Annotated in this window: 53 protein-coding genes; 25 read left to right on the forward strand and 28 right to left on the reverse strand. The window is 65.6% G+C overall.

What is annotated here, in order from left to right; all coding sequences use genetic code 11:
- Positions 1-878: 878 nt before the first annotated feature.
- The gene (locus tag RJT48_RS00005; protein WP_311170169.1) at positions 879-1,211 is read right to left on the reverse strand and encodes a non-histone chromosomal MC1 family protein; all 333 of its coding nucleotides are present in this window, start codon (positions 1,209-1,211) and stop codon (positions 879-881) included.
- 345 nt (positions 1,212-1,556) lie between these two features.
- Here RJT48_RS00005 and RJT48_RS00010 point away from each other — a divergent pair, with 345 nt between their 5' ends.
- Together RJT48_RS00010 and RJT48_RS00015 are read left to right on the forward strand one after the other, a co-directional pair.
- The gene (locus RJT48_RS00010) at positions 1,557-1,754 is read left to right on the forward strand and encodes a hypothetical protein (protein WP_311170170.1); all 198 of its coding nucleotides are present in this window, start codon (positions 1,557-1,559) and stop codon (positions 1,752-1,754) included.
- Positions 1,755-1,822: 68 nt separating this feature from the next.
- Entirely contained in the window at positions 1,823-2,881 is a 1,059-nt protein-coding gene (locus RJT48_RS00015) for a quinone-dependent dihydroorotate dehydrogenase (RefSeq protein ID WP_311170222.1), read from the forward strand.
- Between the two features lie 54 nt (positions 2,882-2,935).
- Here RJT48_RS00015 and RJT48_RS00020 read toward each other — a convergent pair whose 3' ends face one another.
- Positions 2,936-5,590: a valine--tRNA ligase gene (locus RJT48_RS00020; protein WP_311170171.1), complete on the reverse strand. Its 2,655-nt coding sequence runs from the start codon at positions 5,588-5,590 to the stop codon at positions 2,936-2,938.
- 161 nt (positions 5,591-5,751) lie between these two features.
- Here RJT48_RS00020 and RJT48_RS00025 point away from each other — a divergent pair, with 161 nt between their 5' ends.
- Together RJT48_RS00025 and RJT48_RS00030 are read left to right on the forward strand one after the other, a co-directional pair.
- Complete coding sequence (locus RJT48_RS00025) at positions 5,752-6,021, forward strand: AbrB/MazE/SpoVT family DNA-binding domain-containing protein (protein WP_311170172.1); 270 nt, start codon at positions 5,752-5,754, stop codon at positions 6,019-6,021.
- Positions 6,018-6,434 (forward strand): type II toxin-antitoxin system VapC family toxin, encoded by a 417-nt coding sequence (locus RJT48_RS00030; RefSeq protein WP_311170173.1) that lies wholly within the window; start codon positions 6,018-6,020, stop codon positions 6,432-6,434. Before RJT48_RS00025 ends, RJT48_RS00030 begins: the two co-directional genes overlap by 4 nt.
- 6 nt (positions 6,435-6,440) lie before the next feature.
- Here the strand turns inward: RJT48_RS00030 and RJT48_RS00035 are convergent, their stop codons facing one another.
- Positions 6,441-8,393: a phenylalanine--tRNA ligase beta subunit-related protein gene (locus RJT48_RS00035; protein WP_311170174.1), complete on the reverse strand. Its 1,953-nt coding sequence runs from the start codon at positions 8,391-8,393 to the stop codon at positions 6,441-6,443.
- Positions 8,393-10,012, reverse strand: coding sequence for a phenylalanine--tRNA ligase subunit alpha (gene pheS, locus RJT48_RS00040; RefSeq protein WP_311170175.1), 1,620 nt, complete (start codon positions 10,010-10,012; stop codon positions 8,393-8,395). Before pheS ends, RJT48_RS00035 begins: the two co-directional genes overlap by 1 nt.
- 392 nt (positions 10,013-10,404) lie before the next feature.
- On the opposite strand from pheS, the gene RJT48_RS00045 reads away from it, so the two are divergent.
- A complete protein-coding gene (locus RJT48_RS00045; protein WP_311170176.1) occupies positions 10,405-10,689 on the forward strand; it encodes an amphi-Trp domain-containing protein in 285 nt (94 codons plus the stop codon).
- A gap of 28 nt (positions 10,690-10,717) precedes the next feature.
- On the opposite strand, the gene RJT48_RS00050 is transcribed toward RJT48_RS00045, so the two are convergent.
- The 6 genes from RJT48_RS00050 to RJT48_RS00075 all read right to left on the reverse strand — a co-directional run bounded on the left by RJT48_RS00050 (position 10,718) and on the right by RJT48_RS00075 (position 19,182).
- Positions 10,718-12,418 (reverse strand): tryptophan--tRNA ligase, encoded by a 1,701-nt coding sequence (locus RJT48_RS00050; RefSeq protein ID WP_311170177.1) that lies wholly within the window; start codon positions 12,416-12,418, stop codon positions 10,718-10,720.
- Positions 12,415-13,638, reverse strand: coding sequence for a tRNA-intron lyase (gene endA, locus RJT48_RS00055; RefSeq protein WP_311170178.1), 1,224 nt, complete (start codon positions 13,636-13,638; stop codon positions 12,415-12,417). The genes RJT48_RS00050 and endA overlap by 4 nt, the downstream gene beginning before the upstream one ends.
- A 68-nt stretch (positions 13,639-13,706) precedes the next feature.
- Positions 13,707-14,618 (reverse strand): ABC transporter permease, encoded by a 912-nt coding sequence (locus RJT48_RS00060; RefSeq protein ID WP_311170179.1) that lies wholly within the window; start codon positions 14,616-14,618, stop codon positions 13,707-13,709.
- 2 nt (positions 14,619-14,620) lie between these two features.
- Entirely contained in the window at positions 14,621-15,541 is a 921-nt protein-coding gene (locus RJT48_RS00065; protein WP_311170180.1) for an ABC transporter ATP-binding protein, read from the reverse strand.
- Positions 15,538-18,282, reverse strand: coding sequence for a S8 family serine peptidase (locus tag RJT48_RS00070; RefSeq protein WP_311170181.1), 2,745 nt, complete (start codon positions 18,280-18,282; stop codon positions 15,538-15,540). The genes RJT48_RS00065 and RJT48_RS00070 overlap by 4 nt, the downstream gene beginning before the upstream one ends.
- A 159-nt stretch (positions 18,283-18,441) precedes the next feature.
- Entirely contained in the window at positions 18,442-19,182 is a 741-nt protein-coding gene (locus RJT48_RS00075; RefSeq protein ID WP_311170182.1) for an endonuclease NucS domain-containing protein, read from the reverse strand.
- A 124-nt stretch (positions 19,183-19,306) separates the two neighbouring features.
- Between RJT48_RS00075 and RJT48_RS00080 the strand changes: the two genes are divergently transcribed.
- Positions 19,307-19,957: an HAD family hydrolase gene (locus RJT48_RS00080; RefSeq protein ID WP_311170183.1), complete on the forward strand. Its 651-nt coding sequence runs from the start codon at positions 19,307-19,309 to the stop codon at positions 19,955-19,957.
- Here RJT48_RS00080 and RJT48_RS00085 read toward each other — a convergent pair whose 3' ends face one another.
- Entirely contained in the window at positions 19,958-22,297 is a 2,340-nt protein-coding gene (locus tag RJT48_RS00085) for a DEAD/DEAH box helicase (protein ID WP_311170184.1), read from the reverse strand.
- Positions 22,298-22,560: 263 nt separating this feature from the next.
- Here RJT48_RS00085 and RJT48_RS00090 point away from each other — a divergent pair, with 263 nt between their 5' ends.
- The 5 genes from RJT48_RS00090 (at position 22,561) to RJT48_RS00110 (ending at position 26,785) form a co-directional block, all read left to right on the forward strand.
- On the forward strand, positions 22,561-23,151 hold the full coding sequence (locus RJT48_RS00090) for a DUF7342 family protein (RefSeq protein WP_311170185.1): 591 nt from the start codon (positions 22,561-22,563) through the stop codon (positions 23,149-23,151).
- Between the two features lie 3 nt (positions 23,152-23,154).
- On the forward strand, positions 23,155-23,637 hold the full coding sequence (locus RJT48_RS00095) for a toxin-antitoxin system TumE family protein (protein ID WP_311170186.1): 483 nt from the start codon (positions 23,155-23,157) through the stop codon (positions 23,635-23,637).
- A 95-nt stretch (positions 23,638-23,732) separates the two neighbouring features.
- Positions 23,733-24,665: a lipoyl synthase gene (lipA, locus tag RJT48_RS00100; protein WP_311170187.1), complete on the forward strand. Its 933-nt coding sequence runs from the start codon at positions 23,733-23,735 to the stop codon at positions 24,663-24,665.
- A 232-nt stretch (positions 24,666-24,897) separates the two neighbouring features.
- Positions 24,898-25,812 carry a mechanosensitive ion channel family protein gene (locus RJT48_RS00105; protein ID WP_311170188.1) on the forward strand — a complete coding sequence of 305 codons (915 nt, stop codon included), beginning with the start codon at positions 24,898-24,900 and terminating at the stop codon, positions 25,810-25,812.
- 97 nt (positions 25,813-25,909) lie between these two features.
- Positions 25,910-26,785, forward strand: coding sequence for a hypothetical protein (locus RJT48_RS00110; RefSeq protein WP_311170189.1), 876 nt, complete (start codon positions 25,910-25,912; stop codon positions 26,783-26,785).
- Positions 26,786-26,893: 108 nt separating this feature from the next.
- Here RJT48_RS00110 and codB read toward each other — a convergent pair whose 3' ends face one another.
- Entirely contained in the window at positions 26,894-28,288 is a 1,395-nt protein-coding gene (gene codB / locus RJT48_RS00115) for a cytosine permease (protein WP_311170190.1), read from the reverse strand.
- Positions 28,289-28,490: 202 nt separating this feature from the next.
- Between codB and RJT48_RS00120 the strand changes: the two genes are divergently transcribed.
- The 4 genes from RJT48_RS00120 (at position 28,491) to RJT48_RS00135 (ending at position 33,725) form a co-directional block, all read left to right on the forward strand.
- A complete protein-coding gene (locus RJT48_RS00120) occupies positions 28,491-30,128 on the forward strand; it encodes a potassium channel family protein (protein ID WP_311170191.1) in 1,638 nt (545 codons plus the stop codon).
- A gap of 253 nt (positions 30,129-30,381) precedes the next feature.
- Positions 30,382-31,665 carry a cytosine deaminase gene (locus RJT48_RS00125; protein ID WP_311170192.1) on the forward strand — a complete coding sequence of 428 codons (1,284 nt, stop codon included), beginning with the start codon at positions 30,382-30,384 and terminating at the stop codon, positions 31,663-31,665.
- 127 nt (positions 31,666-31,792) lie between these two features.
- Positions 31,793-32,845, forward strand: coding sequence for a DNA cytosine methyltransferase (locus tag RJT48_RS00130; RefSeq protein WP_311170193.1), 1,053 nt, complete (start codon positions 31,793-31,795; stop codon positions 32,843-32,845).
- Between the two features lie 307 nt (positions 32,846-33,152).
- Entirely contained in the window at positions 33,153-33,725 is a 573-nt protein-coding gene (locus RJT48_RS00135; protein ID WP_311170194.1) for a GNAT family N-acetyltransferase, read from the forward strand.
- Between the two features lie 125 nt (positions 33,726-33,850).
- On the opposite strand, the gene serB is transcribed toward RJT48_RS00135, so the two are convergent.
- Complete coding sequence (gene serB, locus RJT48_RS00140; protein ID WP_311170195.1) at positions 33,851-34,501, reverse strand: phosphoserine phosphatase SerB; 651 nt, start codon at positions 34,499-34,501, stop codon at positions 33,851-33,853.
- A 130-nt stretch (positions 34,502-34,631) separates the two neighbouring features.
- On the opposite strand from serB, the gene serA reads away from it, so the two are divergent.
- Positions 34,632-36,227, forward strand: a complete 1,596-nt coding sequence (gene serA / locus RJT48_RS00145; RefSeq protein ID WP_311170196.1) for a phosphoglycerate dehydrogenase — start codon at positions 34,632-34,634, stop codon at positions 36,225-36,227.
- Positions 36,228-36,263: 36 nt separating this feature from the next.
- Here serA and RJT48_RS00150 read toward each other — a convergent pair whose 3' ends face one another.
- Positions 36,264-36,665 (reverse strand): hypothetical protein, encoded by a 402-nt coding sequence (locus RJT48_RS00150; RefSeq protein WP_311170197.1) that lies wholly within the window; start codon positions 36,663-36,665, stop codon positions 36,264-36,266.
- Between the two features lie 117 nt (positions 36,666-36,782).
- Between RJT48_RS00150 and RJT48_RS00155 the strand changes: the two genes are divergently transcribed.
- Together RJT48_RS00155 and RJT48_RS00160 are read left to right on the forward strand one after the other, a co-directional pair.
- Positions 36,783-36,944, forward strand: a complete 162-nt coding sequence (locus tag RJT48_RS00155) for a hypothetical protein (RefSeq protein WP_311170198.1) — start codon at positions 36,783-36,785, stop codon at positions 36,942-36,944.
- A gap of 340 nt (positions 36,945-37,284) precedes the next feature.
- Positions 37,285-38,223 (forward strand): ferritin-like domain-containing protein, encoded by a 939-nt coding sequence (locus tag RJT48_RS00160; protein ID WP_311170199.1) that lies wholly within the window; start codon positions 37,285-37,287, stop codon positions 38,221-38,223.
- 90 nt (positions 38,224-38,313) lie between these two features.
- On the opposite strand, the gene thrC is transcribed toward RJT48_RS00160, so the two are convergent.
- The 3 genes from thrC to RJT48_RS00175 all read right to left on the reverse strand — a co-directional run bounded on the left by thrC (position 38,314) and on the right by RJT48_RS00175 (position 40,455).
- Entirely contained in the window at positions 38,314-39,579 is a 1,266-nt protein-coding gene (thrC, locus tag RJT48_RS00165; RefSeq protein WP_311170200.1) for a threonine synthase, read from the reverse strand.
- A gap of 152 nt (positions 39,580-39,731) precedes the next feature.
- Positions 39,732-40,127 (reverse strand): helix-turn-helix domain-containing protein, encoded by a 396-nt coding sequence (locus RJT48_RS00170; RefSeq protein WP_311170201.1) that lies wholly within the window; start codon positions 40,125-40,127, stop codon positions 39,732-39,734.
- A gap of 88 nt (positions 40,128-40,215) precedes the next feature.
- Positions 40,216-40,455: a DUF8001 family protein gene (locus RJT48_RS00175; RefSeq protein ID WP_311170203.1), complete on the reverse strand. Its 240-nt coding sequence runs from the start codon at positions 40,453-40,455 to the stop codon at positions 40,216-40,218.
- Between the two features lie 102 nt (positions 40,456-40,557).
- On the opposite strand from RJT48_RS00175, the gene RJT48_RS00180 reads away from it, so the two are divergent.
- The gene (locus tag RJT48_RS00180) at positions 40,558-40,815 is read left to right on the forward strand and encodes a DUF5789 family protein (RefSeq protein WP_311170204.1); all 258 of its coding nucleotides are present in this window, start codon (positions 40,558-40,560) and stop codon (positions 40,813-40,815) included.
- Between the two features lie 49 nt (positions 40,816-40,864).
- On the opposite strand, the gene RJT48_RS00185 is transcribed toward RJT48_RS00180, so the two are convergent.
- Both RJT48_RS00185 and RJT48_RS00190 read right to left on the reverse strand, forming a co-directional pair.
- Positions 40,865-41,551, reverse strand: a complete 687-nt coding sequence (locus RJT48_RS00185; RefSeq protein WP_311170205.1) for a DUF5828 family protein — start codon at positions 41,549-41,551, stop codon at positions 40,865-40,867.
- A gap of 125 nt (positions 41,552-41,676) precedes the next feature.
- The gene (locus RJT48_RS00190; RefSeq protein WP_311170206.1) at positions 41,677-41,889 is read right to left on the reverse strand and encodes a DUF8007 family protein; all 213 of its coding nucleotides are present in this window, start codon (positions 41,887-41,889) and stop codon (positions 41,677-41,679) included.
- An 87-nt stretch (positions 41,890-41,976) separates the two neighbouring features.
- Between RJT48_RS00190 and RJT48_RS00195 the strand changes: the two genes are divergently transcribed.
- Both RJT48_RS00195 and RJT48_RS00200 read left to right on the forward strand, forming a co-directional pair.
- Entirely contained in the window at positions 41,977-42,351 is a 375-nt protein-coding gene (locus RJT48_RS00195; RefSeq protein ID WP_311170207.1) for a cupin domain-containing protein, read from the forward strand.
- Positions 42,351-43,004, forward strand: coding sequence for a DUF8052 family protein (locus tag RJT48_RS00200; RefSeq protein ID WP_311170208.1), 654 nt, complete (start codon positions 42,351-42,353; stop codon positions 43,002-43,004). Before RJT48_RS00195 ends, RJT48_RS00200 begins: the two co-directional genes overlap by 1 nt.
- Before the next feature lie 158 nt (positions 43,005-43,162).
- On the opposite strand, the gene RJT48_RS00205 is transcribed toward RJT48_RS00200, so the two are convergent.
- From RJT48_RS00205 to RJT48_RS00215, 3 genes are all read right to left on the reverse strand, one after another.
- The gene (locus tag RJT48_RS00205; protein WP_311170209.1) at positions 43,163-44,968 is read right to left on the reverse strand and encodes a carbon starvation CstA family protein; all 1,806 of its coding nucleotides are present in this window, start codon (positions 44,966-44,968) and stop codon (positions 43,163-43,165) included.
- 216 nt (positions 44,969-45,184) lie between these two features.
- On the reverse strand, positions 45,185-46,165 hold the full coding sequence (locus RJT48_RS00210; protein WP_311170210.1) for an ArsA family ATPase: 981 nt from the start codon (positions 46,163-46,165) through the stop codon (positions 45,185-45,187).
- Between the two features lie 2 nt (positions 46,166-46,167).
- A complete protein-coding gene (locus tag RJT48_RS00215; RefSeq protein ID WP_311170211.1) occupies positions 46,168-46,464 on the reverse strand; it encodes a DUF7990 family protein in 297 nt (98 codons plus the stop codon).
- A gap of 235 nt (positions 46,465-46,699) precedes the next feature.
- Between RJT48_RS00215 and RJT48_RS00220 the strand changes: the two genes are divergently transcribed.
- Positions 46,700-48,142 carry a GTP-binding protein gene (locus tag RJT48_RS00220; protein ID WP_311170212.1) on the forward strand — a complete coding sequence of 481 codons (1,443 nt, stop codon included), beginning with the start codon at positions 46,700-46,702 and terminating at the stop codon, positions 48,140-48,142.
- On the opposite strand, the gene RJT48_RS00225 is transcribed toward RJT48_RS00220, so the two are convergent.
- Both RJT48_RS00225 and RJT48_RS00230 read right to left on the reverse strand, forming a co-directional pair.
- On the reverse strand, positions 48,143-48,364 hold the full coding sequence (locus RJT48_RS00225) for a hypothetical protein (RefSeq protein ID WP_311170213.1): 222 nt from the start codon (positions 48,362-48,364) through the stop codon (positions 48,143-48,145).
- Positions 48,365-48,505: 141 nt separating this feature from the next.
- Positions 48,506-48,832: a hypothetical protein gene (locus RJT48_RS00230; protein ID WP_311170214.1), complete on the reverse strand. Its 327-nt coding sequence runs from the start codon at positions 48,830-48,832 to the stop codon at positions 48,506-48,508.
- Between the two features lie 81 nt (positions 48,833-48,913).
- Between RJT48_RS00230 and RJT48_RS00235 the strand changes: the two genes are divergently transcribed.
- The 3 genes from RJT48_RS00235 (at position 48,914) to RJT48_RS00245 (ending at position 50,333) form a co-directional block, all read left to right on the forward strand.
- The gene (locus RJT48_RS00235; protein ID WP_311170215.1) at positions 48,914-49,096 is read left to right on the forward strand and encodes a DUF8107 family protein; all 183 of its coding nucleotides are present in this window, start codon (positions 48,914-48,916) and stop codon (positions 49,094-49,096) included.
- 137 nt (positions 49,097-49,233) lie between these two features.
- Positions 49,234-49,914, forward strand: coding sequence for a uracil phosphoribosyltransferase (gene upp / locus RJT48_RS00240; RefSeq protein ID WP_311170216.1), 681 nt, complete (start codon positions 49,234-49,236; stop codon positions 49,912-49,914).
- A 209-nt stretch (positions 49,915-50,123) separates the two neighbouring features.
- Positions 50,124-50,333, forward strand: a complete 210-nt coding sequence (locus RJT48_RS00245; RefSeq protein ID WP_311170217.1) for a DUF7569 family protein — start codon at positions 50,124-50,126, stop codon at positions 50,331-50,333.
- A gap of 55 nt (positions 50,334-50,388) precedes the next feature.
- On the opposite strand, the gene RJT48_RS00250 is transcribed toward RJT48_RS00245, so the two are convergent.
- The 4 genes from RJT48_RS00250 to RJT48_RS00265 all read right to left on the reverse strand — a co-directional run bounded on the left by RJT48_RS00250 (position 50,389) and on the right by RJT48_RS00265 (position 54,812).
- The gene (locus RJT48_RS00250) at positions 50,389-51,237 is read right to left on the reverse strand and encodes a hypothetical protein (RefSeq protein WP_311170218.1); all 849 of its coding nucleotides are present in this window, start codon (positions 51,235-51,237) and stop codon (positions 50,389-50,391) included.
- Positions 51,238-51,895: 658 nt separating this feature from the next.
- Complete coding sequence (locus RJT48_RS00255) at positions 51,896-52,579, reverse strand: IMPACT family protein (protein ID WP_311170219.1); 684 nt, start codon at positions 52,577-52,579, stop codon at positions 51,896-51,898.
- Positions 52,580-52,695: 116 nt separating this feature from the next.
- A complete protein-coding gene (gene trpY / locus RJT48_RS00260; RefSeq protein WP_311170220.1) occupies positions 52,696-53,199 on the reverse strand; it encodes a TrpY family transcription regulator in 504 nt (167 codons plus the stop codon).
- Between the two features lie 23 nt (positions 53,200-53,222).
- Positions 53,223-54,812, reverse strand: coding sequence for a Cdc6/Cdc18 family protein (locus RJT48_RS00265; protein WP_311170221.1), 1,590 nt, complete (start codon positions 54,810-54,812; stop codon positions 53,223-53,225).
- Positions 54,813-56,501: the final 1,689 nt, after the last annotated feature.

Raw genomic sequence — 56,501 nt, forward strand, 5'->3', positions numbered from 1 at the left:
CTTCATTGCGTGGTCCGTTCGTTGGTCGTTCAGTGCCACCAGACAGGTGTCACCGAACCACCAAGGCTAACATCAGATCCCATCTGTACGGCGGACCGCAGGGGTGGAATCCTCATCTCTTGCGGACGTAAGCGTAGGACGGACGGAGCCATAAAGGCACCGGTCCGACCCCGATCGCCGACCGAAGTCGGCGCGTCCGAGTGGGGGCGGAATCGAACCGTCCCCGGTCGCGGTGTGTCGTTCGCATTCGTCCGGAACGGAGTCGAACACTTAAGCCCGTCGTGTCGTCCCCGGCGAACCGGAGACGACGACGGGCGGTTCGAGACCGACCCGGCGAAGGACCCAGCCGGGTATTCCCGGGTGGGCTTCCGCGTATCTCAACGAATGCCGGGGTAACATAAAAGACCGTCGAACCGGCCCCGCTTCGTTATGCGATTTCACACCGAACGCCCGAGCGTGTCACGGGGGAGCTGGCGCTGATCGTTTGGGAAACCGACCGATCGAGCGAGGCGAAGCGACCGCTCGTGGGAACGGATCTCGAGTCGACAGTGATTCGTCCGGTTTTGCGTTCCCGGCAGCAACAAAGTGGACCGAGTGGCCCGTGTTGCGCGGTCGGAGGTCGACGCGTCATCCCACGCAGGTCGCGTTCGGTCACGCCGGAGAGTAACCGCGCACGAGAGAGTGAAGATGGGACACCCAAAGCAGTGTCGGATGCGAAAAGAGGCGATGGACGGGACTACGGCCGCGCAGATGCGGCCTGGCGCGTCACTCACAGCGTAGCCGGAGGGAGAACCCTCATACTGATTACTCTCGTCTCTTCCCGCCGAGCGCCATCCCCGTTGGCGGCGCTCAGCGATAAAAAGTGAGAGTAATCATTATCAGTCGTCGAGGTGTTCGATTCCCTGTTTGGACACGTTCCCGCGTGTGACCGCCGAGACCTCGTTTTCCTGCATCCATCCGGGCTTGTCGTCCGGCGCGGTGTCCGTCCACGCCCACGCGTGATAGATGTGCACCCGGTCAGTCCCGCGTTCGAGCAGCCTGATCTCGGTCGGATCGTCCTTTGCGTCCTCCTCGGACTCGTAGGAATCGTATCCCTCCAGCCGCCGGGCGGCTTTCAACGCTGCCTGCCGGGGCATCTGCCCGGTGAACTGTTTGGTTTTCTCCCCGTCCTCGAGCATCACGAAATTCCGTTTGCCGTCCTCGCGCACCATAGGTGTGTACCTCTATGTCAAGGAAACACATAGTATGGCATAAATATATCGGCAAAATAGGCTGCAGCGCCGGGGTCGAAATCATAATAATTACTCTCACTTTTCCCGACGAGCGCCGTCAACAGGGGTGGCGCTCGGCGGGAAGTGACGAGAGTATACTGTCGGCCGTACGTCTGTGAAGAATTTCGCGACCTCGGGGTCGCAAATATCTTGAAATAGTTACAGCCGACAGTACAATCAGTATCAGTCATCTGGGAGACGGAGTGACCTGCGTGGTCGATCGGGGGCGAAGCGTAACCAACACTTATGTATATCCTGTGGCGAAGCTACGGGTAGACAGCTCCGATGGTCCGGAAAAAGAAGCTCAGCCCGAGTGGTGCGAAAGACGAAGACGGCGAGTACCACAACGTTCACGTCAACCTCCACGAAGACGAACTCGCCGTCGCGGGGATGGAGATCGGCGACGAGGTGTTCGTTCGGGTTCGGGACGGCAAGATCGTCATCCAGAAGGCCGATGCTGATACGGTCGATCACGACCTCTGAACGGCGATGAACCCAGGTACCGACCGGCCGACGCCGAATCGATCGACGGACCCGCGGAGGACGCCGTGATACGCGCGGCGTACCGCACGCTCAGACCGGCACTCTTCTCGTTGCCCGCGGAGACGGCCCACCGGGCGGTCCACACCGGACTTCGGACGGTTCAACACACGCCGATCGAGTCTGCCCTCCGGACCCGCCTCCGCGTCGACGACGACCGCCTCCACGTCGACGCCTTCGATCAGTCGTTCCCGAACCCCGTCGGCGTCGCCGCCGGCTTCGACAAGAACGCCGAACTTCCCTCGGTCCTCGGCGCGCTCGGCTTCGGCCACGTCGAGGTCGGCGGCGTCACCGCACGCGCCCAGCCAGGCAACCCGCGCCCGCGAATGTTCCGTCTCCGCGCGGATCGGGCCCTGATCAACCGGATGGGCCTCAACAACGAGGGCGCCGACGCGGTCGGCGAGCGCCTCCGGACGAGCCCCGATCCCGGAATCCCGGTCGGCGTCAACGTCGCGCTCTCTGAGGCGACCGACCCCGACGACGCCCCCGAGGATTACCGCTACACCTACGAGCAGGTCGCCGACGCCGCCGACTACCTGGCAGTCAACGTCTCCTGCCCGAACAGCGAGGGGATGCGGGAACTCCAGAACCGCGACTCCCTGGAGGCGATCGTCGGCGCACTCGTCGAGGCCGGGGCGTCGCCGCTGCTCGTGAAGCTCTCCCCGGATCTCCCCGAGCCCGCAATCGAGGACGCGCTCGCGGTCGTCGACGACTTCGACCTCGACGGCGTCATCGCCACGAACACGACGACAGATCGCCCAGACGGCCTCCAGAGTCCGAAACGCGCGGAGAAGGGTGGCCTCTCCGGCGCACCGATCGAAGCGCGCGCGACCGAGGCCGTCCGCTTCGTCGCCGAGCGGACCGACGTCCCTGTCGTGGGCGTCGGCGGCGTCGCCGACGCCGCGGGCGCGTACGCGAAGATCCGTGCGGGGGCGAGCCTGGTCCAGCTGTACACCGGGCTGGTCTACGAGGGGCCGACGCTCGCCCGCGACATCAACGAGGGACTGCTCGAACTCTTAGAGCGAGACGGCTTCGCGAGCGTCGAAGACGCCGTCGGCGCGGATCTGTAGGTCGTAAAAAAAAGCGGTCGGTGCGGCTGTGATTCGCGACAAAACGGCCTGGCGCTACGTCTCGCGCTCGTGGTGGACGATGACGATCGCGTCGTCGGCCTCGATCATCTCGCCGTCGCCCAGATACTGCCGTTCCTTCTGGATCTCGAACATCTCGGGGTCGAGTGCGACGCCCGCGACCTCGAGTTCGCCGTCGACGACCTCGTAGTCGCCGGCCTCGATCCCGTCGTCGATGTCGGCGACCTGGCTGCCGTACTCCGGGCCGACGAGCGAGTAATCGAGGTCGACGCCGGTCACGACCGACTCGACTGCGGGGCGCTCCTCGAGAATCGCCAGTTCGTCGACGTGCATCACGCCGGAGATGTCCGCCTCGAAGCCGGAGATATCGCCCCAGACCTCGACGCGGTCGAGTCCGGCGTTCATCGACAGCTTCGCGTCGCTTTTGTACTTCCGGAGGGCGCCGACGACGGCCATCGCCGTCTCGCCGGCCTCGACGTCGGCGTCGATCCCGAGCGGTTCCGGCCAGCCGCTCCGGTGAACGCTCGTCTCGGCGTCGTACATATCGTGCCACAGTTCCTCCGTCGCGTGTGCGAGGATCGGCGAGAAGAGTTTGAGGAACCGCCGGTGGGCGACAGAGAGTGTGTACGCCGCGGCCTCGTCGCCGCCGTCGCGGACGCGCTGCTTTGCGACCTCCAGGTAGTCGTCACAGAACGTGTGCCAGAAGAAGCCCCGGAGGCCGTCCCGGGCCTTCGAGAACTCCCGGTTCTCGAATCGGTCGGTCAGCCGCTCGATCTCCTGATCCAGCGAGGCAAGCAGCCAGCGGTCGAGTTCCCGCAGGTCGTCGTGATCGACCGAGTCGGGATCCGGCGCGTCTTCGGTGAGGCTCTCGACGAGTTTCGAGGCGTTCCAGAGCTTCCGGAGGAGCTTCTCGCCCGCCCGCAGGCCCTTCTCCGAGTAGGGGAGGTCGTCGCCGACGGCCGAGCCGGCCGCCCAGTAGCGCGCGGCGTCGACGGGGAACTTCGCGACGACCTCGTCGGGGGCGACGATGTTGCCCTTCGACTTCGACATCTTCTCTCTGTTTTCGTCGAGGACCATCCCGTTGATCATCACGGTGTCGAACGGCACCTCGCCGGTGTGCTCGTAGCACTTCACGACGGTGTGGAAGAGCCAAAACGAGATGATGTCGTGGCCCTGCGGCCGGAGGTCGAACTGGTAGAGTTCCGGGTTCTCGAAGGTGTACTCCTCCGCCTCGTCGTCCCAGTCCCAGCCCGCGTTGATCAGCGGGGTGAGCGAGGAGGTCGCCCACGTGTCGAGGACGTCGTTCTCGGGAACGAACTCGTCGTGTCCGCACTCGGGACAGGCGTCGACCGGCGGGTCGTCGCTCAGCGGGTCGACCGGCAGATCCGCCTTCTCCGCGAGGACCACGGCGTCGCAGTCGGCGCAGTACCACACCGGGAACGGGATCCCCGAGGAGCGCTGTCGAGAGATCGCCCAGTCCCACTGGAGCCCCTCGATCCAGTTTCTGTACCGCGTGAACATCTTCTCGGGGTACCAGTCCATCTCCCGGCCGGCCGCGAGGTACTCGTCGGTCTTGTCGAGCAGTTCGACGTACCACTGCTCTTTGACGAGGAACTCGACGCCCGTGCCGCAGCGCTCGTGGACGTTCACCGTGTGGGTGATCCCCCAGCGATCCAAGAGTGCGCCCTCGTCGTCGAGATCCTCGACGATCGCCTCGCGGGCCTCGTCGGAAGAGAGGCCCTCGTACTCGCCGGCGACGTCGGTCAGCGTCCCCGACTCGTCGATGGCGATCCGGAGGTCCAGATCGTGTGCCTGGTACCACTCGATGTCGGTCTGATCGCCGAAGGTACAGCACATCACGACGCCCGATCCGGTCTCCATATCGACCCGCTCGTCTTCGAGGATCGGCACCGTCTGCCCGAAGAGTGGGATCTCCGCCTCGCCGCCGACGAGATACTCGTTTTCGTCGTCGTCGGGGTGGACGAAGACCGCGACACACGCCGGCAGCAGTTCCGGGCGCGTCGTCGAGATGGTGAACGTCTCCGCATTCGCGCCGTCGGGGACGTCGCCGCCGGTCTCGACGATCTCGAAGGCGATGTCGTGGAAGTGACTCGACTGTTCGTCGTCCTCGGTTTCGACCTGCGAGATGGCCGTCTCACACTCCGGACACCAGATCGCCGGCGCGCGCTGTCGGTACTCCCGACCCTGCTCGTGGAGGTCGAGGAAAGACAGTTGCGAGATCCGCTTGACCCGCGGAGAGATCGTCTGGTACGTCTGGTTCCAGTCGATCGAGATACCGAGGCTCTGCATCTTCTCGGTGAACTCCGCCTCGTACTCCGCACAGACCTCCTGTGTCATCCGCTGGAACTCCCGGCGCTCGTAGTCCTGGTGGCGCACGTCGAGTTCTTCCTCCGCGAGTCGCTCGGAGGCGATGCCGTTGTCGTCGTAGCCGAACGGGAAGAAGACGTCTTTCCCGCACATTCGGTTGAACCGAGCGACGAAATCCTGCAGCGTGAAGCCGTAGACGTGGCCCCAGTGCAGACTCCCGGATACCGTCGGCGGCGGCGAGTCGATCGAGAAGGCGGTGTCGGGGTCCGCTACGTCGCCCTCGTAGGCGTAGAGGTTCTCCTCGACCCACCGGTCCTGCCACTTCGCCTCGACGGTCTCCGGGTCGTATTCTCCGCTCGGCATTCTCGGGAGAAAATACCGGCGGGTGGCGTGTTAAGTTACTCGATTACTCGTCTTGAGGCGCGCCGGGGGCAACTCGGCAACGGGAGGGGACGGTCGCTGCAGGCCGGAGCTGAAGTAAGATTAGTTTTTAATAGTAAGGAAGATAACTTTGCAGTAAGAATATGGCCGTCTCAGAAGACGCGACAGTCACGAGCAAAGGGCAGGTGACGATTCCGAAACGGATCCGCGATCGGCTCGGACTCGACGCGGGGACGGAAGTCGAGTTCATCCTCGAAGAGGACGAGACGATCCGCGTCCGGCAGAAAGAGCCCGCGATGGACCGTCTCCGCGCGGTCAAAGAGCAACTGGCGGATCGCGACGTCGACATCGAGACGATGCGCCGCGAGTCGAAGGCCGAGTGGGAGTCCCACTACGACGGGGACGAGGTGTGATCTTTCTGGACTCGTGGATATGGCTGGAGTACCTCTTCAGCGGCGAGAACGAGGACGAGGCCGAAGCTGTCATCCAGCGAGCGAATACCTCCGAAGCGGGCGGCATCATCACACCGACGGTGCTCGCGGAGGTCTCCTACCGACTTCGCGTCGTCGAGAACGACGAGATGGCCGATGAGGCGCTCGGCGCGATCCACGACTACGAACACATCGACAGCGTCCCCGTGATCGACGAGATCGCGGAATACGCCGCCGAACTCCGATACGAACACTACGACAGGGGAGAACGCGAACTATCCTACGCGGACGCGATCCATCTCGCAACTGCCGTGGTCCACGACGACTGCGACGCCCTCTACTCGGGCGATCCAGATTTCGCCATTCTCGACGAGATCGAGACGGTCGTCCTGTAGCGGTCCCTACTCGCCCCCAAGCGCGTCGAGTCCGAACTCGAAGGCGGCGACCGGCAGTTCGAGGTCGTGTTCGACGAGCACCTGCGGGTGGAGTTCGCCGACGACCCCGACCGTCTCGTCGTCGATCTCGACGGCGGCGGTACGGCCGTCGATGAAGGACGGATGCTCTGTCGGCGGGGTCGCGAGATCGACGCCGAAGTCCCGGCAGAGCGCCTGCAGGCGGGCCTTCGCGTCCTCGTAGGTGGCGTCGTGACGTGCCAGCACGCCCGCGACGTGGCGCCGCTCCCGGACGCGGGTGTTGACGTCGTCGTCGCGCTCGGCCACGAGGCCGACCTCCGCGAGGTCCTGCGGATACGCGCGGTGGGTGTTGTTCTCCAAGACCATCACCAGCGAGGGCAGCGCCCACTGACGGAGGATGGTGTAGTCCTCGCTGTACGGTTCGGTGATCTCGACGGGGTCGCCGCCGCCGAGGGAGTCGCCGCCGGGTTCGACGTGCATCCGGTCGTACGCCTCCGCCTCGCTGGTCATATGGAAGTTCAGCAGGTCCTCGAAGCCGAGACCGGTCAGCGCGCTCCGCGTGGCCGATTCGAGTCGGGAGCGCTCGTGGCGGCCGCCGACAGTCCCGACGTCGGGGTACCGCGGTTCGAGGTCGCCGAAGCCGTACGCGCGGCCGACGTCGTCGATCAGATCCAGCGGGTGAAGCACGTCGGTGCGGTACGGCGGGATCGACACCTCGTAGACGGTGTCCGCGTCGCGTTCTTCGGCACTCTCAGTATCGCTCTCCTCGTCGTCCGCGACGACCGCCTCGAGGCCGGAGCGCTCGAAGAGGTCGATCACCTCCCGCTCCTCGAAGTCGACGCCGAGCATCGTCTCGATGCGGTCGTGAGAGGCGGATTTGGTCTCGACCTCGAAGTCCGGGCGCCGGAGCGTGCGGCCGTCGCCGGAGGCCTCACTGTCGCCACCCCCGGCTGACTCGCCGTCTCCACCGCCGGCCGTCCCGCTGTCTCTACCGTCGGCCGTCCCGCTGTCTCTACCGTCGGCCGTCCCGCTGTCTCTACCGTCGGCCGTCCCGCTGTCTCTACCGTCGGCCGTCCCGCTGTCTCTACCGTCGGCCGTCCCGCTGTCTCCACCGCCCGCATATTCGACCTCGACCGCCTCGATGGTCGCGCCGCGTGCCGCCAGCGCATAGCAGATGATGTTGCACATCCGGTCGATCGTCCACTGGTCGGTGCCGGTGAGTTCGACAAGGAGTTCCCGCGAGTCCGTCGAGACCTCGGTCCGGCGGCCGTTGATCACCGGCGGGAACGAGAACAGTCCGAGTTCGTCGTAGATCGCCGGGTAGCGATCGTAGTCGGCCACCAGGTCCGCGTACGTCCGGCCGGTCGAGTGCTCTTCGAGCACCTCAGCGGGCGTCAGTTCGCGGTCGCTGTCGAGCGGGACGAAGGTGTCGCCATCGGGATCGATCCCCGTGTAGGTGATCGAGTTGCCGCCGCTGTCCTCGGCTAAGGTATCGCCTTTGATCGCCACGAGGTCGTGGATCCCGATCGCGCCCTTCGCGCGCTTGCGGCCCATCGTGGCGTGGAGCTTCTCCTGCAGTTGGATCAGTGAATCCAGGGCGGACTCGTCGAGGTCGACGCCGCGGATGATCGCGCCCGTGACGTACGGCCGCTCGTCGGGCACGTCCTCGTCGACGACGAACGTGAAGTCCGGGTCGTTCGTCTCGGGGACGGCCACGCCGCGGTCGTCGCCGTAGTGGTACCGCAGCGAGCGCGCGACGCCCTCGACGGAGAGCCGGTCCAGGCGGTCGGGGCCGAACTCGAACTGCAGCAGGCCCTCCTCGGTCTCACCCTCGAATTCGAGGCCGAGGCCGAACAGGTCGGATTTCAGTTCCTCGTCGTCCTTCTCCTCGTGGCCGGTCAGGTCCCGAAGTTCGTCGGGATCGATGTCGACGACAGGCATCAGTAGGTCACCTCCGCGCCGCGGAGGAACTCAAGGTCCGCAAGCGTCCCGTGCAGGTCGCGGATGTCCTCGGCGCCGGTGGTGAGCATCGCGAGGCGTTCTAAGGCGAGTCCCCACGCCATCACGTCGTGTTCGACGCCGAGCGGTTCGAGCACCTCGTCGCGGAACATCCCCGAGTTGCCGATCTCGATGAGTTCGCCGGTCGTGGGATGCCGGCCGAACAGCTCGAACGAGGGCTCCGTGTAGGGGTTGTAGTGCGGCTTGAACTGCACGTCGGTGATGCCGAACTGCTCGTAGAACTCCACGAACGTCCCCATCAGGTCTCGGACCGAGAGGTTCTCCGCCATCACCCACCCCTCGATCTGGAAGAACTCCAGCAGGTGGGTCGCATCCAGGGTGTCGTTGCGGTACACCTTCTCGACGGAGAAGTACCGCTGCGGGGGTTCGAGTTCGCCGACTTCGGTTCCGGAGAGATACCGCATCGACAGCGACGTAGTGTGGCCACGGAGCGCGATCGCCCGCGCGAAGTCCTCGGACCACGGCGAGTGGTAGCCGTCGCCGTCGTCGCCGACGCCCTCGCGGTGGGCGCTCTCGACGCGGTCGACGAGGTCCTCGGGGAGGTCCTCGATCGGCGGGACGTCGAGCGCGAAGCGGTCCCAGTGGGTCCGGGCCGGGTGGTCCTGCGGCATAAACAGGCAGTCGTTGATCCAGAAGTCCGCGTCGGCGTGGGGGCCCTCCATCTCCTGGAAGCCCATCCCGACGAGGACGTCCTTCACGCGCTCTGCGGTCTGTCGCAGGACGTGCGTCTTGCCGCTCCGGACCTCCGGCGCGTCGGCCTCGACGTTGTACTCGGTGAACTCGACGTCTTCCCACTCGCCGGAGGTGAGCAGTTCGGGCGTGAGCCGGTCGACCGTCTCGGCAGTCTCGACGCCCTCCATCAGCGCCGTGACGCCCGCGTCGGAGAGCGTGACCGATCGGACGGTCCGCTCGTGGCGCTCCAGGAGGTTCCGGGAGACGAGTTGGTCGAGGACCGCGTCGTCGACGTCGGCGAGCGAGCCAGTTCCACCGGCGTCGGCGGACGAGCCGCCTTCGTCGTCGGCGTCGGCAGACGAGCCGTCCGCAGCGTCGCCGTCGGCGGACGAGTCGTCCCCGGCGGCGGCGTCGTTGGCCTCGACGAGTGTGGCGAGGGCGGCCGCCTCGGGATCGTTGTCGGCGTCGGCGTCAGGATCGGCAGCGAGTTCGCCGGTCTCGATTTCGCCGTAGCCCTTGCGACCGAAGTTCGCGAGGGCGATGTCGACTTCCGGGCCGTCGAGGTCGGCCGCGCCGATGACACGCCCCATCTCGACGGGGGCGTCGGCGGCGCCGGCGTCGATGGCGGCGCGGTACAGTCGGATCTCGGGGAGGCCCGCGCCGACGTACTCGCGGCCCTCCTCGGTGAGTTCGTACTCGACCGTCTCGGACTCGGTGACGTCGAGCAGTCCCTCGTCGCGGAGCTCGAAGACGGCCTGCGTCGCCGTCTCCGGTTTCAGCTCCGCCTCCGCGGCGAGGCGGTCGATCGGCGTTTCGTCCGTCGCGCTCGCGGCGTTGAGCACCGCGACCTGTGGTTCGGGGAGTTGCATTCTGTGTGGTGGGGAGATCTCGATGGCTGTGAACCGGTCGTTATCGCGTCTACCGACCGGCCGGCAGTTAGCAGTTCCGAAGACTGCGGACGCGCGGGCGTCCGCGGCGGATCGATCCGGACGGTTTCGCCCCCGACCGCGACGCGTCAGCGGGAAGCCGCGACGCGTCGGTCGGGAGGTCCGCCGACCTCACACGCTCCGGAAAAAGAACCCGGACCCGTCGCTCTCGGTCGGTTCGATGGCGACGCTGCATCCCAGCCGAGTGGGTCCGCGGCGCATATGCGATCGAATAGCACGGTCGGACTAAACGGTTCCGGAATATGTGGGGTCGGGTGGCAGAGTTCAGGGAGAACGGAGGCGGGCTTATGACCCTGGGGAGCGAAGGGAGAGGTATGCCCGAAGAAGTGCTCTTCGTATCGGAGAACAGCCAGAGCCGTGAAGCGATCGCGTCGTATCTGCGCCGCTTCGCCGATAGACTCGACGCGGACGGGGAGATCACGCTCTCGGCCGGCGAGCAGTCGGTGACGATGGATCCCCCCGAACGACCGACGTTCGAGGTCAAAGCCGAGCGCGAGGGGCCGGTCGACGGCGACGGCGAACTCAGCATCGAGTTCGAGATCGAGTGGAAGGAAGGCGAAAGCGGCGGCGGCAGCGACGGCGAACTGACGATCGAGTAGGCGGTGGAGACGGTCCCGACAGCGGACCTCACCCGTCGCCGGGCGCGACGCCCCGCCGCGGCGACTCCAGCGAGATGTCGAGATCCGCGAGTACGTCCTCGACCTCCGCGCGCTTCTCCTGGTGATCTTCGAGGAACTCACGCATTAGCTCCGCGGCCTGCTCCTTGCAGTCGCCGCAGAGGCGCTCGCCGCCGACGCACTCGTCGTAGACCTCCTTGGCGAACTCGTCGTCGTCGCCCGAAAGCAGGTAGGCGTACAGCTCGTAGACCGGGCAGTCGTCGGCCTCGCCACCGAGTTCGCGCTGCTTTTCGGCCGTCTCGCGGCCGCCGGTCGTCGCCGCCTTCACCTTCTCGTACCCCTCCTCGGGGTCGTCGAGCAGGGAGATATGGGAGGCCGGGACCGACGAGGACATCTTCCCGCCGGTGAGGCCAGTCATAAAGCGGTGATAGATCGACGAGGGCGGGACGAAGCCGTAGCCGCCGTGGTCGAGTTCGACCTCGCGGGCGAGTTCCTCGGCCGCCCCGGCGTCCAGATCGAAGGCGTCGACGTGTTCGTCGTAGCGGCGCTTCTCGCCGTCGATCGCCTCGATCAAGGCCTCAAAGGCCTCGTCGGTGGCGTTGGCGTCGAGGAAGCGAACGCGCGGGCGGAGCGGCTCCATCCCGCCGTTGTCCAGCTTCTCGACCGCGGACTCGCGCACGTCGTCGGCGACGACCACGCCAAGTTCGTCGAGCCTTTCTGTATCCGCTCCGGCGAGCCATTCGCCGGCCTCCTCACAGCGCGGCCGGTCGGGGTCCTCGGCGTAGGCCTCGCGTTGCTCGTAGACGGCTGCAACGAGCGCTCGTTCAGCGTCCGTGAGTTCGAAGCTCGCGTACGCCTCGGTCATCTTGAAGAAGCGCATCCGCGCCGCGAGGTCGCGGGCGAACCGGACGTGCGGGTCCTGGTCGGGCCCGACGGGGATGACGGTCGGTTTCGGCTCCTCTAATTGGGGGTAGAGGATGTCGGCCATCTGGGTGACGACCGACTGCATGTGCGAGACGTGCGTCTCGCCGTCGAAGCCGTAGATGCCCTGGAACTCCGAGAAGTTCGCCTTCGACCCCAGCTCGAAGGCGAGGTCCTGCAGCTCTCTGTTGTCGGACTGCCGATAGAGTTCGCCCTCCTCGGGGTCGAACCCGAGCGCGAGCAGGCTGAGGAGGTAATCGCGGGCGTGTTCGTCGATCTCGGTCCACGTCATCCCCCGTGCGGCGTGGGCCTCCAGGTCCGCGATCAGGGCGTAGGCGTCGGCGCCCTGCTCCTGGTGCCAGATGATCTCGTCGAAGACGAGTTTGTGACCGATGTGGGGGTCGCCGGTCGGCATAAAGCCCGAGAGGACGGCCGCGTCGTCGCCCTCTCTGAGGGCCTCCGCGACGGGGTCGTAATCGCGGTGGCCGAAGATGACCCCCCGACGCATCAGATAGTGGGGGTTCGGCACCTCGGGGAGGATATCGTCGAACTCCTCGATGCCGAACTCCTCGAAGAGCTTCCGGTAGTCGGCGACCGTCGAAGAGCCCCACGGGTCGAGCGCGACGTCGTCGGCGCCGGCCGCGCCGTCGGTGCTGCTTTTCGTGCCGGCGTCGCTCCCGTCCGTGCCGCCGTCGGGAACGGGGCGTTCGCAGTCGGGCGATACGTCGCCGTCGGGCGTCGACTGCGCGTTCTCGCGCTCGGGGTCGCGTTCGTCGTGGTCTCGTGTCATGGGGTGAGTCGGGCTACCGAGAGCCAGTCTATCTCGCCGTTGGCCGCGGCCAGCGCAAAAACCATTCGCTTCCGGACCCCGCCCGCGAGCCGAACGTCCAGGGAGAGATCACGCGGGTAGAAGTCTTGACCGGGGTCGAGGACCCGCACGAGGTCCGTCGAGTGACTGAGCGAGTCGACGTCGGTGAAGTCGGTGTACACCCGGAAGTCGGCGCCGAACTTGAAGCCGCTCTTCGGCACGACGCCGCGGTCCCGCAGGGCGGCGTAGACCCGGAGCCGTCTGTCGAACCGGTCGCCCTCGACGTCGCGGCCGCGCTCGACGACCGCCGCGGGGTCGACGCCGACGACGCCCCGGTGGGCGAGGTACGCGCCCTCGACGAGCGACAACTGGAGCGGCCCCGAGTCGGCGTTGCGCCCGAACAGCCGCTGGCCGTAGAACCGCCGCTCGTAGAGGGCGTCGGCCGCCTCGTAGCAGACCACGCGATCCTCCAGCAGGTCCGCATCGACGTCGGCTGGGAGCGGGGTGTCGGAGTCCCTGCCATCTCCCTCGGCGGCGTCGTTGTCGCCCTCGGTGCCGTCGTGGTCCCCGCCGCCGCGGTCCGCGCCGCCGATCTCCGGGGCGGTGTCGGCCTCGAAGTACGTCAGTTCCCCGTCCTCGTCGACGACCGCGAGGACGATATCGCCTAGCGAGGCCGCGGGGACGGCGGCCCGCTCGCCGACGACCCGGACCCGGTAGGCGACCTCGTCGTCCCACGGTCCCTTGCCTCGCGGATAGACGACGAAATCGAGGCCTCCGGCCGCCTTCGCGGTCGCCTCGTCCGGGTTCGTCTCCGGCACGGCCGCCCCGCCGACGCCGGGCCACTCGACCCGCGCCGGCGAGAGGTAGAACCCGCGGTCGCGGAGGTCCTTGTAGACCGCAAACCGGAGTGGGTCACCGGTTCGGTCGAGGAACGCTCGGAAATCGAGGCGCGGCCGGTCTTCAGCGTCGGCCGCGGTGTCGCTCTCGGCGTCCCCGGCGTCGTCCTGGCCGTCCTCGCTCTCGCCATCGTCCGCCACGACGACGGCGTCGAGGTCACCGCGCGACAGCAGGTGTGCCGCCTCGACGGGCGCCAGTTCGATGCGGTTGCGATCGAGCGGGCGGCCGTATCCGCGGGCGTCGTGAAACCGCTGTCTGGCGTCGCCGCCGACGCGGACCACGCCGTCGGCCAGTGTCCCGTCCATACCCGTGAAACCGGGCGGCGGCGACATAGGGGCTGCGATGTCTCAGACGAGCCGACGCAAGGCCGGTATCAGACGTCGAGCCGCTGGAATTTCACCAGGGCGGCAGCGAGCAATCCGCCCGTCAGGAGCAGACAGAGGGCAAGCGAGACGGCGGGATCGACGTAGCCGACCAGTTCGAGCGACTCCTCGGGGATTCCCTGCCCGCCGGGGACCTCGTAGACGCCCGCCCAGAATCCGAGCTGTGCCTGTAGTTCGACCGGGATAGGGCCCCCGACGGCCCCGAGAAGCAGCGCGTAGACGTTGCCGAGGTGGTAGCTCACGTCGACGGCGTAGAGGTAGTAGTCCTCGTAGATGCTCCCGGGGACGAGGCGGGCGACGAACAGAACGAAAAACAGCACGGGGACGACGGCGGTCACGGCGGCAGTCTGGAGCCGGTTTCGCGTGGCGACGCTGGCCGCCATCCCCACGGCGTTGACGAGCGCACAGACGACGAGCAGATACAGGAGCGTCGCTGGGAGGACCGCGAACACGCCCTCGCCGAGCGCCGCGGCGCTGAACCCGCCCATCTGATAGAGGAAGACGGCCACGAGGAGCAGGCTGGCGACTCCGACGGCAAACAGGAAGGAGACGTTCGCGAAGAAGGTAGCGAGAAGTACCTCCCAGCGGCGGACGGGCTTGCTCAAGAGCAGATCGAGGGTGCCACGGTCGGCTTCCGTCGCGAGGGTGAGCGCGACGAACAGCGACCCGGCGGCGAGCAGCCCGATGCCGACGCCCCACAACCACGCCAGGGGAACGTAGGCCGCGAGTAGTTCCAGTTCCTGCTCGGCCAGCGGGAGGTCCGCGACGGCGTCGGGGATCTCGTTGTTCGTGAACCCCAGCAGCAGGAACCACAGTACGGCGGCGAAGACGACCAGATACGTGAGGATCGCCTTCGGCTCCGAGAGATCACCCAGCGTCTTCCGGTAGATCGCGAGGAACATCGTCACTCCTCACCCCCGTCGTCGAGGATGTCGAGGAACCGCTCCTCGAGGCCACCCTCCCGATCCACCGAGTAGAGTCCGAGGTTCGCGTCGCTGACGACCCGCGGGAGCGCGACGGCGAAGGCCTCGGGATCGTCGGTCGTGACCACGAGCCCCCCGTCGTCGTTGCGGTCGACACTGGAAACCGATTCCTGATCCGCAAGCAGGTCGGCCAGGCTGTCGTTGTCCGAGGCGTCGACGATGTACCGTTCGGCCGCCGTCGACGAGAGCACCTCGGCGAGCGGTCCCGAGGTCACCACCTCCCCCTCTTTGAGGAACGTGACGGTGTCGATGAACTGCTCCAGTTCGGTGAGCACGTGGCTGCTCACGAAGATTGTCGTCCCGTCGTCAGTCAGGGTTTCGAGCGCGTCGATGATCATCGCCCGCCCCTCGGGATCCAGCGCCGCCGTCGGCTCGTCGAGGATCAGTAACTCGGGGTCGCCGAGCATCGCCTGCCCGACCGCCAGCCGACGGAGCATCCCGCCGCTGTATCCCTCGACGGCCTGGTCGGCTGCCTCCGTGAGGTCCAGCCGCTCTAGGAGTTCGTCGGCCCGCTCCCGCGCCGACCCCTCGACCGCCGAGAGCTTGCCCATATAGGTGAGGTAGTCACGGCCGGTCATCGACTCGTAGAACACCGGATCCTGCGGCGCGTAGCCGATTTTTTTCGTCGCTGCACGCGTCCCCACGGGATCGCCGCCGATGTACGCCTCCCCGCGGGTGGGCGTGACCAGCCCCGTGAGCATCTGCATCGTCGTGGTCTTGCCCGCGCCGTTGTGCCCGACGAAGCCGTGAATGTCGCCGCGATCGACCGTCAGATCGACGTTCGTCACGGCAGTCACGTCCCCGTACTCCTTTGTCAGGCCGCTCGTCTCTATCATCGTCATCGTTTGTTCCCCAGTCGCCGCCGCCCGTAGGGGTAAAACAGGGCCCCGATGACCCCCGCCGTCGCGGCGTAGAGTAGGAGGTCGAGCCGTGAGTCCCCCGGTGGCGCCCCGCCGAGCTGTCGCTTCTCCCCGTTTTCGCCCGTGATCGTCGCTGTCCCTTCGGTGTCGATGTCGGTGCCGACGCCCTCGAAGGTGTTTCCCGTCACGGTCGCGTCCACGTCGAACAGCCGTTCGCCGACCTGCCCGCTGAGGAACACCCCCTGGTCGGCGTCCTGGACGGTGGTGTCCCGGACCAGCCCGTTGACGCTGACGTCCCGCAGCGCGACCCCGGTCTCGCTCGCGGCGATCCGACACCCCCTCACCACGAGGCTCTTCGTGAACTGCGCGGACACGCCGTTCGTGGCTCCGGAGAGCGTCAGATTCCGGAGGCGGACGCCGTCGCCGTCGAGGACGCTCACGGCGCCCGTCGCGCCCTCCGCGACCACCTCGATTCCCCGGAGTGTGGCGAAGTGACTGGCGATCCGGACGCCGAACGCCCGGTCACCGGACCCGCCGCGAGCGACGAGCGTCGGTTCGTGTCCCTCGGTGGCCGCGAGCGTGATCGGTTTCCCCACCACGAGCCCCGCCTCGTCCTCGCGTGTCGAGTCGAAGATCGGATTCCCGAACCGCGACTCCGGCAGCGGCGACTCGAAGGATTCGATCGGGAGTTCCCACCTGTCGCCGGCCAGCGCGACGGTCGTCTCCGGGGCGGCGACGTCGACGGCGGCTTGGAGGTCTTCGCCCTCGGCGGCCCGCAGCGGCCGTTCGTGGACGTGAATCGGATCGGGGTCGAGAGTGGTGTTCTGCTCGCCGTTCGCAAGCGAGACGCTCGCGGGAATGAGCCCTCGCGCCCCGTCGTCGATGTCGAGTTCGATCCGAAGTGTCGTCTCGCCGGTGATATCCGTCGGTTGGTCGATCTCTGCGGGATCGCCGTTTATCCGCACGGACACTGCCGAGGGATCGACGAGGTGGGACGACTCGCGTCCGTGAAGCGTGGCGAACTCGGCGTGTTCGACGTCGAATTCGAGAGAGACCGAGTCGCCGGGGGCCACGTGGGTCGGCGGCCGCTCCGCCCGCTGGATATCGGGGCGACGCTCGGACTGAAAGCCGATTTCGACGCCGCTACCGGGCGCGGCACGCCGCGTGACGGGCTCGTATCCCGCCGCCTCGGCGGTGATCGTCACCTCGCCCTCGGGGACCGACAGCGTGTATCGTCCCCCCTCGTCGGTCCGGGCGGTGTCGCCGGTCACCGCCGAAACGGTCGCGCCGACGACAGGGTTGCCCTCGGGATCTGTCACCGCCCCCGAAACCTCCCGCCCGCGGCCCCGAACCTCGGCGGCGGCCGCGGCCGCGTTGACGATCCCGTGGCCGAAGTCGCCGTTCGGATCCGGATGCTCGTGCGGGTCGCCCGGCTGCTCGGCGGTCTCCCGGAGGATCTGCTGGATCTCCCCGGGCGGGAGATCCCCCTCCAGCGAGCGCAGGAGCGCGACGACCCCCGAGACGTGCGGCGGCCCGTTGCTGTACCCGTCCTCCCGAGTGTGTCCGCCGTCGAACTCGTCGTTGTCGGGGACTGCCGCGAGGACGTCGACACCCGCGGTCACTACCTCCGGAACGGTGTACCGATCCGGCCAGTCGTCGGGAACGGTGCTGCTGCGCCAGTACCGCTCGGTCCGGATCTCGCCGCCGTTCCCGCCCCTGAACGGGTTCCGCTCGCTGTCGATCGCCCCGGCACTGAGCACGGAGTACAGCGCGCCCGGCGACAGGAACGAGTCCGGTCCGTATCCCGCCGAGACGACGACGGTTCCGGCCGCAGTCGCGTTTGCGACGGCCTCGATGGTCTCGTGTTTCAGCGGGCCGACGTCGAAGCTCATCGAGACCGCGTCGGCGCCGTTCTCGACGGCCCACTCAAGCGCCGCCAGCGCGGAGGTGAAGTAATCCTCCGAGGACTGCCGTGCAACGAGCAACTCGGCCTCGGGTGCGACCCCGATCTGCGTCCCGCTTGCGTTGCCGCCGGTCGCGAGACTGCTCATCCCGGTTCCGTGCCCGGCGGGGTCGTGGGGATCGCTGTCGACTTCTTTTCCCTCCGCGTCGAACTCCGCCCACGCCGCGAGGTCGATGTCGGGGTGAGAGGGATCGACGCCCGTGTCGATGATCGCGACCGTCGCTCCCTCGCCGTGGGTGTCGAACCGCTCCCAGACGTCCGGGACGTTCATCATCTCCAGCCCGTAGCTGACGTCCCCGTTCCCGCCGGTCTGTGCGGTCGAGGCGCCGGGTGCGTCGAGTTCCGGACGCTGCCGGTCCTCCCCGGAGTCCGTTCGGTGGACGCGATCGACGCCGTCGAGAGCGGCCAGGTCGGCGAACGACGCCACCTCGGTGTCGACGGCGACTAAAACCGCGTTGGCGACCCAGAACCGTCGTCGTATCTCGGTTCCAGGCGTCGCCTCCACGTAGTCGACGATTCGCTTCTGCGTTCGATCTGCGTGCCTTCTGAGTTCCGCCAGCGTTCGTTCGCGGGAGAGTGAGTCCCGGGCATCGTCGACGGGTCCCGGTTCGAGCCGAACGACGCCTTTTACCCGTCCCGAACGCCGTTTCAGTTCCGGATCGACCGTTGCCCCACTCGTCCCGGCATAGCCGACGGCTGCCGCCGTGCCCACCGCGGCAGACAGAAAGCCGCGCCTCCCGATAGAGGTCCACCTACCCATACCACGGCCTGTGCAGGTCGGTAACTAAATCTTTGCTCTCACGTGACATATTCGGCGGGGCGGCCGACGGGCTTCCTCATACTGAGTACTCTCGCCTCTGCCCGCCGAGCGCCGTCAACGGGGGTGGGGCTCGGCGGGAAAGGGTGAGAGTAACAAGTATCAGTCGGTGAACGCCTCGCAAGTCCCGTCCAGACAGCGCCGGCCGCGCGCGGTCTCGAAGACCGGCAGCCCGCAGTCGCAGGTGTCGACGACGACGCCCGCGGGGATGGAGAAGGCTGCCTCACAGTCCGGGTAGGCGTCACAGCCCGCGAGCAGCCGCCCGCCGCGGCGGATGATCCGGAGATCCGACCCGCAGTCCGGACAGGTCCACTCGCGGTCGAATCGGTCCCGGACGGCGTCATCGAGCGACTCACACGAGCGGTCGAGGCAGATCTCGAAGGCCGCGCCCGCCTCCGCGCGGATCTTCGGGAGGCCGCAGTCGGTGCAGGTTTCTTCCAGGACGGCTGCGCCGGCCGGCAGCGAGTAGCGGACGTCGGAGTCGATGCCGCGGACGTCGCCGCCCGCGCGGACCAGTGGCTCGCCCGTCTCTGGGTCCGAGCCGACAGGGACGCCGGCCTCGGTGACGGGATATTCGGCTCTGCCGGCGGTCTCGTGGGACACGACTCTGAGCACCTGTTCGTCGGCGCGGGCGACGAGGCCGAAGCCGCCCTCGTCGCTCTCGACGGTCAGCGAGTCGGGACGCGTCAGCCACGCCACGGGCTGGTAGCCGTCGGCGTCGTGGACGAGGACCGTGCGGTCGGGCTTGACCACGACCGCGACGCGACCCCGCTGGGTTCGCGCGCGGGCACCCTCGAACGTCGTCGTACAGTCGCCGGCGAAGACGCGGATCGTCTCGGACATACGGCCGTCGTGGTCCCGTCATCGGTCATAAACTGTCACCTCGCCGTCTCCGGCCACGGCTCGTCCGGGGTGGTCGCGGTCTGCTCGCCGCGAAGGTCTTTGCCGGCGAGTGTGAGAGGCAGGTATGAACGTACCCACCGGTGCTGTCCTGTTCGATATGGACGGCGTCTTGATCGACTCCGAGACCTACTGGGACCGCTTCGAAGACGAGTGGGTGTTCGCCGAGGCCGTCGCCGACGGCGCGCCCGAGCACGACGAGATCACGGGGACGCCCTACGACGAGATCTACGACTACCTGGACGCCGAGTACGGCACGACTGTGACGAAAGCAGCGTTCGCCGAGGCCTACGAGGAGCGCGCAGAATCACTGTACGGTGAGGAAGTGACGCTGACAGACGGCATCCGAGAACTGTTCGACGAACTGCGCGCGGCGGGGCGCTCCCTCGGGATCGTCTCCTCGGCACCCAAAGCGTGGATCGATATCGTCCGCGAGCGGTTCGGTCTCGACCCCCTCGACGTCGTCGCGAGCGCCAAAGACCTCGACGCCCCCGGGAAGCCGGATCCGGACGTCTACGAGCACGCTGCGGCCGAACTCGGCCTCGATCCCGGTGAGTGTGTCGTGATCGAGGACTCGGTCAACGGCGTCGAGGCCGCGGTCCGCGCCGGGGCCTTTACGATCGCCTACCGTGCGACGCACAACGCCGAGTCGGACCTCTCCCGCGCCGATGCGGTCGTCGGAAGTCCCGCGGAACTCCGCGAAATCCTGTTGGGCTGACTATTCTACCTCGACCGTTCGGGTCGCCTCGACGGGGTGCAGCGGCTCGTCGGGGAACGTCACCTCGACGACGAACGCCAGTTCGTCGGCGTCGGCGCCGAAGACGCCGACTGGCACGGTCACCACGTCCGAGAGGTACGCCTCCTTCGTCGTCATCTCGACGCCGTTGACGGTCACGCGGACGCCGACCGCCGCGCCGCCGCCGTCGTTGCGGACGGTGACCTCGCACATCTCGTTTTGACCCTGTGCGATGGCATCCGGAAAGTCGCCCCACGAGACCGAGATGGCGGGGAACGAGCGGGCGTTCTCGACGATCCGCTCGGCGACGCCCGCCGAGAGGCCCGCGCGCTGTAGTTCCTCGGCGCCGGCGTCGACGACCGCAGCGGGACTGTGGAGGCCGCCGGTCGCGAGCGTCCGGGCCCGGGTCGGGCCGATCCCGTCGACCGCGGTGAGGCCGACGGCGTCGCGGGGGACCCCGTGTTCGACGCGCGCTTCGACCCGGCGGGCGAGGTTGGCCGCCCGCGGCCCGGCGAACTCGGCGAGGAACTCCCGGAGCGCAGAGAGCAGGCGCAGCGCGTTCTGGCGAATTATCCACGCGTCCGAGCGGAGGTCCGCGGGGGTGCTGTTCTCCATCCCGGCGTGGAGGATCGCGAGCACCTTTCGGGGACCGTCTTCGAGGTCGGTCGCGACGTCCGAGAGCACCGCGTCGACGGCGTCGGCCTCGGACTGTCGCGCGGAGACCGAGTGAAACTCCGCGGCGCCCGCGACGGCCTCCAGGATGCCGGCGGCGGCGATCGTCTCGCGCGCACAGAGGTCGCGGAAGCGTTCCGCGGTTTCGAGCCGGAGATAGTACTTCGAGGCGAGGCGGCCGAGCGCGGTGCCGCGGACCGACAGATCCTCCCCCATCTCCACGAAGCCGCGCGCGACGAGCGATTCGAGCGTCTCGCGCACGCGCTCGCGGAGGTTCTCGAAGTCGTACTCGTCGGGCTTCGACTGTGCCCGCCGGTAGTAGAACGTCGTCTCCAGCCACGAGAGCACGTCGTCGAGGTCGCGGATCGTCCCCATTGCGATCTCGGCGTTGAGATGGGCGTCTAGGTCCTCGGCCAGCCGCGACTCGATCTCCTTGCCCTCCCGGAGGAGCCGGCGGTACTTGTCGGCGTCCGCGCGGTCGCAGACGACCCAGCCGTAGCCGACGTCGTCGTAGCCGGGCCGGCCCGCGCGGCCGAGCATCTGGAGGATGTCGAGCGGCGACATATCGACCTCGCCCTCCAGGGGATCGTGGTACTTCGTGTCGCGGATGACGACACAGCGCGCCGGGAGGTTCACGCCCCACGCCAGCGTCGACGTCGAGAAGAGAAGCTGGATCTTGCCGGCCTTGAACCACTCCTCGATCCGATCGCGGTCGGCCTTCGAGAGGCCGGCGTGGTGGAAGGCAACGCCGTCGGGGGCGCCCTTCGCCAGGTCGTCGTCCTCGAGGTCCTTCGCTTCCGAGTGGAAGTCGAAGTCGCCGCGGGCGCCCATCGGGATGTCGCGCTCGGCGATCACGTCTCGGGCCTTCCCCGCGGCGCGCACCGCGTCCTGTCGCGAGGAGACGAACACGAGCGCCTGGCCGTCCTCGCGGATGTGCTCCTCGGCGAGATCCAACGCACGATACAGCCGCCGGTACTTGTCGGCGAAGGAGTTGTCGCCGTGGGTGTACGTCTTCACGCCCGCGTGCAGCTTGACCGGCCGGTACTCCTCGCCGAACTCGAAGGTCGTCTCCGGGGGCGCGTCCAGCCACGCCGCGACGTCCTCGATGTTCGGCATCGTCGCCGAGAGCGCGACGATCCGCGGGTCGCAGATGCGGCGGAGTCGCGAGACGGTCACTTCCAGGACGCCGCCGCGGGTGTCCGAGTCCAGCAGGTGGACCTCGTCGATGACACAGCAGTCGACGTCGGCGACGAAGGAGTAGCGCGCGGAGTCGTGTTTCCGCGTCGCCGAGTCGGTCTTCTCCGGCGTCATCACCAGGATGTCGGCGCGCTCGGCCCGGCGCGGGTTCAGGTCGCGCTCGCCGGTCACGACGTACACGGAATAGCCCAGGTCCTCGAAGCGCTCCCACTCGGCCTCCTTCTCGTTCGTGAGCGCGCGCATCGGCGCGATGAAGAGCGCGGTGCCGCCGTCAGCCAGCGTCCGGCAGATGGCGAGTTCCGCGAGCGCGGTCTTGCCGCTGGCGGTCGGTGCGGCCGCGACCACGTTGTCGTCGCCGTCGAGGATCGCCGGTGCGGCCTCCCGTTGCATCCGGTTGAACTCCTCGAAACCGAACGCGTCGGCGAACTCGGGGACGACCTCAGCGACTTTCACGCGTTGCACCCCCGAACGGGTTGCGAGAGGGAAGCACCCGTCGGAACGGCGCTGCTCGGAGCCGTACTGATCGGAACCGAACCGGAGAGACGAGAGCGGGAAGCGAAGCGAGTCATACGCGAACCCGGGGGCTCCGGCGGCAAAGTCGTTTCTCCATCGGCGCCGCGGCGAGGAGAGCCGTGTCCATATTCGTTCCCGGTTCCGAAGAGAGGAGTATACTAGTGTTCCAAAGTACTATGTTCCTCTAAATCTACTGAATTTGGATGGCCAACGGAAGCCCACCGGGTGAGTTCGAAGACGTCAACGAGGCGGTCGAAGACGACTGGGAGTCCGAAACCACGCCCTACGAACGCATCCGCTCCGTCATCGCGCACACGTACAGCCCTGTTTCGGCCGCCGCAGTCGCCGAGGATGCACGGACCGCTCCGAAAACGGCTCGAAAGCATCTGAACACGCTCGCTGCGGAGGGTTTCCTCGAGACGGCAACCGGCGACCACGGCGGGACGCTGTACCGCCGCTCGTCCGAGTCGTTGGTCGTCGAGCAGGCCGCAGACATCCTCGAACACGTCTCGACCGACGAACTCGTCACACGGATTCGGGAGATGCGTGAGCGCCTCGACGAGTACCGGTCCGAGTTCGGTGTCGACTCCCCCGAAGCGTTGACCGTCGACCGGACGAATCAGACGCTCTCTGAGTCCGGTTCCCCGGAGGAAGCGATCGACGCGGCCACGGTTCGTGAGTGGAAGACGCTCCGGCGGAACCTCGCGTTTGCGAATGCCGCTCTTTCGATCGGGAACGCCGAACAGTTCGTCGACGGCGACCGTCGCTCGACAGACGATAGCGCCCCGGCCTGAGAGATGCAGGAGCGAGCTGACCGATCCGAAACGCATACTCTTCGCGGGGCAACCGACCGGCCGGCACTGCTCACGATTCGGGACGTAGTCGAGGGGATGGAGCCGCTTGCGACGGCCGAACTCGACGACTATCTCGATCCGTCGGTCCTCGAAGTCACGCTCGACGACGGCCTGTGTGAAGCCACCGAGGGCCGCCTCGACGTCCAGTGGACGACACGGGACGACTACAAATTTCACTACACGGACACGGAGGAGGTGAATTTCCGCTGGAGAAAGCATCCTCACGGCGGAGACTACGTCAACGTCTCCGGACTCGAACACTATCATCCGCCGCCCGACGCGAGTGCGGATCCGGGCGAGGTCGAAGCGTCCTGTATCACACAGGCACCAGAGGCGTTGGTCACTCGCGCCGTACTCAAACTCTGGCGGGTCGCCTATCACAGGGACTCGTATGCGCCGCTGAACGCCGGAAGCAACCCGCCGTAGGACCGACTGTTCGCCTATCTGAGAAGAGCCGAGACCGCACACCGCGACCGACACCCGACCCCCAGGCTTTTGCTCGGTCGGCCGAAGGCTGTAGTATGAGCGGCAGGCAGAAACCCGACTGGCTGAAGATGCGCCCGCCGTCGGGGCGTCAGTTCACCGATATCAAGGAGACGCTCCGCGATCGGGACCTGCATACGGTCTGTGAGGAGGCGAACTGCCCGAATATGGGCGAGTGCTGGAGTGGCCGCGACGGCCCAGGGACGGCGACCTTTATGCTGATGGGTGATCGCTGCTCGCGGGGCTGTAACTTCTGCGACGTCGAGACGGGCGGGATGGAGGCGCTCGACCCCGACGAACCCGCAGACGTCGCCGACGCCGTCGCCGAGATCGGTCTCGACTACGTCGTGCTCACCTCCGTCGACCGCGACGACCTGCCCGATCAGGGCGCGGGGCACTTCGCGCGGACGATCCGAGAGATCAAAGACCGCGATCCCGGGATCCTCGTGGAGGTACTCATCCCCGACTTCCAGGGAGAACCGGACCTCGTCCGCGAGATCATCGACGCCGGCCCCGACGTGATCGCCCACAACGTCGAGACCGTCGAACGCCTCCAGTGGCCGGTCCGGGACCGCCGCGCCGGCTACGAGCAGTCGCTCTCGGTGCTCGAACAGGTTTCCGAGGAGTCGGACATCTACACGAAGACGAGCCTGATGCTCGGACTCGGCGAGTACGACCACGAGATCTACCGGACGCTGTCGGACCTCCGGGAGGCCGACGTCGACGTGGTCACGCTGGGACAGTACCTCCAGCCCTCTCGCTCGCATCTGGACGTCTTCGAGTACGTCCATCCCGACGCCTTCGAGACGTGGCGACGCATCGCCGAGGAGGAACTCGGATTCCTCTACTGTGCCTCGGGACCGATGGTGCGGTCCTCCTACAAGGCCGGCGAGCTATTCGTCGACGCCGTCCTCCGCGACGGGAAGAGCGTCGCCGCCGCGCGCCGGGAAGCCCGCGCGGCCGGCGGATGAGGCGCCGGGGGCTGTCTCCGGAAGCCCGCGCGGCCGGCGGATGAGGCGCCGGGGGCTGTCTCCGGAAGCCCCACCGTGAGCCAGAGTGTCTGCGAGCAGATAGGCGGACACTGAGCGCCCCCCAGTCAAGACCGTGCGATGGTATCAACACCCGGCCGGGTGATGAACGGGATATGCTGGATCCAGGTAACTGTGGTACGGAAACGGTAGCGCAGCCAAGGCGGTGGGCAGAATGACCGTCGCGGGACTCCAGGCGGCGACGGGGATCGGCGGCTATCTCGGTGAGGTGCTATCTGACATCGGGCTCCCGCCGCAGTTAGCCGACGCGGCCGCCGCGGCAGTGGTGTTCGCGGTGGTATTTCTCGGGATCTACGCCGTCAGCAAGATCGTAGTCGTCCCGCTCGTCACCCGCCTCCTCGATCGGCGCGGCCTCGACGAACACGTCCGGAAGCCGGTGGTGCTCGTGATCTACGGCGCGCTGCTCTTCGCCGCGGTCGCGGTCGCCTTCGCCGTCGCCGGCTTCGGAAACATCCTGATCGCGCTCTCGACGGTGACGGCCGCCGCCACCCTCGCGGTCGGCTTTGCGATGCAGGACGTGATCAAAAACTTCGTCGCGGGCGTGTTCATCTACACGGACGAGCCGTTCCGGACGGGCGATTGGATCGAGTGGGAGGGAAACTCCGGGTACGTCGAGGACATCAGCCTCCGGGTGAGTCGCGTCCGGACCTTCGACAACGAACACCTCACGGTGCCGAACTCTCAACTCACCGACGGCGTCATCAAGAACTACGACCGGAACGGGACACTCCGGCTGAAGTTCACCTTCCGGATCGGCTTCGAGGACGACGTCGACAGAGCGACGGACATCATCGTCGAAGAGGCGAAAAAGCGGGAGGGCATCCTCGAGGACCCCGAGCCGTCCGTCCGGCTGATCGAGATCAACGAGGCGTCGTTCGGCCTGCAGAGCCGCATCTGGATCAGCGATCCCGGCGGCTCGGACTTCCTGGGGATCCGCGGCCAGTTCGTGCAGGCGGTTACGGATCGGTTCGAGGAGGAGGGGATCACTATCCCCTATCCGCACCGGACGATCGACGGCTCGCTGGAAGGAGCCGGGTCGGCGCCGGCCGGGGCGGTATCGGATGACTGATAGTGGCCGTGTGATCGCCTGCCGCTGATTGCGCTGTGAGTCCCGTCAGGGCAGCAATTCCCACACGGCTTTGGTCCCGCGCACCCGAGTCGTCGGTATGCCCGGAATGGACGAGGCGACGGCCGAGTTGATCCTGTCGGTTCGGGAGGACTCCCGTCGACGGGCGGTGCTCTCGAAGCTCGCAGAGGGACCGAAGACCGTCACGGAGGGGTCCGACGCCGAAACGATCCTCTCGACGTTCGTCGACGACGGCATCGCCGAGCGCGATGGGTCGACGTACAGCCTCACCGACTTCGGCGAGCGCGTCCACGAGTACGCGACGCAGGACTGGAACCCCTCCAACGAGGGCACCAAACGCGCGGCTACGTTCGAGACCCTCTCGGATTGCGAGTGGCACTGCTCGGCGTGTGAACTCCCCAGTTCCCAGCCGGCGAAAGACATCCAGATGCTCCGGAAGGAGGGCTTCGAGTTCGTCCAGAACACCGGCCAGGGACAGGGCGACTACCTGCACTGCGAGAACTGTGAGGCCACCACGTTCCACCGGAAACTCAAGTACCCGTTTCCGACCCAGAAGCCGATCACGCGCCAGGAGATGCCCAATTCGTTCAAGCGGCGCGTCCGCGACCTCTACGACCACCGCGACGCCTTCGACGGCTCCTCGCCGAGCACGACGCTCGAAGTCGACCACCGCGTGCCGGAGGTCCGCTGGGAGGACTCGGAGAGCTTCGACTACGAGTCGATGAGCGACGAGGAGGTCCGCGAACACTTCCAGATCCTCACGCGGACCCACAATCTCCTGAAGAGCCGGAAGTGCGAATCCTGCGTCGAGAACGGCACGCGGCCGCCGTTTATGCAGATCGGCTACTACTACGAGGGTGGCGAGGAGTACGAGGAGGAGGTCGGCTGTGTCGGCTGCGGCTGGTACAATCCCCAGGAGTGGCGGGCGTCCTTACAGGAAGAACTCGACGGGTGATTTGCAGAACTCGACGAGCGATCAACAGAACTCGACGGGCGATCCGCGGAAATCAGCGATCGGTCGGTGCGGAAGACCTATTCCGTGCTGTTAACCGCTCGACGCCGATCACAGCCGTTCGGCGTCGGGATCGACCTCGTGGCCGGGAAGAACGCCGGTCGATTCGAGCAGGTAGTACGCCGCGACGTGGGCGAGGAAGCCGGCGACGAGGCCGTTCAGCGCCGCGCCGGCGACGCCCGGGATCAGCTGGGGCGCCGCCACGCCCGGAACGACCTGCCCGGCCGTCAGCACTGCGACGACCGCGCCGACGGCATAGGCGACGACACCAGTCCAGCGGACACCCGTAAAGCGAACGTCGTCCATCTTCGGGACGCGCATCTGCCAGCACAGCAGGAAGTCCGCGATGAGCACCCCGCCGAGCGGCGGGATGTACTGACCGAGCGTCGACAGCCACGGGATCAACAGGCTGTCGGCGCCGACCAACGCGAGGACGATCCCGATCGACCCGCCGGCCAGGATGAACGGCCGCTTGCGGTCGAACTCGAAGGCCTCGCTGCCAGCGACGCCGAAGGCGTAGGCCGCGTTGTCGTTGGTCGTCCAGATGTTGAGGATCAGCGCGATGAGGCCGATCGCGGCGAGACCCTGGGCCGCGAGCACCTCATAGAGGTCGCCTGCAGGCGTGACACTGTAGACCGAACCGCCGACAGCGCCCGACAGGAAGAGGAAACCGTTCCCGACGAGGAAAGCGATCAGGCCCGCCCAGAACCCGACCCGGGTGCTGCTGGCGAACCGCGCCCAGTTCGGCGCCTGGGTCCCGCCGCTGATGAAGGTGCCCACGACGACAGTTACGGCGGCGGCAAAGCCCATCCCGCCGCCGGCAGCGCCACTGAACAGACCGCCGATACCGCCGACGTCGCCGACCGCGATGAAGATCGAAAGCAGGCCGACGATCACCAGGATCGGCACCGCGACGAACGAGAGCGTCTCCATCCCCTCGTAGCCGAAGTACGCCGTCGCGAGGTGCAAGATTCCCCAGAGCAGAATGAGCGCGGCCGTGAACGTCGGCGTATCGAGGCCGAAAAAGGTCGCCGTCGGAATCGCGACCATCGGGATCGTGACCCCGAACCAGCCGACCTGCGTGCCCCCGAGCATCAGATCGGCGAACTTCGCGCCCCAGCGGCCGAAACTGTACCGCGCGAGCAGCACCGTCGTCAAGCCGGCCTTCGCGGCGATGCCACACAGCGTCGCGACGTAGACGCCCAGGATAGCGTACCCGACCGCCATCGCCGTGAGCATCGACCCGAAGCCCATCGCGGCGCCGACCTCCGCGCCGGCCCACAGCGTCCCGGCGAAGAACACGAAGCCGAGCAGGACCGCCGAGATGCTCGCGAGTCCCTTCCGTTCGTCTCCCGGGACGTGATCCAGCGGATAGTCGGGGTCGGGGAGGTCCTCGTTGCCGAACACGAACCGTCGCCACGCGGGCGTGTCGTCTTCCGTTGCCATCGGTCTCGGCTCATCGCGCGCTTTGATAAAATTGGGGATTGTGTCCACATTTGTCCGCAGGTGGTCGAAGCGTTCGGACGAACGCCGAGAGAATTGTCGCAACGCCGGAATACCGACCGAGAGACGGTCGTTTGTACAGAACTGCGGGATTCGGCGGACCGTGCCACGGAGGTATAAACAAGGATCGCGTGTACAGCCCGGTATGCTACTGCGCTCCCGCCGAACCGTCTACTACCTCGCGTTGGTCGTCGCGACCACGCTGCTCTTCGCCGGCGTCTACAATTTCGGGATGGCCACCTGGGAGAACCGCCCGCAGCCGCTGTATCGCTCGCTGGAGGTCGTCATTCAGAGCTTTACAACGACCGGCTACGGGGAGGACGCCCCCTGGCAGACGATCCAGATGAACGCGCTCGTCATCTCGATGCAACTGGCCGGCATCGGGCTCATTCTGACTGCTGTCGACGTGTTCGCGGTTCCCTGGCTCCGGGACGCCCTCACGCCCGAAGCACCGGCGACGATCACCGAGGTGGAAGACCACATCATCATCTGTGAACACACCCCACGGACCGACGCCTTCATCGCGGAACTCGACGCTCGAGGTCGGGAGTACGTCCTCGTCGAATCCGACGCCGAGACCGCTCGCGACCTCCACGAGTCGGGCTATCGGGTGATCCACGGCGATCCCGAGTCGGTCGAGACGCTGGAGGGCGCCGGGATCGACGCCGCGCTCGGCGTCGTCGTCGACGCCCCCGACGACACGAGCGCGAGTGTCGCTCTCTCCGTTCGCGATGCGCGCGCCGACGTGCGTGTGATCACTCTCGTCGAAGACGCCACCCTCGCGCAGTATCATCGGGCTGCGGGCGTCGACGACGTCCTCTCCCCCCGGCAGCTACTGGGCCGGAGTCTCGCCGATCAGGTGCCGACCGCGGTGACCGCAGAGATCGCAGACGGGGTCGTGCTCGGCGACGACTTCGAGCTCGTCGAGCTGACGGTCGCAGCCGACAGCGATCTCTCCGCGGAGACGTTCGAGACCGCCGCGTTACGGGAGCGGTTCGGCGTAAACGTCATCGGCGCGTGGTTCAGCGGCGAGTTCCGAACCCCCGTCGATCCGACCGACGAACTGACGCCCGGGACGCGGCTCCTCGTCTCCGGTGAGTCAGGGCAGGTCGAGTCGTTGCGGTCGGCGACAGCCGCAACTGTCCGTGAATTCTCGTCGCGTCGGACAATCATCGCGGGCTACGGCGACTCCGGCGAGGCCGCCGCCGAGGCACTCGCCGGGTCCGGTTCCCGGGTGACCGTCCTCGACGTCGAGGAGAAGGGACCCGTCGACGTCGTCGGGGACGCCCGGGACCCGGATGTCTTAGAGGAGGCGGGGATTATCGACGCCGACGCGCTGGTCGTCACCGTCGCGGACGATACGACGGCGGTTCTGACGACACTCATCGCTCGCGAACTGAACCCGGAGGTCCGGATCGTCGTCCGGGCGGACGAGGAGGCCGACGTCGAGAAGCTCTACCGGGCGGGCGCGGACTACGTGCAGTCGCTCGCGACGGTCAGCGGGCGGATGCTCGCTTCGACCGTCTTCGCCGACGAGGAAGTGCTGACGTACGGGACGCACGTCAACGTCGTTCGCCTCCCGGCCGGAGGCCTGACGGGGAGCACGCTTGCCGACGAGGAGGTTCGGACTGCGACCGGTTGTACGGTCGTCGCTGTCGTCAGAGACGGAGAGACGCTCACCGAGTTCGATCCGACCGCGTTCGTCTTCGAGGACGACGACGAGGTCGTCGTCGCCGGGACCGACGAGTCGATCGCACAGTTCGAACAGGAATTCGGCTCTTGAGTGCCGATACGTCGGTTCGGATGCGGGTCGGGTGTGGTTCGGATGCGGGTCGGGTGTGGTTCGGATGCGGGTCGGATGCGGATCAGGTGGGGTTCGGATGCGGGTCGGGTGGGGTCCGGATGCGGATCAGGTGGGGTTCAGATGCAAATCGGGCGCGAATCGATGCGGATCGGGGGCGCTTCCGACACAGGTCGAGCGCGAAGGAGGCGCCCGGACCAAACACTCAAGCGTCGGTGCGGCGTCGCATTCCGGTATGTCCGAGTACATCGTGACCGACGCCAGGACGCGCGACGGCGACGCCGTCGACGTCGAAATCCGCGACGGGACGATCGAGCGGCTCGTCACCGCCGGCGAGGGAGATCCGGGACAGTTCCCCGGCGACCGCCGGTACGACGCCGACGGCCGGCTCGTGACGGCGCCGCTGATCGAACCGCACGTCCACCTCGACGCGACCGGGACGGCGGGCGACCCCTCCTGGAACGAAAGTGGGACGCTCGCGGAGGGGATCGACATCTGGGCGGCGTACAAGGAGGATATCACCGTCGAGGACATCGTCGAGCGCGCGACGCGGACCGTCGAGTGGTACGCGGCCAACGGGGTGACCCGGATCCGCACCCACGCCGACACGACCGAACCGTCGCTGACGACAGTCGAGGCACTCCTCGAACTACAATCGCAAGTCTCGGATCTCGTCGACCTGCAGGTCGTCGGCTTCCCGCAGGACGGCCTCCTCACCGACGAGTCCCACGAGGACCTCCTCCGGGAGGCCGTGGAGATGGGCGTCGACCTCGTCGGCGCGATCCCGCACAACGAGTACACCCGCGACGACGGCGTCGAGAGCGTGAAAATCGCCTGCGACATCGCCGAGCGACACGACCGGCCGCTTGATCTCCATATCGACGAGACGGACGATCCGAACTCGCGGTTTACGGAAGTGCTCGCCAGCGAGGCGCTGAAGCGCGGGATCGGCGACCGCGTCAACGCCAGCCACACGACCGCGATGCACTCGTACAACAACGCCTACGCCGACAAACTGATCTCGCTGATTGCCGACAGCGGCATCACGGTCGTGACCAACCCACCGGACAACTCCGTCCTCCAGGGCTCCTACGACGACTACCCGCGCCGACGGGGACACACCCGCATCGACGAACTCCGCGAGGCGGGCGTGACTGTCGGCCTCGGACACGACTCGGTGCTCGATCCCTGGTACCACTACGGCGCCGCCGACCCGCTGGATGCGGCGTTTATTCTCGCGCACTACGCCCATATGGCCGGCCACGGCGACGTCGCCGTCCTCTGGGAGATGCTGACCGACGCCAACGCGACGGTCTTCGGTGCGGAGTCGTACGGACTGCAAGCGGGCAACGAGGGGTCGCTCGTGGTGTACGACGCCCCCGATCCGTTCAACGCGCTTCGGAGGCAGGCGCCGCGGACGCTCGTGCTCCGCGACGGGGAGCCGATCGCCCGGACGGAGCCGCGGACGACCGACGTGCTGCGCGCGGAGGGAACGAAGCCGGTCGACTTTCAGCGGTAGCCGGGCGCGAGGGCCGCGAGAGCCGCAGCGCACGTCGCCCTCAGTCGAAACACGCTCCCAGCAGAGTCCGCGCGACAACCCCGCGGTGTTTAATTACAGTCGGCGACGAAAGTCGGACAGATACCGAATGTCGGACTCCGCTCCCGATCGGTCCGCGATCACCGTGCTCGATCTGTTCTGCGGCGGCGGCGGCCTCTCGGAGGGCTTCCTGCAGGCGGGCTACGACGTCGTCGCGGGCGTCGACGTGAACGAGGACTTCCTCGCCACCTACGAGCACAACCACGAGGACGCGCTGGCGATCCAGGCGGACCTCGCTGCGGTCGACCCCGAGGCGTTCTTCGAGACGCACCGGATCGATCCCGACGGCGTAGACGTCGTGATCGGCGGGCCGCCGTGCAAGGGGTTCAGCATCGCGGGCCACCGCGACCCCGACGACGAGCGTAACTACCTCGTCGGGAGCTTCATCGACTTCGTCGAGTTCGTCCAGCCTGCCGCGTTCGTGATGGAGAACGTCCCCGGGATCAAGTCGATGGAGGGCGGCGACACGCTCCGGGCGATCCTCGAAGGCTTCGAGCGCGCGGGGTACGAGAAGCCCGCATACGAGACGCTGAACGCCGCCGACTACGGCGTCCCGCAGAAGCGCCGTCGCGTCATCTTTCAGGGCCGCCGCGACGGCTCGATCCCGACGTATCCCGACCGGACGCACGGACCCTCGAAGCAGACGACGCTCACTGGGAAGCAGTTGAAGCCGTACGTGACCGTCGAAGAAGCGCTCTTGGAACGCGACGGCGAGGAACCGATCGAAGACCTGCCGAACCACGAGAAAACGAATCACTCCGCGGAGATGGTCGAACGGATCGCCGAGGTCGACCCCGGCGAGAGCCTCTATGAGAGCTACGGGGACAGCTGGCGGCGGCTCCGGCGCGACGAGCCGTCGATCACGATCAAGGAGAACCACAACGCGCCGTTCGTCCACCCCGAGGCGGACCGCGTCGGCACCGTCCGCGAGTGTGCGATCCTGCAGTCGTTCCCCGACGACTACGTCTTCCAGGGCCCCAAGAGCACGCAGTTGAAAGTCGTCGGCAACGCCGTCCCCCCGCGGCTCTCGCGCGCTATCGCGGAGGCGCTCGCTGGGGACCTCGCGGAGATGGAGCGGACCGCCGTCGCGGACGGGGACTGAGACTGAGTACGGTCGTGTCTTCCCGCCGATCGACACCCCGTTGACGGCGCTCGGCGGTGACAAGTGAGAGTAATCAGTACGAGAGACAGTCGTCGGCGTGTTCCGGCAGCCGTCTCCACGGAGGAATCTCGGCACTGAAACGGTCAGGCCAGCCGTCAGCGACTCGTGTCTTCCTCATCATTTTGTATGTTCAATCTTCCAACAAATCTAAGTATTATCGGATAGACAAGGCATATAGAGACAAAATAGTGGATATACGGCCACTATTGTGGCCTAACGACCATCAAAGATACACGGTTCCCCGCATATGAAACCAGACACGACCCACTCGACTTCGATCCCACGACTCCTCGATGGCATCAGGACACTCGCCGCCCGCTTCCGGCCCCGACAGATCACACCGACGGGTACGCCGTTCGCTGCGACCGACGCAGACGGCCGAGCAATCGAGATCCGACCGTACCGTGACAGCGACTTCGCGGAACTGGTCGAAATGTACGATTCGTTCGATCCGACGCAGCGAGCCCAGGGTGTCCCCCCGCTCGCCATCGACGGGATCCGGTCGTGGCTCTCGGACGTCCTCGACGGCGTGAACGTGGTGGCCTCCTGCGACGGCCGGATCGTGGGCCACGTGGGGTTCGTGCCCGACGGAACCGGTCGTCACGAACTCTTCGTGTTCGTCCACCAGGACTACCAGCAGGCCGGAATCGGGAGCCATCTCCTGGCGGGTGGGATGGGGCAGGCACAGCAGGACAGCGTCGGCTACGTGTGGCTAACCGTCGAGAAGACGAAGCGGTATCAGCAACGGTTTTACAGCCGCGCCGGGTTCTCCGCCGTCAATCCAATGGGGATGACACACCGGATGTCGCGGACGCTCTGATACTGATTACTCTCACGTGTTACCGCCGAGCGCCGCCACCGGGGGTGGCATTCGGCGGGAAGAGACGAGCGTAAGCAGTATGAGCCGGCGAGGAGTCACCGGTGCAGTGACGGCAGCATCCCCGCTCACTGCTCGGTTCGTCGGACGATGCCGTGTCCCTCGAAGAGCTTCCCGAGCCGGTACATCGAGGCGACGACGGCGTCGCAGGCGGGCCGGACGGCGTCTTTCGGGAGGTAGCCGACGGACAGGCCGGCGACTTCGAGCATCGGGAGGTCGTTCGCGCCGTCGCCGACGGCGATGGTCCGCGAGAGCGGGACGTCGAGGTCCTCTGCGAGCGATTCGAGTGCTTCGTCCTTCGTCCCCGTCACGAGCGGCCCTTCGACGCCGCCCGTGAGGCGGCCGCCCTCCATCGGCAGGCGGTTCGCGACGATCGTGTCGACGCTGACACCCTCGCGCTCCAGAGCCTGCTCGACGCCGCGCTCGAACCCGCCGGTCAGGATCGCGACGTGGTGGCCGGCGTCGTGGAGTCGTTCGATGAGGTCAGCCGCGCCGGGGCGCAGGCGCACCCCGTCGAAGGCAGCCTCGGCGTCCTCCTCAGCGAGTCCCTCCAGGAGTGACGCGCGCTCCCGCAGGCTCTCGGCGTAGGAGAGTTCGTCGTTCATCGCCCGTTCGGTGATATCCGCCATCCGATCGGCGACGTCCATCCGCTCGCCGAGCAGGATCGTCATCTCGGAGTCCGAGAGCGTTCCGTCGAAGTCGAAGGCCACGAGACGCATACGCAGACGTCGTCCGCGGAGGCTTTCAAGCCACCTATCCGGCGGCCCCTCGTCAGTCGGTAACAGGCCACAGACGGCCGTGCAGGCCGATGAAGAAACGTTTAACCCCGGACCGGGGATGGGTTACTATATGAAGGTCCTTATTACGGATCCGATCGACGACGCGGGGCTCGAACGGCTTCGGGCGTCGGGTCACGACGTCGAGACGGCCTACGACGTCGAAGGTGAGGCGTTGCTCGAAGCAGTCGCAGACGCCAACGCGCTCGTCGTCCGATCCGGAACGGACGTGACCGAGGCGGTGTTCGAGGCCGCAGAAGACCTCGTCATCGTCGGCCGCGCGGGCATCGGTGTCGACAACATCGACATCGACGCCGCCACCGACCACGGGATCATCGTCGCGAACGCGCCCGAGGGGAACGTTCGGGCCGCCGCCGAGCACACCGTCGCGATGTCGTTCGCGGTCGCGCGCTCGATCCCGCAGGCGCACGCACGCCTGAAGACGGGCGAGTGGGCCAAAAGCGACTACCTCGGGACCGAACTCAACGGCAAGACGCTGGGCATCGTCGGCCTCGGCCGTGTCGGCCAGGAGGTCGCGAAACGCCTCGACGGCCTCGGGATGGACCTCGTCGCCTACGATCCGTATATCAGCGAAGAACGCGCCGATCGGCTCGGCGCCGAACTCGTCGAGTTCGAGGAGTGCCTGGAGCGCGCGGACTTCCTGACTGTTCACACGCCGCTGACGCCCGAGACCGAGGGGATGATCTCGACGGACGAACTCGAACTGATGGGCGGCGGCTTCCTCATCAACTGCGCCCGCGGCGGCGTCGTCGACGAGGACGCGCTGGCGGCGGCCGTCGACAACGGGACGCTCGACGGCGCCGCGATCGACGTCTTCGCCGACGAACCGGTCTCGCCGGACAGCCCCCTGCTGGACGTCGACGAGATCGTCGTCACGCCACATCTCGGCGCCTCGACGGAGGCCGCCCAGGAGAACGTCGCCACCTCGATCGCCGACCAGATCGACGCGGCCTTCGCGGGCGAACCGGTGATGAACGCGCTGAACGCGCCGTCGGTCGACGAGAGCGTCTTCCCGCGCATCCGGCCGTACATCGACCTCGCGGAGACGGCCGGGAAGATCGCCGCGCAGTTACTCGACGGTCGCATCTCCAAGATCGAAGTCTCCTACGAGGGCGACATCGCCGAGGAGGACGTCGAACTCGTCACCGCCTCGGCACTGAAAGGCGTCTTCGAGCCGCTGGAGTGGCAGGTCAACGCCGTCAACGCCCCCTCGATCGCCGAGGAACGCGGGATCGACGTGACCGAGTCCAAGCGGCTCCAGACGGAGGACTTCCAGAGTCTCGTGACGGTCACCGTCGGCGATGGCGAGACGTCGCTGGGCGTCTGTGGAACACTCTTCGCCGGTGACGACCCGCGGATCGTCCGGATCGACGACTACCGGGTCGATGCCGTCCCCCACGGGAAGATGCTCGTCGCCCGCAACGCCGACAAGCCCGGCGTGATCGGCTTCATCGGCTCCGTCCTCGGCGACCACGATATCAACATCGCGGGGATGTACAACGCTCGTCGCGACGAGCAGGGTGGCGAGGCACTCACCGTCTACAACCTCGACGATCCCGTACCGCAGTCGGTGATCGAGACGCTCCTCGACGACGACCGCATGATCGACGTCCGGTACCTCACGCTCAACGGCCAGGACGACGAGTAGGTCGTCGGCAGAGCGACGGCCAAATAGCCGGGGTGTTCACCGCAGATCTCCGAGTTCGCTCACGGTTCGCTGTAACGTTTCTACCTCCGCGCGGGTGTGTTCGACCGAGTCGGCGTTCGCCAGCCGGTCCAGCCCGACGCTTCGATCGAGCATATTCAGCGTCTTCGCCGCCGCGTCGATCTCCGATCGGATCTGTGCGTCGAGTCGCTCGACGGCGGCCGCGTCGCAATCGAGAATCTCGGCGACCTCTTTTGTCGGAACCGCCGCGAGTTGTTCGGCCGCCGCCACCGCGGCCTCCTGTTCTGACAGCTTCGTCTCCATTGTGAGCGTCTCCGCTCGGCAGTCGTTGCAGACCGTTTCGTCGGCCCCGTCGATAGTTCCGATAACGACGCCGCTCGCCCGGTTCGCTGTCGCCCCGCATCGACCACACTCGGTCATCGAAGGCGATGTGAGAACGGAGGAAACAAAGGCTCCGCGGATCCGGGGCGCTGCAGACCACCCGACTGTCCGGGGATGGCAGTAAGGTTCTTGGGGATGATGTCCCTATCGTGTCATATGCCGATTATGTCGAGCGACGATTTCACGATCCACGCCGACGGGTGTGAGGAAGTCGACGACGGGATGCCGATCTCCGATCTACCGGACGAGGTGAACTCCCTCGACGACCTCGACTGTGCGTGTTGGGCCGGCTTCGACTCGCTCGCGGAAGTCAACTGATGGTGGCTGTAGTGACTCGACAGTTCGGACCCGCTGACAGCACAAGACGTATGTCACAACTACGCGGCTTTCGCCGGTCGAACCTCGTGACTCGGTGTGTTGGGCCGACCGTACTCGCATAGGGCCGTTTTTTGGCCGACCTTACTTTCCGAGAGAGCTGTTGGGCCGACCGTACTCGCACAGGGGAGATTTTTTGGCCGGCCTTACTTTCCGTGGACGCTGTTGGGCCGACCGTAGTCGCAGAGGGTGATTTCTTTGCCCCACCGTACTGCCAAATGGAGACGTATAACAATCCACCCGCATCCCCACGGTCGAATCGTTGGGGCAACCCGACGAGATTATGACGGAACCAACCGACACAGAGTCACGTGCAGCGCAGATTGCGGAATCAGTGAAAGACCACCTCGACAGCGACGAGCACTCCCGGCGGAGCTTTTTGGGCCGTTCGGCAGTCGCCGGCGGGACACTCCTGGCACTCGGCGGCGCGACCGGCTCCGTCCTGGCACAGGACGACGAAGCGGAGGAGGAACCGGAGGAACCGGAGGAAGCCGAGGAACTGACGGCGTCCTTCGACGACGTCGAGGGGACGGACATCGACGTGTTGAACTACGCGTTGACGCTGGAACATCTCGAGAGCGCCTTCTACCGCGAGGGGCTCGAAACGTTCGACGAGGAGGATTTCGCCGAACTCGATCTCTCCGAGTCCGACCAGGCCGAATCGGCTGAGCAAATCTACGGCTACCTTCAGGAGATCGGCGAACAGGAGGCGACCCACGTCGACGTGCTCACGCAGGCGGTCGAACTGCTCGGCGGGACGCCCAACGAAGAGCAGTCGTACGACTTCGGCTACGAGACAGTCGAGGAGTTCCTGCAGACGGCTCGGGTGCTCGAAAACATCGGCGTCAGTGCGTACGCCGGAGCGGCCCCGTTCGTCGAGAGCCCCGACCTCCTCTCCAGCGCGCTGGCGATCCACAGCGTCGAAGCGCGTCACGCCGCCTTCCTGAACGAACTCACCGGGGAGTCGCCGTTCCCGAACGCCTTCGACCCCGCCGAATCACAGGAGAACGTCCTCGAGGCCGCCGGCGGATTCATCGTGACCGAAGACGGCGAAGAGGGCGAGGAGACCGGAACGGAGACCGAAGAGGGCAACACCACGACAACCGACGACGGTACCGGCACGACCACCGACGGGGGCAACATCACAACCACCGACGGCGGTAACACCACGACCACCGACGGAAGCAACGCCACGGCGGCCGGATCCAACGGATCGGTCTAAGCAATCCTCTGACTCGCGACGTCTCGACCGCCGCAGGAGGCGAACAGTAGCGCCGTGTCGACGTCGACCACCCTCCTGAGGCCGGTCGACTCAGTTCGCGCCGATGTGCTCTAACACCGCCGCGGTGTCGTTCGGGACCGGTTCGGGCTTGTTGCCCGCCTCGAACGCCGCGTCGGGATCCTTCAGGAGGTGGCCGGTCGTCAGACAGACGACGTCCTCGTCGGCGTCGACGACGCCGCGGTCGCGGAGTTTCTTCAGTCCGGCGACCGATGCCGCCGAGGCGGGTTCGACGCCGATTCCCTCGCGGGCGAGTTCGCGCTGGGACTCGGTGATTGCCTCGTCGGAGACCGCAACGGCGGTGCCGCCGGTTTCGCGGATGCCCGGCAGCGCCTTCGGGGCGTTGACCGGGTTGCCGATCCGGATCGCGGTCGCGCGCGTCTCGACCTCTTCCCAGCGTTCGGTATCCGCCCAGCCGTTCTCGATCGCCTCGACCATCGGGGCGGCGCCCTCGGCCTGCACGCCGGTGAGTTTCGGGACCTCGCTGGGGTCGAGTGCGCCGGATTGGACCAGTTCGCGGAACGCCTTGTACAGCGCGGAGGTGTTGCCCGCGTTGCCGACCGGGAGGACGATCCGGTCGGGGAACCGTCCGTAGTCGTCGCGGAACTCCTCTAAGATTTCGAGGCCGATTGTCTTCTGGCCCTCCAGGCGGAAGGGGTTCAGCGAGTTGAGGAGATACACCTCGCCGCGCTGGGCGAGGTCCTGTACGATATCGAGACAGGCGTCGAAGTTGCCGTCGACTTCGAGGATGCGCGCGTCGTGGAGTGCGGCCTGGGCGATCTTCCCCGCGGCGACCTTCCCGGCGGGGAGGAGCACGAGCGTCTGCATATTGCCGCGGGCACCGTAGGCCGCAAGCGCGGCCGAGGTGTTCCCCGTCGAGGCACACGCCAGGCGGCCCACGCCGAGTTCCTTCGCGACGCGGACGCCGACGGTCATCCCGCGATCCTTGAACGACCCCGTCGGGTTCATTCCCTCGTGTTTGACGCGGAGCGTTCGGACGCCGATCTCCTCGCGGAGTCCGGGGGCCTCGTGCAGCGGCGTGTCGCCCTCGGGGAGCGTGACGCCTGTCTCGAACGGGAGTGCGGCGCGGTAGCGCCAGACGCCGCGGCCCTGCCCCTGGAAGTCCTCGAACGTCGGCGGATCGGCGTAACGCACCTCCAGCAGGTTGCCGTCGTCGCCAGTGTACCGGATCTCGTCGAAGGGAGCGTACGTCTCGCCCGTCTCGATATCCGCGAGCCAGACGCCGTCGTCGGCGACCGCCGGGGCGTCGGGCGCGGGTGCGGTGAGTTCGAGACTCATTGTCGAAACCGTCGCGTTCAGCCGTGAAAAGGGGGGCGGTTCGAGCGTGGGATGCGAGCACTGAAGCGCTCGGGTGCGGACGCGCGGGAGCGGGACGAGGGAGCGACGGGTGGTCCCGGCGACACCCGTCGTGATTCCGGAAGGGTCCTCCGCTATTCGGTAGCGGCGTCCGCCTCGTCGTCGAGGCCGTACCCCTCGATGCTCCGGTGGACGCGTTCGACCCACTCGTCGAGCGCGCCGTGCAGCATCTCCTTGGCCTCCGGGAGTTCGGTCGCCGTGTACTGGTAGATGTATCCGCCCGAATCGAGCAGGCGACGCCGCCGCTCTGCGAGCCCTTTGTCCATCAGTGTGGTCAGCGACCGATTGACGTTGCTCCGGTCGCGGTCGAGAACGTCCGCGAGTTCCGCGACGGTGCTGCCCGGATGATCGAGGAGTGCGAGATACGTCCGGCTCTCGTGGCGCTGAATGCCGAAGACGCAGGCAAGTACCTGCTGAAAGCCCGGGTCTTCGGTTTCGAGGAGGTCGCTCATCTCTGGCACGTCGCTCATACCTGTCCGTTTCAGCGCCGTCACGATTAAAGGGCGCGGCGGCGGCAGGACGCACGACGACAGTCTGCGTTTCGACGCGGCGAAAGGCCTACTCCGACCGTCCGTACCCCATCCGCTCGATGCACGTGCGCATCCCCTCCTCGTCGGGATGTTTGTGCAGCGTCGTCGGCGTGTCGCAATAGTACGTCTCGCCGTCGTGACGCAACGAAACCTCGTGGACGCCGCCGAGGAGTTCCGCCTCGACGATAACACGGCGTCCCTCCTGGAGGGCAGCGATGATCTCCTCGGCGGTCAGCTCACCGGATTCGATGCGGAGTGGGGGAGACATACCTGGCAATTCGTCCCCAGAAGTATCATTATACCCCTGCAAGGAAGCGAGTGTCGGGAAGTATAATATACGTTTATTATGTTTGTGCACGTACGTACCGTCGTGAACGAACAGATCAAACTCAATCGCATCGAAACAGTCTTTCAGGAACTCGACTATCCGCTCGGCCCGGAAGACGTGGCAACCGAGTGTGACGACGTCGTCGTCAGACTGGCGGAGGGGACGGTCCGTGTTGACGAAGTGATAGAGCGGTCCACGGCGGACCAGTTCACGTCGAGTGCGGATCTGGCACTGGAGTTCCAGAGCCTCCTTCCGATAGACGCGGTCGGGGAGCCGAATCAGTCCGACGGGGACGCCTGATCGGGAGCGAACGCGTTTCTGAACGACGATAGCGGTCCGGAAACGGGCGTCAGTTCGTCGTCGACTGGGTCCGGTCCTCGGACTGGGGCGGTTCGACGCCTTCGGCGGCCTCCGCGGTTCCAGTCTCTTTTTCGGTAGTGACGTGCCAGCGAGTCACTTCTTCGTCGAACTCGCTGAGTCGATCACTGACTTCGTCTTTCAGGTCGTCGTCGTTGATGTTTACCTCGAAGATGAACGATACCTCGCCCTCGCCGCGGGTGGACTTCTGGATGTTGGCGGAGACGAGTTCGTTGTCGAAGTAGTAGGGGGCAAGCTGGGTCATCACCCGGCGGTAGACGGTGTTCTCCACGCGACGGAGCGCCCGGCGACCCGCCGAGTCTGCCGCGCGGGCGACGTACCCGAGTGACTCGGACCAGCGCTCGACCGCCTCGTCGCTTTTGCCCTCCTCGACGTTCTCGTACGATTCCGAGAGGCGCTCACCGGCAGTCTGGAGGTCCTCGTCGGGACCCTTGCCCGCCTTCTCGCCTTCGCCCTCGGCGACGCTGGCTTGCTCTGCGGTCTTTTCGTTGACGTCCTCCCCGAGTCGTTCGTGGGACTTCGGACGCCACTCGTCCCACTCCTCGAAGGCGTCGCCGTCGACGCCGGCATCCCGCAGCGCGCGGGTGATTCGTTCGCCATGTTCGACGACATCTCCCCAGGACCCCCGAACTTTGAATCCGGAGACACTCTCTTCCATCGTCTCGGGCGAGGTAGGGACCCGGGAGTATAAAACTCTACTCCGGGTCTTGCGGGCGTCCGACACACCCGCCAGTCCGTAACGAATGTCGAAAACGGACGTCCGAGATGCGAGTGATCCGGAATTCAGCGGTTTCCGTGGATGAATCGCGTGGCGAACCGATCCAGCCGGCCCACGACCCCGCTGAGCCACGCGCCCGGCGAGACCTGACGGAGCGTGTCGTCGTCGACTTCGATACGCTCGCCGTCGAACGGACCCTCGCCCTCGACGTCTGCCGCCTCCACGACTGTCGACATCGAACACCGGCCGCAGGACTCAGTGTTACTGTTCGTTCGCATTACACTATCGTGGGGACCAATCGACATTAAAATTGTGGGAGGAGCCCTCCCGAGCGGCTTTTGTGTGTGTGTGTGGAGTGTCCCCGTATGGGATACCGAGTCGTCGATACCGAGGACGTCCCGCTGGCCGAGGGCCGACCGTGTGAACTGCGTCGTCTCGGGACGGCAGCGGAGCTCTCGAACGTCGCGATCAACCGCTTCCGGGCCGAACCGGGCGAGCAGTTGCCGCTGACGTATCATTACCACGAAGAGCAGGAGGAGGCGTTCTACGTCCTCTCGGGGGATTTGTCGGTCGAGACGCCCGAAGGGACCTTCCAGGTTGACACCGGCGAACTGTTCGCGGTCGATCCCGAGAGCCCACAGCGGGCCTACAATCCCGCGGACGCGACCGAGGACGTCGTGGTGCTCGCGATCGGGGCGCCGGCAGTCGACGGAGACGCAGTCCCGTACGGCGACGAATAATGGCCGACGAGTCCCACGAACCGTTCGATCCGGACGAAGCGGCCGAGGAGGCCGGAATCGACCGCTCGTCGATCCCCGTCTGGGACGACGAGTACCTGGATCGGGTCTCCGATCGGCTGATGTTCAACTACAATCTCGAACGGGACCAGATGGTCCACGGCGAGCGGTTCCCCCTGTTCGCGGAGATGCGGATGGAAAGCCAGAAGCATTTCTTCCATCCGGCGTTAGACTACGCGAACCACGAGCACAGGGAGTTCATCTTCGCTCGCCGGACCGACCGGCCGACCGTCGCGGACCTAGAGCGGTTGGTGGACCTCGGTCACGACCTGGCTGACGACGCCGACTGGCTCGTCCCCGACGAGGAACACTTCGGGACTGACTTCACGTTCGTCGTCGTCGCCGAGACGCTCCCCGAGGACGTCGCGGAGTTCGTCGACGGGTTCCGCGATCGGACCTTGCTGAAATTCGGCTACTACGGGCATTACGAGATCAACCTCGCCGTCGTCGTCCCCGACCACGAGGCGATCGTCAAAAGCGAGGAGGGGGCCTCGGCCGAGGCGTTCGCGCTGTGGCGCGACGTGCCGCCTGCCGAGCGTCGCACGGTACTCGGACGGATCCGCGACGCGGTGGCCCAGCGACTCGGCGGGGGGTAGTCGCCGCCGACGAAAGCGAGCGGTCGCTACAGAATAGGCGCCGACGGCGAAAGGAGACAGTTGTCAAAATCGGGGTGCACTCCTGCAGATCGACGAGTCTCTCGCCAGGTGAAGAAATGAAAAATCGGTACGGTGCGAAGCGGTTTCGCGGCCGACGCTCAGTCGTCGCCCGGCGAGAAGCCGCCCGCCCGTTCGCCGTTGCGGACTTCGTCGATGTTGTCGTAGCCCATCTTGACCAAGGAGAGGCCGAGATACACCAACACGAGCGCGAGGACGATCTGTGTCACCGCCGAGATCATCTGCACCGTCGTCGCCTCGGCCATCCACGAGGGATCGAGGAACTTGGTGTAGAGGTTGCTGTGTAAGGCGAGCCACAGGAGGCCGGTGACGGTGATGACGACCATCAGGGCCATCGGGCCGCCGGTGCTGAGAAGCTGCTTCGAGTCGTCCCAGTTCGCGAGCCACACCGTCGCGGTCAGGAGCGCAAGCGCCGCGAGCAGCTGATTCGCGCCGCCGAACAGCTGCCACAGCGTCGCCCACGACCCGCTGGCGATGAGGATGTACGCCGGGATGGTCTGCAGCGCAGCGTTCCCGTAGCGGTCCGACGCGAACGACTCGACGGACGTCTCGGGCGTGCCGACGATCTCCTCCATCATATAGCGGCCGAGGCGCACTGCCGTGTCAGTCGACGTGAGGAGGAAGCTCACGAGCACGAGCGCCATGAACGGCCCCCCGAACGAGGTCGGGATGCCGAAGCTGGTGAGCAGGATGGCACCGCCGGACGCGAACGTCGGCAGCGCCAGGCCGATCCCGCCACCGACGTCGGGTGCGACGATCGCGACACAGATGAGCGCAACCGTCGCGAGCAGGCCTTCGCCGAGCATCCCGCCGTATCCGATCGCGCGAGCGTCGGTTTCGCGGTTCAGCTGCTTCGCGGTGGTCCCCGAAGAGACCAGCGAGTGGAAGCCGCTGATGGTCCCGCAGGCGATCGTGATGAAAAGCAGCGGGAAAAGCGGCGCGCCGTTGCGGCCGACGAAGCCGTAGAACGGTTCGAGACTGGTCACGAGCGGCTGGTTCGCCGTGCCCAGGAGCGTTCCCACGATGACGGCGACGAGCGCGCCGCCGACGCCTGTGTACAGCAGGAACGACGAGAGGTAGTCACGCGGCTGAAGCAGGAACCACACCGGCAGTGCGCTCGCGATCGCCCCGTAGACCAGGATGATCGGGATCCACGCCGCCGTGTTGGCACCGAAAGCGCCGGCTCCGGGGAGCCACGACATCCCCGAACCCAAGAGGACGATCGTTCCGGCAGGGTAATCGCCCGGAACCAAAGCGAGCGGGTACTGAATGCCGACCCAGACACCGGCGAACATCAGCGCGACGAACAACCCGGTCCCAACGAGGAACGGGAGATCTAACTGGTACAGCCACACGCCGAGCAGCACCGCCAGTCCGATGTAGATCAGACTGGCCGTCGCCGCCTGCGGGAACGCGTTGAACACGATGGCAACGACGAGTGCGAACACGGCGACGACGAGGATGATCGTCAGGAACGCGAACCACAGCAGCATGTTCTTGCCGCGTTCGCCGATGTACTCCCCGATGATGTAGCCGATCGACTTCCCCTCGTGTCGGAGGCTGGCCGACAGCGCGGAGAAGTCGTGCACCGCCCCCATCAGCGGATTGCCGATCGCGATCCACGCGAGGGCGGGAAGCCACCCCCATAGTACGCCGGCCGTGATCGGGCCGACGATCGGTGCGCCGCCTGCAATACTCGAATAGTGGTGCCCGAGGAGCACCGGCTTCTTCGATGGGACGTACTCCTGGCCGTCCTCATACTTGTGTGCCGGTGTCTCGCGGTCGTCGTCGAGGTCGACGAACTGCGCGAGATACCTCGAGTATCCGAGATACCCGATGCTGAACAGCACGAGTATCGCTATGACTAACCATAGTACCTGGACCATATTGTGATTGCCCCACACATCGTTGCGGAAGAATCACGTATAATGTTAACGATCAATGGGCTGGTAATGAAACCGGTCCGGGTTACAGGTTCGGTGTGAGCAAACGGGAGAGGGTGTCCCGGAGAAACGGCCGTCGGCGACCAGGTCGTCCGAAAGTGGAGCCTGTCTGTCTGAAAGTGAGGCCTATTCGCGTGTGAGTGAGGCCTATTCGTGTGGTCACTCCGCCGAGGACGAGGGCGGATCCGGACGGACCTCGATCTCCAGTTCCGAGGCGACCGTCTCGAGGATGCTCCCTTTCACTTCGGAGACGCGGGTTTCGATCTCCGCGACGACAGGCGGCTCGAACGACTCGTGGAGGGTTTCGAGGTGCTCCCGCTCGGTTTCGACCCGGTCGCGGAGGAAGGTCGCGCCGCGGCCCTCCTCGTGGGGTTCCGGTTCCGGCGTGAGCCGGTTGATCGCCAGCCCGCGGACGTCGAGACCGTACGACTGGAGTTCGTCGACGGCACGGCTCGTCTCCCGCAGCGACAGTTCGTCGGGGTTGACGACGAGGAAGAAGGCGGCGTCGTTTCTGAGTTTCTGCCCCGCGAACTCGAAGCGCTCTTTGCGCGTCCGCAGGCGGTCGAGGATCGGATCGCCGTCCATCATCCGGCGGGGTTCGTTGTTGCCGATCGCCGCTCGTTCGTACAACTCGATCGCCTGTTCGCGCTTGTGTGCGAGCCGATCGATCCACCCTTCGAGCATCTCCGGGAGCGAGAGCAACCGGAGCGTGCCGCCGGTCGGCGAAGTGTCGAAGACGACGCGGTCGTACTCGTCGGCTTCGCGCATCACCTCGATGAAGCGATCCATCAACGCGGCCTCGTAGGCACCGGGTGTCTGGTGGGCCATCTCGATTTGGCGATCGATCTCGTTGACCATCGCGGCGCTCACCTGATCGGTCATCGCACGTTTGGTCTCCATCAGGTGGCGCTCGGTCTCGGCTTCGGGGTCGATCTCCATCGCGTCGAGACCGTCGATCCCCTCCACGGATGAGGGGTCGTCGTCGAACTGCTGATCGAAGACGTCGGAGGTGCTGTGGGCCGGATCCGTCGACACGATCAGGGTGCGGAGGTCTGCACGGGCACACCGGAGCGCGTACGCCGAGGAGACGGTCGTCTTCCCGACCCCGCCCTTTCCGCCGAAAAAGACGTGTTTGTGCATCGTCAGAAGTGGTACTGCTGGCCTTTTCGTTCGAGCATCGACCCGCGGTCCCACATCCGCCGTTCCCAGGACTCGAACTCGTCTTCGAGATACGGGAGCAACTCGGCGGTGTAGTACGACACCGGCGAGGGGATCCCGAACGCTTCCGGGAAACAGGCGAGCATAAACGTGTCTTCGAGGTCCTCGGCTTCGTTTTCGATCTTCTCGTAGGCGGGATGAGAGATCATCCCGTGATAGAGCCCCCGGGCCCACTCGGCGAGAGCCGTCCGGAAGCGTCTGATCCGTTCCACAAGGGACATAGCGCGAGGTACGGACGCCGCAACAAAAGCGTATTGCCCGGATGTGCCCGGCGTGCCAGTCCGCAGGGGCCGCAAAATCGTCGCCAGCGGGACGCCCGCGGCACCGGGAGGCCGGGGCGACCAGGGAGAACGGGACAGCGAGGAGAGACCGGGGCGACCAGGATATAGTCGCGCACGTGCGTTGAATCGACAACAGCGCCCGCACGTTGAAGTGTCGGCAGCGCCCACAGAGCGTATGCTGAAGTCGTCGGATGAGACACCAGTGACAGTGCTCAGCGGGAGCCTCGGCGCCGGGAAGACGACGCTCCTCAACCGGCTGCTGAAAGGCTCCTCGGATCGGAACATCGCCGTGCTGGTGAACGATATGGGGGAGCTGAACGTCGACGCCGACCTCGTCGACGAGGCGTCGGACCTCTCGGTCGCCGACGGGACGGTCACGGAGCTCTCGAACGGCTGTATCTGCTGTGAACTGCGGGACGACCTGGAGACCGCAGTCGTGCGACTGGCCAGAGAGCGGTCCTTCGATCACCTGGTCGTCGAACCGTCGGGGATCAGCGAGCCGGCACCGGTCGCCCGACTCTTCACCGGCGGCTCTCCCGCCGCAGCGAAGTACCGGATGGACGCCGTCGTCGCCGTCGTCGACAGTCGGCTGTTTGCCGACACGTTTGACGCTGATTCGACCCCGACGAAGTCGGTCGCGGAGGGCGGCGACGGGGAACGCCGACCGCTGTCGGACCTGCTCGTCGAACAGGTCGAGTTCGCGGACGTGGTCGTCCTGAACAAGACCGATCTCGTCGACGACGCGGAGTTGGAGCGAGTCGAGGGTGTCGTCCGATCGCTGCGTCCGGACGCGCGGATTCTCAGGACCACCTACGGCGACGTCGAGATCGATCAGGTGCTCGGGGTGGACCTGTTCGATCCCGCGACCGCCGCCGAGAAGGCTGGATGGAAGCAGGCGCTGGACGCCGGAGCCGAAGAAGGAAGCGGTAGCGGCCACGAACACGATCAGGGTGACGGCGGCGGCCACGAACACGACCAGGGTGACGCCGACAGCCACGAACACGACCAGGGTGACGCCGACGGCCACGAACACGACCAGGGTGACGCCGACGGCCACGAACACGACCACAGAGACGAAGGTGCCGGCAGCCACGACCACGACCACACTCATCCCGAGGAGGACTACGGGATCACCTCGTTCACGTACCGACGCCGTCGGCCGTTCCATCCCGAGCGGGTTGCCGACGTTCTCGGCGACCTTCCGCCCTCGGTGTTGCGGTCGAAGGGTCACCTCTGGGTCGCCGGCCGGGAGGAAACGCACCTGACGTACGGGCAGGCGGGCCCCTCCGCGACGGTCGAGGCGACCGGTCGATGGGTCGCGAGCCTGCCCGAATTCGAGCAGCGGAGCTACCGCAACAACCGGTCGGATCTCGGATTCGAGTGGGACGAAACGTGGGGGGACCGACGGACGGGACTGGTGTTCATCGGACAGGATATCGACGAGGCGGCGCTGCGAAAACGGCTCGACGACGCGCTCCTCACCGACGAGGAGTTCGAAAGCGACTGGGAGACGCTGTCGGGACTCGACCGCTATCCAACCGAGCCCGACGAAGAGTACACGCTCGCCGATCCGACCGAATCATCTGAGCCGGAGCGGAAGTCGACAGAAGCCCCGTAGTCAGCAGGCACAGCCCGTCGAATCGGGCGAGCGCTCCAGTTCCATCTCGTCGCCGCACTCCGGGCACGCCGGTGGTGCGTCACCGGAAACCTCGCTGGCGAGAGTTCGTTCGGCACAGTCGTGACACCAGTACGCGCCGCTCGTGGACGAGGTCGCGTCACCCCGGTTCGGCGACTCCGTCGACGCCGCAAACGTGTCTTTGAGTGTTGTTAGCAGTCCCATACACCCGAAAAGTGATTCCGAAGTGTTAATTCCGCCTCGCTCGTCCGCGGGGCACGCACGGCCGACAGGCGAGTCTGGTCCGCTGGCAAAGCAAAAGTCACCCGGTGGAGAGCAAAACCGGGGTCGAACGGGAAATGCAATTCACACGCCGCGAGCGAAGACGAGAACGCTCAAGACGAGGAAGACGACACCGAAGACGATTGCGCCGTAACAGATTTGCCGGAATCGGAGTTTCGCCGGAACCTCCCGACGGACGACGGGATCGACAGTCCAGACGTATCGCCGGTACGCCCAGACGGTCGCGAGGAGCGCGATGGCCGTCGAGATCGCGAGGCCGCGGGGCCAGGGGACAGCGAACGCATCGAGATAGAGGGGACCGAACGAGAGACACAGCAGCCACGCTGAGCCGGCGATGACAGCGAACGGCACCGGATCGACAGGCTCTCCCTCGCGATTACGGACGGTCACGGGTTTACATTGGGCGCCAACGCAAAGTATGTGGAGGATGGCCGGCGCAAAATATGTGAAGGTCGGCCACAAGATCCGAGTATGGAGACGACTTCGGAGGGGGACCCGCGAGTACTCTTCGCGATGAATCTCGTCCTCTCTTCCATCTTCGCAACCGTCGTGGTGTGGGGACTGAGCTTCGTCGATATCGCGCAGTTTACGCTGGTGAACGTGGGCTCACTGGCGCTGATTATTATGGCGGCGACGCACGTCATCACGCGATAGGTGGGGAACGGGCCCGACGTGCTCGGTCAGGCAGCCGGCCCGATGTGCTCGGTCAGACAGCCGGCCGTAACTGGTCGATCACGCAGTCGAAACGATCCCGGTGAGTTATTTGGGTCCGACTTCCGATTGTGGAACTGATGACCATCGAAGACCGCGACGACGCGTATCTGATCACGCACGCACTCGCGAAGGACACCCTCTCTCGACTCCGGGACGTCGAAACCGAGCAGGTGGCGTTCCGCAAGGGGCTGGTGAAACTCGGCCGGATCTGCGGGTACGAAATCATCGACGGCGCGATGGAAACCGAGTACGTCAGCGTCGAGACCCCGCTGACCGAGACGACCGGCGAGCGCGTCAAGGGACTCGATAACGTCGTCATCGTCAACGTGCTCCGGGCGGCGACGCCGTTCGTCGAGGGGCTGTTGAAGGCGTTCCCGCGCGCGAAGCAGGGCGTCATCAGCGCCGGCCGCGACGAGGAGGCGGGGATGAACGAGGCCGGGGAGTTCCCGATCAGCATCGACTACGTCAAACTGCCGGAGATCACCGAAGACGACACCGTCATCGTGGCCGATCCGATGCTCGCGACCGGATCGACGATGAGCGCCGTTCTCGATCACGTCCTCAACGCCAGCGACACAGAGCCCGCCGACGTGTTCGTGCTCTCGGCGGTCTCGGCGCCCGACGGCCTCCTCCGAATCGGGGAGGAGTTCCCCCAGGCCGATCTTCTGACCGTCGCTATCGACGATTACCTGGACGATGACGGGTACATCATCCCGGGGCTGGGCGACGCCGGGGATCGGGCGTTCCGAACGACCTGATATAGTAGCGTTCGCAAGTCTTCGCTCACACGACCACACGCAGTCGTGCGATCGGATGAGCAATCAGTTGCGAACGCTACTATAATGAGTGGGTGGGGTTACGAGCGAGTGGCGCTACCGCCTTCGAGGCCAGTGGGATCACCGTTGCGACGTCGGATCCCGCCGGGACCTGGTGAACACCTTTACCGACGGGCTACGCAGGGGGACGTATGGCCGGGAGCCAGCCCTGTGACGCCTGCGGCGAGCCGACCGACGACCCCCTCGCGCGGACGGTACAGTTGAACGTCGATCGATCCGAAGTGGACAGCCAGCGGCTCTGTCCGGGGTGTTTCGCCGACTGGATCGAGCGCTATCGGACCGAGATGCAGCCGCGAAGCCGAAACGTCGGCGACGACGACGCCGACATCATTGTCGACTGACGGCGGCGACAGGGGCGAGCCGGTTGGATAGTGTGGATAATCGATGTGAACACGTCTACGGGAACATTCGCGGCCCGTTCCCGGCTCCCTCGTAGATCGCGATGTACGGCGCACCGGAATCGTCGTCGGGGCACTCGTCGGTGCGCTCGACGCGGAACGTCTCTCCCGTCGTGTTCGTCGCCTCGATGTGGAGTCTCACCGGATACGTCTTCGAGCCGAAGCTCATCACGTGCTCGTTGTAGCCGTCTTCGACGTTCAGATGCGCCCGGACGGGCGGCCGCTCCTCCCGGTCGGGATCCGCGGGATGTCTGTACTCGCTCCAGTCGCCCGCGGCACAGGCCGCGTAGTCGGGGGTCTCGACTCGCTCCGGAAGCGGGGTCGGGTTGGTGACAGTGACGGTCGCGACCTGGAGTCTCTCCCGTGGCGACTCGTCGATTTCGATCCTGCTCTCGGGTTGGAGCTCGTAGGCGAGGCCGCCGGTCACGACGTCGGTGATGAGGATCACGGCCGCGAGAACGGAGACGACCGCGATGAGATATCTGGTCTGCTGCGGGTTCAGAAGGCGGTTCTGGCTATCGAACCGAGTCCTGAGCGCGAAGAGGATAGCCGCAAGGACGAGCAGACCGAGGACCGTCAGTTCGCTCCCGAGATCGAATGTATTGACGAGATCGAAAAAGAGCCCCACGATCGAGATGACGACGACGCCGTACCCGAGAATCGTCAGTTGCGGGTCGGCGGTGCGCTGGGAGATGGCGACGACGAGCGCGAGAAAGGCGAGGACGATCGCGATCTTCGTCACCGGGGAGAAGTTGAGCTCGACGTTGAACACAAAAAAGAGGACGGCGATCGTGGTGAGCGTCGCCGCCGCGCCGTTGAACAGGGTCTCGGAGTCGATGTCGACCATATTGGTAGGTACAGTAGCCCGTATGAAGTATCCAAGGGTGGCACAAAGCGACGTTTCAGCCTCGAAGCTCCACTCGCTGTCCGCTCGCTACGGGTCATTTGAACGCCCGCTCGGATGTTCCAGCGTCGTCAACATCCTCACGTCGGTTTTCACCGTCTCGAACAGGGTTAGCCGCCCACAGCGACAACTGATCGAGACAGGCGACCGAGCACCGATCACTCCTCGGCGTACAAAAGCGTTCGTCGGCAATCAGGGCAGACATATGGAACTGGTGTGAGTATTTCGTCCGCCCGGAGACTGCTAAGGAAGCCATCGTCCGTCGACTCTGAGACGATAGACAGTTCTCCGATAGCGTCGGTCCCTTGCAGGCTCATCTGCTCTAGTGGAGTCTCACAATCTGGACAGGACTTCTCGGCAGGCATCTCACTGCAAACTACTGCCGTCTCTCTCAAAAATCAAGCTGGTCTGTTCCCGACTCGGAGAAACGGTACTCGCTCCGTTGCCGAAGAATATACATCCCGACAGAGGACTGCTGCAGCCGCATCGCTAAATACAGATACCGCATTCACAGATATCCAGGGCGGAAGCCCACGACTTCACTCGTGGGTCATCCAGGGCGGAAGCCCACGACTTCACTCGTGGGTCGCTGACAACAGCGTCACTGGTCGATATCTGCCCGCCCGCTGGTCGCGCTTCGGATGCGATCGCGGAGTTCCGAGGCCGCTGCGACGGGTGCGCGGACCGAAAACGAGACGTCGGCCTCGTACGTCGCATCGAACTCGACGTCGGCGCTTTCGAGGAGTCCGCGGACCGTCCCGGAGTCGTCGTAGCCGACGGTGACGTCGAACCGCTCGTGAGGAACCGTCTGGATCACCCCGGCATCGTCGACGGCGTCGTTGACAGCGCGGGAGTATGCGCGGGCGAGGCCGCCGACGCCGAGGTTCGTCCCGCCGTAGTATCTGGTGACGACCGCAGCCACGTTCCGGACGTCGCGCTGGACGAGCACGTTCAGGGCGGGCTTGCCGGCCGATCCCGACGGCTCCCCGTCGTCCGACTGGTACTCTCGGAGCATCACTCCGGTGTTGGGGGGCGTGGGACCGGTGTCTGCGTTGGTCCCGCCCCCGGACGAGTCCGCGCCCGCCGGCACGCGGTACGCGGGGACGTTGTGGGTCGCGTCAAGGTGTCGAGAGCGGATCGTCTCGACGAACGATTCGGCTTCCTCGACGGTATTAGCGGGCGCGACGTAGCCGATGAACTCCGAACCCCTCACCTCGAAGCTGGCTTCCCCGGGATCGGCGACAGTCCGAAACGACGCGTCGGAGTCGTCTGCGGGATCGGACACGTCGAGAGCTACGCCCGGGATCGTTCAAAAGGGTTCGCGTCGGTGCGTTTCAGTCGATTGGGACGTCTCCCGCAAACGTTCCGGCAGCCGATCGGTGTAGTTCTCACGAACGCGGTTCAGGCGATCGAAACGCGGCGGACGAATTCCAGTTCGGAAAACTCGTTCAGCAGATCGCCGGGGATCGGCTCGTCGGTGACGACGTAGAGCTTCGGTTCGTCGGTGAACTCGGGGTCCTCGCTGATCGTCTGCCGGATCGAGATGTCCCGTTCGGCGAGACGGGAACTCACCTCCGAGACGATCCCGGGCTGATCGGCGTCGTTCACCTCGACTGTCAGGACCGAGAGATCGAGGACGGGGGCGAGATCCATCAGGCTCGGGATCGAGGAGATGTTCTGGAAGATCCGCCGCAGTTCCTCGTCTTCGAGGATCGCCGTGGTGGTCGAGTCGACGACGCGGCGGTCGACGCCGATCTCGCGGGCGATACCGGTGTTCGGAATCTCGATGCCGCCGGAGACGACGCGTCCCTCGTCGTTGACGGAGAAGCCGCGTTCCAGGAGGAGTCGGATGACCTCCTGTTGACTCGGGCTCCCCTCGAATTTCTGCATTATTTCGTCGAACATAGCAAATGTGTGGCTGCGAGTCCTCAGTTATCGAACCGGGCCTGCACGAACGGCTGGACGTTCTCGATGTCGCCGAGGCGGGAGTCCGAGAGGAGCACCGCCTCGGTTTCCTCGACGGGAACCGACAGGGAGATCTCCTTCGTGCGACCGTAGCGTCCCTTCGAGACGACGACGGCGTTCACGATCCCGAGCATATCGAGCTCGGAGATGAGGTCGGTCACGCGACGCTGGGTGAGCACGTCTGCGTCGATCTCCTCACAGAGGCGCTTGTAGATGTTGAACACCTCCCCGGTGTTGATGTTGTGGACGCCGTTCTTCTCCAAGAGGATCGTCGCAAAGAGGACGATCTTCGACTGCGTCGGGAGCGTCCGGACGACTTCGACGACGCGGTCGAGTTCGATCTTGTCCTGCGCCTGCCGGACGTGGGCCTCCTCGACGGTGTCGGCCTGGCCGCGCTCGGCGAGTTCGCCGGCCGTCCGGAGGAGATCCAGCGCGCGCCGGGCGTCGCCGTGTTCCTGGGCCGCGAAGGCGGCACACAGCGGGATGACGTCGTCAGTGAGCGCCTCGGGTTTGAACGCGACGTTCGCGCGGTGCTGGAGAATGTCCCGAAGCTGGTTCGCGTCGTACGGCGGGAAGACGATTTCCTCCTCGCCGAGGCTGGATTTGACCCGGGGATCGAGGAAGTCGGTGAACTTCAGGTCGTTGGAGATGCCCATAATGGAGATCCGGGAGTTTTCCAGTTCCGAGTTCATCCGCGAGAGGTTATACAGCGTGTCGTCGCCGGATTTCTCGACGAGCTTGTCGATCTCGTCGAGCATAATCACGACGACCCGTTCCTCGTAGTCGACGGCGTCGAAGAACGTCGAGTACACCCGGTCAGTGGGCCAGCCAGTCATCGGGACCGGTTCCATCTCCTCGCGGTCGGATTCGAGCTCTTCGATCCGGGCCGCAACGTCCTCGGTCGTCCCGAATCCCGAGTCGACGAGTGCCTGAGGATTCGTCTCGGCGCGCGACCGGAGGTCGGTCAGCTCTTCGAGCTTCCGGTCGATAAAGCTCTGATTCTTCTCGATGAACTTGTTGGCGAGTTGAGCGAGAACTCGATACTGGGTGTCCGTCACCTCGCAGTTGATGTACTCGACCTCGCAGGGGACGTCGTACTTCTCCGACGTCGACTCCAACTCCTGGCTGACGAACTTTGCGCTGGCGGTCTTCCCGGTACCCGTCTTCCCGTAGATCAGGATGTTCGACGGCGTCTCGCCGCGAAGCGCCGACACGAGGATGGTCGCCATCTGATTGATCTGTTCGTTCCGGTGGGGGAGTTCGTGCGGCGTGTAGGACGGGCGGAGCACCTCCTTGTTCTCGAAGATCGGTTCGCCGGAGAGGAGGTCGTCGAACAGCCCCTGGCTGTCGTCTTCGTCGTCGAGGACGACTTCGTCGAGACTTACTGTCGTGTCTCCGCGCGAGTCGGACGAGGAGCCCGGAGTTGATCTGTCGGTCGAATCCGGCGTCGAACTGGACGCGGAGGTGTCAGCCGATTCAGCGGACGGGGCAGATGTGGAGACGTCGGGCGTGTCTGTAGAGGTATCGGTCGAGTCGGAGGATGGGCCGGACATAGATTGCTCGGAAGCAGAGGAGGCTGTCGTTGATTGCTCGGAAGCAGAGGAGGCTGTCGTTGATTGCTCGGAAGTAGACGGGTCGGTTGCGGATGGACCGGGGGTCGAGTGAGAAGACGCGGACGAGGTTGATGCGGACGGACTCGAATCAGAGTCAGTGGTACTCTCGTGCGCGGAAGTAGATTTGACGGGATCTTTGACGGGATCGTCGGTATCGGGTGAATCCGTCTGAGGGGATTCGGCTTCGGAGGAGCCCACCTGCGACAAGTCAGCCTGTGATGGGTCCTGAGACTGCTCAATCCTCGAATCGGCGTCCTGTCGCGAATCGGCGTCCTGTCGCGAATCGGCGTCCTGTCGCGAATCGGCGTCCTGTCGCGAATCGGCGTCCTGTCGCGAATCGACGTCCTGTCGCGAATCGACGTCCTGTCGCGAATCCGCATCCTTCTCGGCAGTATCGGAACGACCTTCGTCACTCTGAGAGCGGTTGGGGGAGTCGTCAAGATCTGAAGCCACAACTCGATCCACGAACGTGTCTATATTGGCGTCGCCCTCGGTCGAGTGACCAGGGTCGGTTTCGGGTGACCGCTCACGGCCGAGTTCACTTGGTCGATCAGAGCCAGTTCCAGTCGGCTGCTGGGAGCCCGTGCCAGTCGGCTGATCGGTGCCAGTTTCGACTGGCCGGTCCGGCTTCGATCCGCGACGCCAGTCCTCGTCGGCCTGACTGATTGGGTCCGGTTGGCTTCCTTCCTCGTCGGCACGATCAGTCTCTTCTCCGACGGACAACGCTTCGTTTCGCCCATCGTTGCGAGTGCCCTCTCCCCGTTCTGAATGATCGCCTGGATCGGCGCTGTCGTCAGATTCTGTGTCTTCTTCCATCGATATCCCCCCTATTTCGACTGGAGATAACGCCCAAAACCGGTAAATCGGGTAGTTTGCGGTTTGACGAGTGGTTTTGCCGGACCGGTTATCCGGGGGCGCGTCCAGTTGATGCAGTCGAACCAGAGGAAGAGCCACTACTAAAAACTTGTCTCTGCTCCTCTCGAAGCTGTCCGTGCCGGCCGCTGGACCCGAAATACCCGGTGATGACGCCGAGTATCGTCGGTTTGTGTCGGTAATTCGGCACGACTATTACTAAGAGGAATGACTCGGTCGATCTCCCTCGCTCGTTCTGTTTCACTCGAACGTTATGTAGGTAGCCCCCCACCCCTTCGTTTCAACTGGAGACTTCCGAGACTGGGAAGCAAGTCAGTCAGCGAAGCGGACCAGAGCGAGTAGTTGTTAAAATCAAACATCTTTAGATATGAAATTAATATTAATATTCCACTACGGGTCTCGTTTATGGCTATAGATGATAAAGGTACCGCTACTAGTTAGCCCTTCGGACGACCCCTCCCCCCTGTTCTGCGGTTCCACCCGAAACGAAGGGGTGGGGGGACTGCGATATTCCCACTTTTCCATTCATCAGTTTGACGTGATTTCACTCACGTCGGCTCGGCAGCACGAACCACAGATCCGACCCGTACACCACCACGGGTGTCAGACGACTACCGTGAGTATCGGACGACCACCGGATGTATTCGAAATTCAGGAGTTGTTTGATAGCCCCAGGCCCTCCAACAGTCACCGAACCTGTCTATAGCCACCCGATCCGCCCGATAACCACCGGACCTGACACCAACATAACCACTG

It is taken from the genome of Halobellus ordinarius (assembly GCF_031823395.1).
Classification (GTDB): Archaea; Halobacteriota; Halobacteria; order Halobacteriales; family Haloferacaceae; genus Haloquadratum; species Haloquadratum ordinarius.

Coding starts and splice junctions, on each gene's coding strand:
- RJT48_RS00005 (WP_311170169.1), bottom strand. CDS start 1,211: ATGGTGCGCGAGGACGGCAAACGGAATTTCGTGATGCTCGAGGACGGG.
- RJT48_RS00010 (WP_311170170.1), top strand. CDS start 1,557: ATGGTCCGGAAAAAGAAGCTCAGCCCGAGTGGTGCGAAAGACGAAGAC.
- RJT48_RS00020 (WP_311170171.1), bottom strand. CDS start 5,590: ATGCCGAGCGGAGAATACGACCCGGAGACCGTCGAGGCGAAGTGGCAG.
- RJT48_RS00025 (WP_311170172.1), top strand. CDS start 5,752: ATGGCCGTCTCAGAAGACGCGACAGTCACGAGCAAAGGGCAGGTGACG.
- RJT48_RS00035 (WP_311170174.1), bottom strand. CDS start 8,393: ATGCCTGTCGTCGACATCGATCCCGACGAACTTCGGGACCTGACCGGC.
- pheS (WP_311170175.1), bottom strand. CDS start 10,012: ATGCAACTCCCCGAACCACAGGTCGCGGTGCTCAACGCCGCGAGCGCG.
- RJT48_RS00045 (WP_311170176.1), top strand. CDS start 10,405: ATGCCCGAAGAAGTGCTCTTCGTATCGGAGAACAGCCAGAGCCGTGAA.
- RJT48_RS00050 (WP_311170177.1), bottom strand. CDS start 12,418: ATGACACGAGACCACGACGAACGCGACCCCGAGCGCGAGAACGCGCAG.
- endA (WP_311170178.1), bottom strand. CDS start 13,638: ATGGACGGGACACTGGCCGACGGCGTGGTCCGCGTCGGCGGCGACGCC.
- RJT48_RS00060 (WP_311170179.1), bottom strand. CDS start 14,618: ATGTTCCTCGCGATCTACCGGAAGACGCTGGGTGATCTCTCGGAGCCG.
- RJT48_RS00065 (WP_311170180.1), bottom strand. CDS start 15,541: ATGACGATGATAGAGACGAGCGGCCTGACAAAGGAGTACGGGGACGTG.
- RJT48_RS00070 (WP_311170181.1), bottom strand. CDS start 18,282: ATGGGTAGGTGGACCTCTATCGGGAGGCGCGGCTTTCTGTCTGCCGCG.
- RJT48_RS00075 (WP_311170182.1), bottom strand. CDS start 19,182: ATGTCCGAGACGATCCGCGTCTTCGCCGGCGACTGTACGACGACGTTC.
- RJT48_RS00080 (WP_311170183.1), top strand. CDS start 19,307: ATGAACGTACCCACCGGTGCTGTCCTGTTCGATATGGACGGCGTCTTG.
- RJT48_RS00090 (WP_311170185.1), top strand. CDS start 22,561: ATGGCCAACGGAAGCCCACCGGGTGAGTTCGAAGACGTCAACGAGGCG.
- RJT48_RS00095 (WP_311170186.1), top strand. CDS start 23,155: ATGCAGGAGCGAGCTGACCGATCCGAAACGCATACTCTTCGCGGGGCA.
- lipA (WP_311170187.1), top strand. CDS start 23,733: ATGAGCGGCAGGCAGAAACCCGACTGGCTGAAGATGCGCCCGCCGTCG.
- RJT48_RS00105 (WP_311170188.1), top strand. CDS start 24,898: ATGACCGTCGCGGGACTCCAGGCGGCGACGGGGATCGGCGGCTATCTC.
- RJT48_RS00110 (WP_311170189.1), top strand. CDS start 25,910: ATGCCCGGAATGGACGAGGCGACGGCCGAGTTGATCCTGTCGGTTCGG.
- codB (WP_311170190.1), bottom strand. CDS start 28,288: ATGGCAACGGAAGACGACACGCCCGCGTGGCGACGGTTCGTGTTCGGC.
- RJT48_RS00120 (WP_311170191.1), top strand. CDS start 28,491: ATGCTACTGCGCTCCCGCCGAACCGTCTACTACCTCGCGTTGGTCGTC.
- RJT48_RS00125 (WP_311170192.1), top strand. CDS start 30,382: ATGTCCGAGTACATCGTGACCGACGCCAGGACGCGCGACGGCGACGCC.
- RJT48_RS00130 (WP_311170193.1), top strand. CDS start 31,793: ATGTCGGACTCCGCTCCCGATCGGTCCGCGATCACCGTGCTCGATCTG.
- RJT48_RS00135 (WP_311170194.1), top strand. CDS start 33,153: ATGAAACCAGACACGACCCACTCGACTTCGATCCCACGACTCCTCGAT.
- serB (WP_311170195.1), bottom strand. CDS start 34,501: ATGCGTCTCGTGGCCTTCGACTTCGACGGAACGCTCTCGGACTCCGAG.
- serA (WP_311170196.1), top strand. CDS start 34,632: ATGAAGGTCCTTATTACGGATCCGATCGACGACGCGGGGCTCGAACGG.
- RJT48_RS00150 (WP_311170197.1), bottom strand. CDS start 36,665: ATGACCGAGTGTGGTCGATGCGGGGCGACAGCGAACCGGGCGAGCGGC.
- RJT48_RS00155 (WP_311170198.1), top strand. CDS start 36,783: ATGCCGATTATGTCGAGCGACGATTTCACGATCCACGCCGACGGGTGT.
- RJT48_RS00160 (WP_311170199.1), top strand. CDS start 37,285: ATGACGGAACCAACCGACACAGAGTCACGTGCAGCGCAGATTGCGGAA.
- thrC (WP_311170200.1), bottom strand. CDS start 39,579: ATGAGTCTCGAACTCACCGCACCCGCGCCCGACGCCCCGGCGGTCGCC.
- RJT48_RS00170 (WP_311170201.1), bottom strand. CDS start 40,127: ATGAGCGACGTGCCAGAGATGAGCGACCTCCTCGAAACCGAAGACCCG.
- RJT48_RS00175 (WP_311170203.1), bottom strand. CDS start 40,455: ATGTCTCCCCCACTCCGCATCGAATCCGGTGAGCTGACCGCCGAGGAG.
- RJT48_RS00185 (WP_311170205.1), bottom strand. CDS start 41,551: ATGGAAGAGAGTGTCTCCGGATTCAAAGTTCGGGGGTCCTGGGGAGAT.
- RJT48_RS00190 (WP_311170206.1), bottom strand. CDS start 41,889: ATGCGAACGAACAGTAACACTGAGTCCTGCGGCCGGTGTTCGATGTCG.
- RJT48_RS00195 (WP_311170207.1), top strand. CDS start 41,977: ATGGGATACCGAGTCGTCGATACCGAGGACGTCCCGCTGGCCGAGGGC.
- RJT48_RS00200 (WP_311170208.1), top strand. CDS start 42,351: ATGGCCGACGAGTCCCACGAACCGTTCGATCCGGACGAAGCGGCCGAG.
- RJT48_RS00205 (WP_311170209.1), bottom strand. CDS start 44,968: ATGGTCCAGGTACTATGGTTAGTCATAGCGATACTCGTGCTGTTCAGC.
- RJT48_RS00210 (WP_311170210.1), bottom strand. CDS start 46,165: ATGCACAAACACGTCTTTTTCGGCGGAAAGGGCGGGGTCGGGAAGACG.
- RJT48_RS00215 (WP_311170211.1), bottom strand. CDS start 46,464: ATGTCCCTTGTGGAACGGATCAGACGCTTCCGGACGGCTCTCGCCGAG.
- RJT48_RS00220 (WP_311170212.1), top strand. CDS start 46,700: ATGCTGAAGTCGTCGGATGAGACACCAGTGACAGTGCTCAGCGGGAGC.
- RJT48_RS00225 (WP_311170213.1), bottom strand. CDS start 48,364: ATGGGACTGCTAACAACACTCAAAGACACGTTTGCGGCGTCGACGGAG.
- RJT48_RS00235 (WP_311170215.1), top strand. CDS start 48,914: ATGGAGACGACTTCGGAGGGGGACCCGCGAGTACTCTTCGCGATGAAT.
- upp (WP_311170216.1), top strand. CDS start 49,234: ATGACCATCGAAGACCGCGACGACGCGTATCTGATCACGCACGCACTC.
- RJT48_RS00245 (WP_311170217.1), top strand. CDS start 50,124: ATGGCCGGGAGCCAGCCCTGTGACGCCTGCGGCGAGCCGACCGACGAC.
- RJT48_RS00250 (WP_311170218.1), bottom strand. CDS start 51,237: ATGGTCGACATCGACTCCGAGACCCTGTTCAACGGCGCGGCGGCGACG.
- trpY (WP_311170220.1), bottom strand. CDS start 53,199: ATGTTCGACGAAATAATGCAGAAATTCGAGGGGAGCCCGAGTCAACAG.
- RJT48_RS00265 (WP_311170221.1), bottom strand. CDS start 54,812: ATGTCCGGCCCATCCTCCGACTCGACCGATACCTCTACAGACACGCCC.